The organism is Roseomonas chloroacetimidivorans (genome assembly GCF_049629625.1).
GTDB classification, from domain to species: Bacteria; Pseudomonadota; Alphaproteobacteria; order Acetobacterales; family Acetobacteraceae; genus Roseomonas; species Roseomonas chloroacetimidivorans.
The window spans coordinates 169,037-224,660 of the sequence record NZ_JBNBZS010000001.1 but is presented as its reverse complement, the minus strand read 5'-3'; the positions used below and the strand labels follow the sequence as shown (position 1 = coordinate 224,660).

The following is a 55,624-nucleotide window of genomic DNA, read 5'->3' as shown; positions in this document are numbered from 1 at the left end:
CGCGCAGAAATGCGTCCGCGCCGGCGGCAAGCACAACGACCTCGACAATGTCGGCTACACCGCCCGCCACCATACTTTCTTCGAAATGCTGGGGAATTTCTCCTTCGGCGATTACTTCAAGGAACAGGCCATCACCCATGCCTGGACCCTGCTGACGAAGGACTTCGCCCTCCCCAAGGAAAAGCTCCTCGTCACGGTCTTCCATGAGGATGAGGACGCCGCGACCCTCTGGAAGAAGATCGCCGGCCTGCCGGAAGAAAAGATCATCCGCATCGCGACCAGCGATAACTTCTGGCGCATGGGCGATACCGGCCCCTGCGGCCCCTGCTCGGAAATCTTCTACGACCACGGCGACAAGATCCCCGGTGGCCCCCCCGGCTCCCCGGACGAGGATGGCGACCGTTTCATTGAGATCTGGAACCTCGTCTTCATGCAGTATGAGGAGGGGCCGCCCGGCACGCGCCGCCCCCTCCCGCGCCCGTCCATCGACACCGGCATGGGCATGGAACGCTTCACCGCGATCATGCAGGGCGTCCACGACAACTACGACACGGACACCTTCCGCGCGATCATCCTCGCCAGTGCGGAGGCCACCGGCCAGGACCCCGACGGCCCCTTCAAGGCCAGCCACCGCGTCGTCGCCGACCACCTCCGCTCCGGCGCCTTCCTGATCGCCGAAGGCGTTCTCCCCTCCAATGAAGGCCGCGGCTACGTCCTCCGCCGCATCCTCCGCCGCGCCATGCGCCACGCCCATATGATGGGCGCGAAGGACCCGCTGCTCCCCCGCCTGGTCCCCGTCCTCATCCGCCAGATGGGCGCTGCTTACCCCGAGCTGGTCCGCGCGGAATCCCTGATCACCGAAACCCTGCGCCTCGAGGAAACCCGCTTCCGCAGCCTCCTCGAGCGCGGCCTCGGCCTCCTCGCGGAAGAGACCGCCAAGCTCGGCGAGAAGCAGCCCCTCCCCGGCGATGTCGCCTTCCGGCTCTACGACACCTTCGGCTTCCCGCTGGACCTGACCCAGGACGCCCTGCGCGCCGAGGGCCGCCCCGTGGACACGGCCGGCTTCGAGACCGCCATGGCCGAGCAGCGCCGCCGCGCCCGCGCCGCCTGGTCCGGCTCCGGCGAGGCCGCCACCGAGACCCTCTGGTTCGACCTGAAGGAAAAGCTCGGCACCGGCACCGAATTCCAGGGCTACACCACCGAGCGCGCCGAAGCCTCCATCCTCGCCATCGTCGCCAACGGCCAGGAGGTCCAGTCGGCGCCTGAGGGCACGGAAGTCGCCGTCGTCCTGAACCAGACCCCATTCTACGCGGAAAGCGGCGGGCAGGTCGGTGATGCCGGCCTCATCACCGGCCCCGATAACCTCCAGATCGCCATCCGCGACACCCAGAAGAAGCTCGGCCTCTTCGTCCATCTGGGCATCGTCCAGCACGGCACGGCCACCGTTGGCGCCCCCGTGGTGGCCGAGGTCGCGCATCACCGCCGCAGCGCCATCCGCGCCCATCACAGCGCCACCCACCTGCTGCACGAGGCCCTTCGCCGCCGCCTGGGCGAGCACGTGGCCCAGAAGGGCAGCCTCAACGCCCCCGACCGCCTGCGCTTCGACGTCTCCCAGCCCACCCCCATGTCCCCCGAGGACCTGCAATGGGTGGAGCAGGAGGTGAACTACCGCATCCGCCAGAACGGCGAGGTCATCACCCGCCTGATGACCCCCGACGAGGCCGTGAAGGCCGGCGCCATGGCCCTCTTCGGCGAGAAATATGGCGATGAGGTCCGCGTCGTCGGCATGGGCCACGACCCCGAGGCCACCGCCAAGCACGGCGTCTACAGCCTCGAACTCTGCGGTGGCACCCATGTCGCCCGCACCGGCGATATCGGCCTCTTCAAGATCGTCGGCGAAAGCGCCGTCTCCGCCGGCGTCCGCCGCGTCGAGGCCGTCACCGGCCCCGCCGCCCTCGCCGTGATCGAGGAGGAGGAGCGCCTCCTCCGCGAGACCGCCTCCGCCCTCAAGGTCCCCGCCCATGAGGTGCCCGCCCGCATCGCCACCCTGCTGGAAGACCGCCGCAAGCTGGAGCGCGAAGTCGCCGAGCTCCGCCGCAAGCTCGCCACCGGCGGCGCCGCGAGCGAGGTGGAGCAGGTCGGAGATCTCCGCGTCGCCCTCCGCGACCTCGGCGAGATCCCCCCGCGCGACCTGAAGGGTCTGGCCGAGGCCATCCTGAAGGGCGGCACCGCCGATATCGTCGCCCTCGTGTCTTCGGCGGAAGGCAAGGCCAGCATCGTCGTTGCAGTCGGCGAGGCTGCGAAGGGCAAGGCAGACGCCGTCGCCCTCGTTCGCGCCGCTTCCGCGGCCGTTGGCGGCAAGGGCGGCGGCGGCCGCCCCGACATGGCCCAGGCTGGTGGCCCGGATGGCGCCAAGTCGGCCGAGGCCCTCGCGGCGATCCGCGAAGCCCTGGCCGCCTGAAGGAAGGGCCGCTCTACTCCACCATCTCGGGGCGGAGCGGTCCCTTTGCCTGCTCGGCCAAGCCGCGCACGACCTCCGCCAGGGCATCCTCCATCTGGCGGATCAGCCTCGATGCCTCGGCGACATCGAATTCGGAAAGGATGAGTTGGTCCGGAAGGTCCTGGACCAGAACGACTCGGCCGGCGATGGCCTGGGCTCGATAGGTGCTCATAGGCAGGAGGTTAGCGCCGCTGCGCCGCACCTTCACAGTCCCGTGATGCTTTCGATTCGCTCTGTTGCACTGCGGTTACACTGCCGCTCCGCTCCCGAGACACCTGACCGGACCACGCGCTGACCCCCGACCGGGAGGCAGCCCATGTCAGTCCACCCCCTCCGCGACCACCCCGGCTTCGAGCAGAAGGAGCCCGGCGAGGAGGAGACAACCCGCGAGTTGGTTGGGACGATGCGCGGCATCGCCGAGACCACCCATAAGCATTACGGCTATCCCGTCCGTAGCGTTCACGCGAAGAGCCATGGCCTGTTGCGGGGCGAGTTCCGCGTGATGGGTGACTTCGCCCCCGTCTACCGCCAGGGCCTCTTCTCCCGCCCTGCGGCCTACCCGGTCGTGCTGCGCTTCTCCACCAATCCGGGCGACCTGCTGGATGACAGCATCTCCGTCCCGCGGGGACTTGCCATCAAGGTGGTGGGGGTGGAGGGCGAGCGCCTGCCGGGTTCGGAGGGCCAGGTCACCCAGGACTTCATCATGGCCGATAGTCCGGCCTTCGCGGCGCCCACGGCCAGGGCGTTTCTTGGCAGCGGCAAGCTCCTCGCCAGGACCACCGACATGCCCCAGGGGTTCAAGAAAGCCGTCTCCGCCGTATTGCGCGGTGCCGAGGCGGCGCTTGAGACGGTGGGCGCCAGAAGCGTGACGCTGACCCAGCTCGGCGGCCACCGGAATACGCATATCCTCGGCGAGACCTTCTACAGCCAGACGCCGTTCCTCTACGGCCCCTAATGGCGAAGTTCTCGGTCGCGCCGGCCTCGCCGGCGCTGAAGGCGTTGGCGGGCAAGAAGATCAATGTTTCGGGCCGGCCCGAGGCGCTGCGGGAGGAGGTGACGGCCTTCTTCGCGGCGCAGGAGGCGGAGTGGGTATTTCGCGTGCAGCTCTGCACCGATCTTGAGGCCATGCCGATCGAGGATGCCTCGGCTGAATGGCCGGAGAGGATGAGTCCTCACGTCACCGTCGCCCGGCTCAAGGTCGGGCCGCAGCCCGCCTGGGATGAGGCGAGGTCGCGGGCCGTCGATCTCGGTATGTTCTTCAGCCCGTGGCATCGGCTTGCGGCGCATCGGCCACTCGGCTCGGTCAACCGCGCACGCAAGCCGGCCTATGAAATGTCCTCGGGTTTCCGCGCGAGCCATGGCGGTTGCCCGATGCGTGAGCCTAGTGGGGCCGAGCATCTCCCGATCTGAGAAGCGCGGCGGGCATAGGATGGTGAGGCAATGATCTCAGTGGATGGGGATGAAGATTGCCTCTGCCGTGATGGTGCGCCTCGAAAATTCCGAGGGCCCTGACCTGGTTGCCGGATAGCGTCACTTCACCCGGCCCCTCGGCGCTGTCGAACTGCACGCGGATGCGCGTTTCGACGAGGCCGCTGCTGCCATCCCCTGGAACGTGGATCCCCGCGACCTCGACATAGACGATATGGGCAAGACGAACGGACGTTGCCATCATGCTTGCCACTCCCCTGTTCCAGAGTGGTGCTGATTAGGCGCGCGCGGGAGCCCCAACATTCACCCAGGATAGCCACCCGGGGGCGGCACCCGCCGGCGTGAGCGCGGCAGGTATTCCGCCACCGGCTGGAACCGGTGCGCCATCCGAACAGGCCTGGAAGTCGGGCCTCGTTCGCGGACTGGTGGGGCGCGGAGCGCTGCCCGGCTAGCCGATGAGAAAGCACTTCCCGATAGAGGCGCCGAGCTGCGTATTGCCCTCGGTGATCTCCGTCAGAAGGTTGGCGAGGCCGCCATCCATCAGCCTTGCAGGGCTGTGCGCCACGCAACGGCCTCGCAGGGCGGCGGCGAGGCGGCGGCAGGCGAGGCGATCCTCGCCATCATGCATGGCAAGGACACTGAGGATGTCGTTCACCTCCTCGTAACAGGCGGTGACGGAGCGGGGGTGTTCAGGGCGCATCACCAGCAGCTCCACCACGCGGGCCGGGCGCAGGCGCTCGCGAAAGAGGTGCTGGTAGGCGCGAAGCGCTGAGACGGAGCGCAGCATGCCCTGCCACTGCGCATAGTTGGCTGCGTCCTCCTCCGCCCCCGGAAGGAAGGCAGCACTGCGGGCGGCGAGGAGGCGGGCGGTGTTGTCCGCGCGTTCCAGCATCGTGCCGAGGCGGGCGAAGCGCCAGGCGTCGTCGCGCAGCATCGTGTCCATGGCGGCGCCGTTGAACAGCACGGCGCGGGACAGAACCCAGTCGTTGAAGCCCATCAGGCGATCGCCATCGGCTCCGTCAGGATCGAGCTTGCGAATGTCGATCCAGGTGTCGTTCACGGCCTGCCACATATCCACGGTCAGGGCGGTGCGGACAGCGCGGGCGTTGCGGCGCGCGGCCTCGAAGCAGGAGGCGATGGAGGAGGGGTTGAGCGGGTCGAGCGTCAGCCAGCGCGCAGCTTGGCCCGGCGTGGGATCGCCATAGAGCTTGCGGTAGTGCTCGGCGGTGCCGGTGGCGTTGAGAAGGCCGAGCCATTCCGCTGTTTCCATGCCGCGCGGGGCGGCGAGGGCGGCCATGTGGAGGGTGGCGTTGAGGCTGCGCGCCACATTGCCCGCGCGCTCCATGTAGCGCCCGAGCCAGAAAAGGCTGTCCGCGGTGCGTGCCAGCATCAGCCTTGCTTCCCGATTTCTGGATTGCCCGAGGTCTGCGTCATGCCGCCCATGGATTGGGTCATGCCGCCTGCCTCCATGGACTGCGCCATGGGCGGCGGGTCCTCCTCCAGTACCCAGGTGTCCTTGGTGCCGCCGCCCTGGGAGGAGTTCACGACGAGCGAGCCTTCCCGCAGCGCAACGCGCGTGAGGCCGCCGGGGACGATGCGGATCTGGTTGCGGCCGAGGAGGGTGAAGGGACGAAGATCGACATGCCGCGGGGCCATGCCGGCCTCGCAGAGCGTCGGCACGGTGGAGAGGGCGAGGGTGGGCTGGGCGATGTAGTCGGCCGGGTTGGCGCGGATACGGGCGGCGAATTCGGCGCGCTGTTCGGCCGTGCTGTGCGGGCCGACCAGCATGCCGTAGCCGCCGGAGCCGCGGGCGAGCTTAACGACGAGTTCGTGCATGTGCTCGAGGACATAGGCGCGGTCCTCATCGCGCTCGCACATATAGGTCGGCACGTTCCGCAGGATCGGCTCTTCCGAGAGATAGAAGCGGATCATGGCGGGGACGAAAGGATAGACGGCCTTGTCGTCCGCGATGCCAGCGCCGGGGGCATTGGCGAGCGTCACGCGGCCGGCAAGATAGGCCGCGATGAGACCGGGCACGCCGAGCATGGAATCCGGCCGGAAGGCGGAGGGGTCGAGGAACTCGTCGTCGATCCGGCGGTAGATCACGTCCACCCGGCGCGGGCCGGCCGTGGTGCGCATGTAGACGGTGTTGTCCTGCACGAAGAGGTCGGCGCCTTCGACCAACTCCACGCCCATCTCGTCGGCGAGGAAGGAGTGTTCGTAATAGGCGGAGTTGAAGGGACCCGGGGTGAGGACCACGACAGTTGGCTCGCCCTGGCAGGCAGGCGGCGCGAGGGACTTCAGCGTTTCCAGCAGCTCCTCCGGGTAGTGGCTGACCGGTGCGATACGATGAGCAGCGCAGAGCTTGGGCAGGAGGCGCATCATCGCTTCCCGGTTCTCCAGCATGTAGGAGACGCCGGAGGGGACGCGGCAGTTATCCTCAAGCACGAAGAACTCTTCCGGCCCGGTGCGGACGAGGTCGATGCCGGAAATGACGGTGTAGACGCCGCCGGGGGGCGTGAAGCCCTCCATTGCCGCGCGGTAGCCTTCGTTCTTGAGAACCAGATCAGCGGGTATGAGGCCTTCCTGGAGGATGCGGCGGGGGCCATAGACATCGGCGAGGAAGGCGTTGAGCGCGCGGACCCGCTGTTCCAGGCCGCGGCGCAGGGTATCCCATTCCTGGCGCGCGATGACGCGGGGGATCACGTCGAAGGGGATAAGCCGCTCCGGGTCTCCACCTTGATTATAGACGGCGAAGGTGACGCCGATGCGGCGAAAGAGAACTTCCGCCTCGCGCCGCTTCACCTCCAGCGCTTCGGCGCCGGCGGCCTCAAGGTAACGAGCAATTCCAGCATAGGCGGGGCGAATCCGGCCCCCCTCATTCATTTCGTCGAAGGCCGGCACCCTGTCCTCCGTATGGCGCGGCCGGGAGGGGCCGCCACATCATGGTCGCAGCAAGTCGCGTGCCGGGCGAGGGGGGGGCGTGCTGCCCGGCAGGTCCGTGCGCGCTGCTCTCAAGACGCCTGAGAACGGGGGGCGGTTTCGATGCGCGCAACGGAGAGTCTCCGGGTGGCCGTTCCGGGGGGCGGGACGGGGCGGCGAGAATCCGCTTGCGATTCATGTTCATGTTTTGTTCACTGATCGCCATGCAGTACATTCACTCCGCGACCCGCCCGCTCCTTCCGAACGACGCGATCCGCGAGGCCATGCTCGCCTTCGTTTTCGCCTTCCCGGCCTTTTGGGCCCTTGGCGAGATGCTGGTGGCGCTCGGCTCCTGACAGGTTGCCCGGCCTGTCCTGGGTGAAGCCCGGGTCAGAACTGCCGCTTTGGGTGGCACGCATTGGAAGAAACCTTCCGCCTCCAGCATCGCCCCGCCATGATGGACGCCCTTCGAGATGACGAAGGCGACGCCATCAAGCGACAGTCCGGTCAGAAGGCGAACTAGCCGGGCTTCCCCGGTTCCCATCGCAGAGCGCCCGGGCCGGATTGCTCGATGCCGGTAGGTCTGCGCCGGCGAACATCGTGAACTGGTCAAGATGCGCGGCCGCCTCTTTGGGGCATGGCGGCAGCGGGGAGCAGCCATGGCCAAGGTGCCAAATATTTGCGGTCCCGATTCTCACCACGATCGCACTTTAATACTCGGCCCTTGCCGTTGATGTCCGGCCCGACCTCGGCATGCCGGTCCACAATCCGGCGGCCTCCACGGATGCGGAATGGATCAGGTCGCTGATCGAACAAGATCGGGTTTCCCGTAGCCTCAGGTGAGGCTGCGGCGAGGGATAAGGCTGCCCGGACGCCGAGGAATTTCGGATGAGTGATCGATTCATTGTGCTCTCCGGCTGCTCGGGGGGCGGGAAGTCGACGCTGCTGGCTGAGCTCCGGCGGCGGGGCTACAGCGTGGTCGAGGAGCCTGGCCGGCGCATCGTTGAGCTGGAACTCGAGAGTGGTGGAGGCGCTCTTCCCTGGATGGACATGGCTGCGTTTGCGCGGCGTGCCATCGAGCTTTCACTGGCCGATCGTGACGCGGCCAGAGCTTTGCCCGGCCGGGTCTTTTTCGATCGCGGTCTTGTCGACGCGGCGACTGCGTTGGAGCACGCCACAGGCGAGGCTATCGCCGAAAGGCTTGGGCGCTCCCACCGCTACAACCGAACGGTTTTCCTCACGCCGCCATGGCCCGAGATCTATGCCGCTGACCCGCAGCGCCGGCATGGATTTGAGGAGGCAGTCGCTGAGTACGAGCGGCTCAGGCGTGTGTATTCCATGCTCGGCTATCGGGCGGTCGAGCTGCCCAAGGTGGGTGTTGAGACGCGGGCCGACATCGTGCTCGCTGAGCTGGACAGGTTCATTACCTGACCGGAGAGCCTGAAGCTCCGGAAAGCTGCTTTGGCGCTAACCGTCATCCTCGGGATCTGCGCCGGGGCGTCCGGTGACGTGGCGCCAGTGATGCCAGAGCAGCCGCGCGGCGAGAGAGCGGTAGGGGCGCCATTCCCCCGCGATAGCGGTGAGGGTCTGCGGGGACGGGCGGGCCAGCAGGCCGCGCAGCTGGGCGAGGGAGGCGGCGAGGGCGATATCACCCTCGGGGAAGATGTCCGGCCGGTCCTCGGCGAAGAGGAGATGGACCTGGGCGGTCCAGCGCCCGAGGCCGCGCACGGCAGAAAGATGGGTGATGGCGTCCTCGTCGCTCATGGAGGGAAGCTCCGCCAGACGGAGACGGCCCTCGAGGATAGCAGTGGCCAGGGCGCGGGCATGGGCAGCCTTGGGGCGTGAGAGGCCCGCATCGCCACAGAGCGCGGCGTCATCCAGGGCGAGCAGGCCGGCAGGATCCAGGACGCCGGGCAGAAGGCACAGGCGGCGCCAGATCGCCCCGGCGGCACGGTTGCTGATTTGCTGGCCACAGATGGTGCGGAGCAGGCCGGGGAAGCCGGCCGGGCGCCGGCGCCAGGGCAGGGGGCCTGCGCTGGCTATCACGCCGTGCAGAAGCGGGTCCGACAGGGCAAGGGCGGCGAGGCCGCGATCGGCCCATTCCGGCGGGGACATCATGAGGGAAGGGAGGTGAACGGCGACGGGGCCCGCGACAAGAGGGGGATGCGGATCACCCCGCCGCCGTTCCTGCGGCGCCGCCCCGGGGGATTTGGGGGGAAAGGGCAGCGCCGTTGCCCCCTATCTGGCGATCCAGACGGGCGATCCAACCCCCCTTTTCCGTGATCCCGGAAACGGCAGGAAACGGCGGGCTGTTTCGACATGGATTGTAACAACAGCCCCCGCGACACCGGGCGGGGGCGCGCTATGTAACAGGGCATGGAACCCGCCCCGCATATTCTCGTCGTCGATGACGACCGCGAGATCCGAGAGCTTCTGGCCCGCTTCCTGGAGAAGCAGGGCTTTCGCGTGACCACGGCTCGGGAGGCGCGGGAGGCCAGGCGTGCCTGGCCGCTGGGGCGGTACCACATCGTGATCCTGGACCTGATGATGCCAGGCGAGTCCGGGCTGGATTTCGCGCGCTGGCTACGCGGGCAATCGGACGTGCCCATCGTCATGCTGACCGCCATGGGCGAGGAAACGGACCGGATCGTCGGGCTGGAACTGGGCGCAGATGACTATGTGGCCAAGCCTTTCAACCCGCGGGAGCTGCTGGCGCGTATCCGCGCCGTGATGCGCCGTGTTCATGGCGAGGGCACGCGACGGGATCCGCTGCCGAGCGCCATCCGCTTCGGTGGCTGGACGCTGGAGCCGCAGCGGCGGCGCCTGTTGAACCCGGACGGGGTGGAAGTGCCGCTGACCGGTGGCGAATACGAGTTGCTGACGGTGCTGGTGGAGCGGCCCAACCGCGTGCTGACGCGTGACATGCTGATGGACCTGTTGCGCGGGCGGCAGGCCGGGCCCTTCGACCGGGCGATCGACGTCGCCGTTTCGCGCCTGCGGCGGAAGCTAGAGGATGACGGGCGCAATCCCAGCCTGATCAAGACGGTGCGCGGCGGCGGCTATGTTCTGGCGGCCGATGTCGAGCGCGCAGCCTGAACCTGATGAAGATTTCTTCGTGAAGGCGTTGCTGCGGCGTGTGTTGCCACGCACCTTGGCCGCGCGCACCGCGCTCTTCCTGCTTCTCGCGCTGATGGTGGTGCAGGCGGCGGGGCTCACCATTCACGCGCTGGACCGCGTGGACCTGCAGCGCGCGGCCACGGAGCGGGAGATGTCGGCCCGCATCTTCGCCATGTGGCGCGCAATGATCCTCACCATGCCGGACCGGCGTGCCTCGATCCTGTCGGAGCTGGACCTGCCGCAGGGGCTGGAGGCCTCGGTGGACGAGCAGCCGGTGGTGCGGGTGGGGATGCTGCCGGCACCACCACCGGTGCTACGGATGATCCGGCCGGAGATCCTGCTGGGCGGGCCACCACGGCTGCGGCCGCGCGAGATCCAGGCGGGGATGCGGTTCGGTACGCTCTATGTCTCGATGCGGCTGCCGGAGGGGACGCATTGGCTGAACCTCAACATCCACCTCCCGCCGCCACGGCCCTGGCATTCCGAGACCTTCCTGATCGCCTTCCTGCTGATGACGGTGATGGCGGCGCTGCTCATCGTCTGGGCGACGCGGCGGCTGACGCGGCCGGTGCGGGACCTGGCGCGGGCTGCCAATGCGCTGGGGCGCGACGTGAATGCGCCGCCCATGCCGGAGGACGGGCCGGCGGAGGTCGCCACGGCCGCCCATGCCTTCAACACCATGGCCGAGCGCATCCGCCGCTTCGTCGGCGACCGGACGCAGATGCTGGCGGCGATCGGCCATGACCTGCGGACGCCCATCACCCGGTTGAAGCTGCGCGCCGAGTTCATGGATGACGAGGAGCAGCGGGCGAAGATGCTGTCCGACCTGGAGGAGATGGAGGCGATGGTGAACGCCACCCTCGCCTTCGCGCGGGACGACGCGGCGGCCGAGCCTTCCGTGCCGCTGGATCTGGCGGCGCTGTGCCGGACCGTGCTGGACGAGGCGGCGGATGCGCGGCCCGATGCCTCGCCTGACGACTTCACCTATGAGGGACCGGAGCGGCTGACGGTGCGCGGGCGGCCGATCGCGCTGAAGCGGGCATTGGCAAACCTCGTGACCAATGCCGCGAATTATGGCGGTTCGGCACGGGTGAGGCTCTTTCCACCCCAGGCCGGGCAGATCCAGTTCCTGGTGAAGGATGACGGGCCGGGCATCCCGGAGGAGAGCCAGGAGGCCGTGTTCCAGCCTTTCCGCCGGCTGGAGGTGAGCCGGAACCGGGAGACCGGTGGGGTGGGGCTGGGCCTGCCGATCGCACGCAACATCCTCCGGGCACATGGTGGTGACGTGGTGCTGCGAAACAGGCCGGAAGGCGGGCTGGAGGCGGTGGTGACGCTGCCGGCCTGAGGGAGTGACGGGCGCCAAAGGCCCATTCTCAGACGACGGCTTTGCGGCAGACGGCTGCCGGATTATCTATAAATCCATGCCGATTCCTCCCATGCGCCCTCATGAGACCAAAGCGGCGTGGATTTGCCGCGTTCTTGCCGATCGCGTCGTTTCAGGGGAACTCGTGGCGGGTTCGCGGCTGCGCCAGAACGCGATCGCAGAGGAGTTCGGGGCGAGTCATGTGCCGGTTCGCGAGGCGTTCCGGCAGTTGGAGGCGCAGGGGCTCGCGCTCGCCGAGCCCCGGCGGGGTGTCCGGGTGGCCGGCTTTGCCCTGGGCGAGGTGCGCGAGGTGGCGGAGATGCGGGCCGCGCTGGAAAGCCTCGCCCTGCGCCATGCGGCGCCGCATCTGACAGCGGCCATTCTCGACGCGGCGGAAGAGGCGACGCGCCGAAGTGAGAATTCGCGCAGCGTACGGGCCTGGGAGGAGGCGAACCGGGCCTTCCATCGCCTGATTCTTACGCCCTGCGGCATGCCGCGGCTACTGGCGGCCATTGAGGACCTGCAGGCCGCGAGCGCGCGTTATCTCTTTGCGACCTGGCGCCGTGAATGGGAGGCGCACACGGATCACGATCATCGCGCGATCCTGGATCTGCTTCGGCGCGGGCAGGTCGATGAGGCGGCTGGGCGCCTGGCGCGGCATGTCCAGTGGATCGGGCGGCAGCCTGCCGAGATCGGCACTCGCCGGGCCTGAGCGCCCGAGAAAGTCTCGTCTGCCGGGGAGGAGTAGAAGCCCGTTGCCTGCGGGCCGAAGCTGTGGCTTCTGATCATAGATAGAGAATCGTCTTTATCTATAATTTTGAAGCGGGAGATCGGGCTGATGTCCGGTGCCGTCGCACGGCTGATTGCCACCCCTTCCTCATCGATCATCCGCCACGGACTGGCGCTGATCGCCGGGGTTCTTGTCATGACCCTCTGCGCCAAGGTGCAGATTCCCTTCTGGCCCGTGCCGATGACGCTCCACACCCTGGCGGTGATGGGTTTCGCCGTCCTGCTGGGGCCGCGGACTGCTGGTTCCATCATGCTGGCCTATCTAGCAGCAGGCGCTGCCGGGCTGCCCGTGTTCTCGGGAGCGCCCGAGCGCGGGATCGGCCTCGCCTATCTGGCTGGCCCGACGGGCGGCTATCTGCTGGGTTATCTGCTTGCCATCCCGCTGGTCGGGCGGCTCGCGGCCGGGCGGCGAATGGTCGGGCAACTCGGGGCCATGCTGGCCGGGCTGGTGCCAATCTACGGGCTGGGTCTTGCCTGGCTGGCCCTCTTCGTGCCGGCAGACCGGTTGGTGGCGATGGGTGTCCTGCCCTTTCTGGCGGGGGACCTCGTGAAGATCGGGATGGTGGCGGCCGGGGCTGCGCTGCTTCCGGCGCGCCTTCGCGAGACGCGGGAGCCACGCGCATGACGGAGATCGATGGCACGATCCGTCATGACTGGACGGACGAGGAAATCCTCGCGCTTCATGATCTGCCGCTTCTTGAACTTGTCGGCCGCGCCAATGCCGTGCACCGGTGTCACCACGACCCGAACAAGGTGCAGAAAGCGAGCCTGCTGAGCATCAAGACCGGTGGTTGCCCGGAGGATTGCGGCTACTGCGCCCAGTCCGCCCATCACCGGGGAGTGGACCTGCCGCGCGAGCGGCTGATGGAGCCGGAGCGCGTCATCGCGATCGCCGCGGCAGCGAAGGCCGCCGGCGCCGAGCGCTTCTGCATGGGCGCGGCCTGGCGGCAGGTCCGCGATGGCCGTGAGTTCGACGCCGTGCTGGAGATGGTACGGGGCGTGCGCGGCCTCGGCATGGAAGCCTGCGTTACCCTGGGCATGCTGCAGCCGCATCAGGCGGAGCGGCTGAAGGAAGCGGGGCTCACGGCCTATAACCACAACCTCGATACCGGGCCGGAGCATTACGGGCAGATCGTCACGACCCGGAGCTATCAGGAGCGGCTCGACACTCTCGCGGCGGTGCGGGAGGCCGGGATCGAGATGTGCTGTGGCGGCATTCTCGGCCTGGGGGAGAGCAGGCGGGACCGCGCGGCGATGCTGCGCGTGCTGGCCGGCTTCGCACCGCATCCGGAGAGCGTGCCGATCAATGCGCTGGTTCCCGTGCCGGGCACGCCTCTGGCGGATCAGCCGCCCGTCGATGCGCTGGAGGTGGTGCGGATGGTGGCGACCGCGCGGCTGGTGATGCCGCAGTCCGTGGTGCGGCTTTCGGCCGGGCGGTCGGACCTTTCGCGGGAGGCGCAGATCCTGTGCTTCGTGGCGGGCGCGAACTCGATCTTCTGCGGCGATACGCTGTTGACGACGCCGAATGCGGGCCCGGGAAGCGATGCGCTGCTGCTGGGGGCCATTGGGGATTGGGTGGCGGAGCCCCGTCCGGAAGCATCGCCGGTTATTTGACGGACGAAGTCGACGGCCTGATGCCGGGCCGTTACAGCGATGCCGATATGGCCGGAGCTGGCGGCGACACGCCGAAGGGCGTGGCGCCGCCATTCGGTTGCGTCCCTACTGATCCCAGACGGGGAGGCCGAGCAGGGCGGCGAGCGCGATCAGCGCGAAACAGGCGCGGCGGAAGACGATGTCGCTGGCCCGGCCGAAGAGGCGGGCGCCGCACCACAGCCCCACACCATAGGCCGGCGCGATCACCAGGGCCAGCACCAGGGTGGAGAGGGTCAGCAGTCCGCCAAGCAGATAGGTCACGGCGCTGATCACTCCGCTGGCCGCGAAGAACAGGACGATATTCGCCCGCACGCGCGTGACGGGGATGGCACCGCCCAGCCAGTAGGCGACGACCGGCGGCCCGCCCATCTGGGCCACCCCGGAGAAGAGGCCCGAACTGGCGCCCACGGCCAGGGAGAGCGGCAGGGCCGGCCGGCCGTGGTAGCGCCACCCGGAGGCGAGCAGGGCCAGCATGGCGATGGCCAGGCCGCACATGCCCCAGCGTAGCGCCGCCGGGTCCAGGTGGAGCAGGAGCCATGTCCCGATCGGGGCGCCGAACAGGGCGCCGGCAGCGAGGGAGGCCACCTGGATGCGGTCGGCCCCGCGCCAGGCGGCGGGGATCAGCGGGAAGGTGGTCAGGTTGTCCACCACCATCAGCAGCGGCGCCGCCAGCCTGGGGCCGAGCGTGGCGCTGGCGAGGGGGATGAAGATCAACGCGGCGCCGAAGCCCGAGAAGCCGCGGGCCAGCCCGGCCAGGAAGGCCGCGGCGAAGGCCGCGCCGAGGATGGGAGGATCCGGCAGGTCGAAGATGAAGGCGGGTGTTCCGGCGCTTCCCGCCGGGCCGTGTGGCGCCGCCATTTCAGCCCTCCTCGAAGGGCCTGGGACGCACGCGCGTGACGTGGTCCTCGGCGCTGGTGCCCTCGATCCGGCCGCGGTGGTAGCCACGCTGCCAGCCCCGGGCGCGGGCCTCGCTGCCCGGCTCCTTCAGCCCGGCATTGAAGGCGCTGCGGGACTTGCTCCAGGCGCGGTGGGCGGCTTCCAGGGCGGGGGCCTCGGCGATGGGGCGGATGGCCGGGCGCACGCGGTCGATCAGGTCGCGCGGGATGGGAAAGAGGAAGCAGACAGGCTCGCCCGGGGCGAAGCGCACGGGGTGGCGCGGGCGGGTGAAGCGCCAGTTCATGGTGAAGGTGGCCGGGGACCAGTCGGTCTCCACGATGCCGGTCAGTGGCGCGATCCCGTCCTTGGCCATGTTGGGCGGGCCGGAGACCCAGAGGCTGATACCGGGATCGGTGCGGAAGAGCAGGTCGATATGGAAGGTCAGCACCCCCGCGCCGAAATGGCTGACGGGGGTGGGGTTGCCCGGGCGCTCTGTGCGGATGGCGATGTCGGCCGGCGCGTCGCCCCCGTTCCACCACGCCTCGAAGCCTCCTTCGCCGACCACCTCCCAGCCATGGGCATTGGCGATGGTCAGCGGCAGGCAGCGGTTGGCGAAGCCCTGCGGGCTGGCGTCCATCCAGTCCCGCCGGCCGGAGGCGGGGCGGAGAATGGGCGCGGGCCCGCCGAGCCGGTGGGCGGTCAGCCGGATGGGGGGCGCGTCATCCGGCGGCACGGCCTCTCAGTGCCCCGTGGTGCAGCGCTTCAGCGGGCTGGGGAATTCGGCGCAGTCCGGGAAGACGATCTCGTTGGGGCCGCGCCGCTCCACCCGCAGGTTGTTAGGGTTGGGGCAACCGAAGGCGCTGTCGGGCGGCAGGCGGCCGCCCAGCGGCGTGATGGAGGAGCTGGCCGGGGCGAGGCGGAACTCCACGCTGTCCGGACCACCGGAGACGGTTTCGAGCAGGCGCTGGCGGTAGGGCACCTCCAGCAAGGAAACGCGCATGATGACGTCGCGCGTGAAGATGACGGTCGGCTGGGCGAAGCAGGCCGCCCCTTCGGTTTCCGTCGCCGGGAAGATGCCACCGGTCCAGGCGCCGTAGAGCCAGGCATGAGGCGCGCCCTGAGGCTGCTGCTGCGCATCCGCCGCCGCCAAGGGGGCGGCCAGTGCTGCCAACAGGATCCATTTCGCCCAGCGTCGCCGCATGCCACACCCCTTCGGGCCGTTCATCCGGAGGCCGCCCGCGGCGCCTGGATGCTTCGGCCGGTTGTTATCAAATGGGTTGGTGCCGCCGGACGCTGCCGCCCGCCAGCCCCGCCCCGGAAATGCCGGCAGGAAAGGGGAGGACGGGCCGCCTGTCCACCCCGGAGAGGGATCGTTTCACGCCGGTTTGGCGGCGGCGGGCTGTGCGGCGGTCGGCACCGGCTCCCGGACGGGCAGGTGGATCAGGGCGGCGAAGATCCCGGCGGCGATGGAGATGATCCACATCGCGTCGTAATTGCCGGTGCGGTCGAAAATGAGGCCGGGCAGCCAGGCGCCGAGAAAGCCGCCGACCTGATGGCCGAGGAAGACCAGACCGAAGATGGTGGCGAGCCAGCGCGTGCCGAAGTTCCGGGCACAGAGCGCCACGGTGGGCGGCACGGTGGAGAGCCAGAGGACGCCCATCAGCGCCGAGAAAACGAGGACGGAGGTGGTGGTCGGTTCGGCGGCGAGGAAGAACACGGCCATGACTAGGGCGCGCAGGGCATAGATGGCCACCAGCAGTTCCCGCCGTTTCCAGCGCTGCGTCAGCTCCCCCGCGCCAAGGGAGCCGATGACGTTGAACAGCCCGATCAGCGAGATGGACCAGGCGCCGACATGGACGGGCAGGTGGCAGAGGGCGACGAAGCCCGGCATGTGCACGGCCAGGAAGGAGACGTGCAGCCCGCAGACGAAGAAGCCGAAGAACAGGCACCAGAAGCGGCGGGAGCGGAAGGCGCGGGCGAGGGCGACGCCAGCGGGTTCGTCAGGCCCCCCGGCGGCGGCTTTCGGCGCGGGGCGGCCGGCGAGCGGCAGGGCGAGCGGCACCATGAGCAGCGCGGCGGCGGCCATGGCCAGCAGCGCAACCTGCCAGCCCAGGGCCGAGAGCGCGGCACCGGAAAGCGGCACGACGAGGAACTGGCCAAGCGAGGAGCCGGCGGTGCCGAGGGCCGCGGCGCGGCCCCGCATGGATTCCGGAAGCTGGCGGGTGAGGGAGGCGACGATCACGGGCATGCCGGCGGCGGAAACGGCCACGCCCATGAGGAAACCCGCGAAGATCGTAAAGATGCTGAGATCCGGCGCGAGCGCCATGCCGGCGATGCCTATGGCATAGAGCAGCGCGCCACCCATCACGACGACGCGGCCACCGAAGCGGTCGGCCAACTGCCCGACGATGGGCTGGCTGAAGCCGTTCATCAGCACCTGGATGGCGATGGCCAGGGCGAAGCCGCTGGTCGACCAGCCGAGGGCCGTGGTCATGGGCGCGAGATAGAGGCCAAAGGACTGGCGGAGCCCCATAGCCAGGGCGGCGCAGGCGACCGCGAGGGTCAAAAGGAGGGCGAGTGACCGGCCTTGCACGATGCTTCGCTCCACCTGTTTCCGCCTGGTCTAGCCGGGTAGAAGCCGGGAATCCATCACGGACAGCCCCGGCCTGCCGAGCGGCTCCGGCCAGTGGGGGTCAGACGGCGCCGAGCAGCAGCGCGGCATGCTCGGCCGGCTTCACCTTGCGCCAGATCGCCTGCACCGTGCCGTCGGCGCCGATAAGGAAGGTACTGCGCTCCATGCCCATGTATTTGCGGCCATACATCGATTTCTCGACCCAGGTGTCATAGGCCTGGGCAAGGGACTGGTCGGCGTCGGAGGCGAGGGGAAAGGTCAGGCCGTACTTCTTTGCGAAGGCGTCCAGTTTCTTCACCGGATCCGGCGAGACGCCGATGACGGTGATGCCGGCCTTCCGTAGCGCCTCCAGATTGTCCTGCACGCCCTGGGCCTGCACGGTGCAGCCGGAAGTGTCGGCCTTCGGGTAGAAGTAGAGGGCGTAGCGCTTCCCACGGAGCAGAGCGGCGCTGACGCGGCCGCCGCCCGCGGCCGGCAGGTCGAATTCCGGCGCCTTGTCCCCCACAGCGATCATGCGGCCCCCTTTGCCGGCAGCGGCCCGAGATGGCGCTCGAAGGATTCGCGCACCCCGGCCGCGATGTCGCGCATCTGCGCGCGCAGCGCGGGGAGGTCAACGGGCGGCTCCACGCAGATGGGGGCGATGCCGTGGAGCAGCGCCTCGGCGGAGGCAGGGGGAAGTTCCTCCGTACGGACCCTGCCGACGGTCAGGCGCAACAGGGATTGCATCGCGCGCCAGAAGCGTTCGGCGCGGATGAGGAAGGCGGCTTCCTCCCGCGGCAGCAGCCCGGCGCGGGCGAGATTGGCCAGGGCGTCGCGGGTGGTGGGGGCGATGATCTTCGGATGCGCCGCGGCATGGGCGCATTGCAGGGCCTGGGCGATGAATTCCACCTCCACCAGCCCGCCGGGGATGGCCTTCACGTCCCAGGGGCCGTCGGGGCGCAGGTCGCGCAGCATGCGAACACGCATCGCGATGGCGTCAGTGATGGCCTCGGGGCCGGCATGGAGGGCCAGGGCCTGGTGGCAGCAGGCGGTGATTCGCTTGCGGAGCGCGGCCGGGCCGGCAACGGGACGGGCGCGGGTGAGGGCCATGCGCTCCCAGGTCCAGGCCTGGCCGCCGTCGCCCGTCTTGGGCCCATGATAGCGTTCGAAGGCGGCGATGCTGGCGGCGACGGGGCCTTTGTTGCCGGAGGGGCGGAGCCGCATATCCACCTCATAGGGCTTGCCCTCCGCGCCCGGCGCGGTGATGGCGGCCACGAACTGCGTGGCGAGGCGGGCGAAATAGGTGGGAACGGGAAGAGGCTTGGGGCCGTCGCTCTCGACCGCGTCTTCCGCATGGTCGTAGATCAGGACGAGGTCGAGATCGGAGCCGGGCAGCATCTCCCGCCCGCCGAGCTTGCCCATGGCGACCACGGCCATGGAGCCGCCGGGCACCTTGCCGTGGCGGGTAGCGAAATCCTTCGTGACCTGGGGGAGAAGGGTACAGATGGCGGTATCGGCCAGCTCGCTGCGCGCAATGCCGGCTGCATCCACGTCCAGCTTTCCCTCCAGCGCCGCAACGTCCACCTCGAACTTGCCCTCGGTGATCAGGCGCCGGGCGGATTCCAGTGCCTCCTCGTAGTGGCGGGCGGCGTTGACCAGGGCGGGGAGGGAGGCGGCGGCCTGGCCGTGGCCGCCGGCCAAAAGGCCTTCCAGGGCGGAGGGGTCGCGGGCCAAGTGGTCGGCCAGGGCCGGGGCGGCGCCGAGCACGCCGGCCACGCGATCCAGCAGGGCGGGGTTGCGGTGGAAGAGGCTGAGCACCTGCACCCCCGCCGGAAGCCGCCCCAGCAGCGAATCGAAGCGCGCCAGGGCGGCGTCGGGTTCCCGCTGCCGGGCGAAGGCGGTGAGCAGCGCGGGCATCAGGGCCGTCAGCAGCTCCCGCGCGCGCTCGGTGCGGGTGGCGCGGCGGTGGCCATGGTGCCAGGCGCGGACCATGGCGGAGACCCCGGCGGGGTTGCCGTAACCCATGCCCTTCAGGGTATCGAGCGTGGCCGGGTCGTTCTCGGGGCCGGTGAAGACGAGGTTGCCGCCCTCGAAGCCCTCATGGCCGGCCAGGCTGAGGGACGGCGCCGTCTCGAACTGGCGGGAATACTGGCTGGCGACGCGGCGGAGATGCGCGGTGAGGGTGCTGGAGAAGGACTCCGTGTCCGGGAAGCCCATGAAGGAGGCGATGCGGGCCAGGCCGTCCGGGTCCTCCGGCAGGCGGTGGGTCTGGCGATCCGCGACCATCTGAAGCCGGTGCTCCACGTCGCGCAGGAAGACATAGGCATCGGCCAACTCCGCCGCCGCGCGCCGGTCCATGCGGCCGGCGGAGGCAAGGGCGGCCAGGGCGCCGAGCGTGGTGGGGTCACGCAGGCCGGGGTCGCGGCCGCCCCAGATGAGCTGGGCGACCTGGGCGGTGAACTCGATTTCCCGGATGCCGCCGCGGCCGAGCTTCACGTCATGCCCGGCCACCGCGATCTCGGCACCTGCGCCGCGCTTGGTTCCGTGAACGGCGTGGATCTGGCGCTTGATGGAGTGAATATCCGCCATCATCGCGAAATCCAGGTGCCGCCGCCAGACGAAGGGGCGTATTTCCGCCAGCAGATGCTCGCCCAGACTCCGATCGCCCGCCACCGGGCGCGCCTTCAGCATGGCTGCACGCTCCCAGTTCTGGCCGAAGCTCTCGTAATAGGAGATGGCCGCGGGGATGGAGACGGCGAGCGGGGTGGCCGCCGGATCGGGGCGGAGGCGGAGATCGGTTCTGAAGACGTAACCCTCCGCCGTGCGTTCTTCGAGCAGCCGCACGAGGTCTCGGGCCAGCCGGACAAAGGTGGATTGCGCCCTGTCCGGATGGGTCGCAGCCTCGGGATCGAAGAGGACCATCAGATCGACGTCCGAGGAATAATTGAGCTCGCGCCCGCCGAGCTTGCCCATGCCGAGCACAACCAGGCCGGAGCCCTTGCTCGCGGCCTTCGGGTCGCGCTTGGCGCTGTTTGGCAGGGCGATTTCCCCGCGTGCGGCGGCCTCGCGCAGGAGATGGGTGCAGGCGAGGTCGATGCAGATTTCCGCCAGGGTGGAAAGGGCGCCCGTTACCTGGTCCAGCGCCCATTCGCCGGTCAGGTCGGCGGCGGCGACGATCAGGGCGGCCTGACGCTTGGCCTGGCGCAGCGCGGCGCCGAGCTGGGCGGCGGTGGCGCCGGGATCGGCGCGGCCCAGCGGGTCCAGCGCCGCGGCCAGGGCCGCATCCGCCCCGCGCTCCGCGAGGCGCAGCAGGGTGGTCGGCTCGCGCAAGGCGAGGTCGGCCAGGAAAGGCGAATGGCCGCCCAGGGCGGCCAGCAGGGCAGCGCCCGCCGTAGAGGCCGCGTAGGCGGCTTCGGCGGTGCCCTTGGCGGCGAAATCCTCTGTCAGGCGGCCGGCCGCACCCTCGTCGAAGGCGGGCGGCGGGCGGCGGCGTGTGGGGTCTGCGTCGGACATGCGGAGGAAGGCAAGGCGTGAGGCGGGTTCCCGGTCAAGTGGGACGTCTCATTATTCAGGGGACGTCCTTTCTCCTGCGACTGGCGATGCTGCTTGTCCTGGCGGCGGGGCTGGGGCTTTCGGCGCTGGGCTGGCGGCTGGCGCAGGGGCCCATGCCCATCCCTTCGGTCCCGGCCGTAAACGAGGCCCTGGCCAAGGCGCTGGCAGGTCTGGCGCCCGGGCTGCGGATTGATTTTGGCCGCGCCTGGGTGGCCTGGGATGGTTGGAAGGAAGGGGTGCCGCAGCCGGTTTTCCTGCGGCTGGAAGGCTTGCGTGCAACGGATGGGGCAGGGACGACGCGGGCCTCCCTGACCGCGGTGGAGGCGTCCTTCTCCATGCCGCATCTGCTGCGCGGGGTGGTGGCGCCGATCCAGGTGGTGTTGCGCGATCCGATTGCGCTGCTGCGGCGGGACATGCAGGGGGAGTTGTCGCTCGATCTCGGCATTTCCTCCGGAGCCTGGACGCCGCCGGCGGGGCCAGAAGCCACGGAAAGCCTGCCGCCCGGAATAGGCGAGGCGGAGGCGGGAACGCGGGCACTGGAGGCGCTGCTCCGGGCACCGGCGGCGGATTCCCATCTGGCGGCGTTGCGGGAGGTGCGGGTCGAGGGCGGGATGGTGCAGGTGCGCGATGAGCCACTGCAACTGGCCTGGGCGCTGCATCGCGTGGCCATTTCCGTCACGCGCAGGGCGGATTGGGCCACGGATGTGAACGGGTCCGGGGCGCTGCGCCTGGCCGGGCAGGAGATCCCGGTGCGGATTACCGGCCAGGCGGCTGGGGAGCGGCCCGTGGCGGAGCTGTCGCTGGCGATGGACGATGTCAGCCCGCCGGCCCTGGCCACGGCTTTGCCATGGCTGCAACCGCTCGGGGTGCTGGACTCCCGGATCGGGGCGCAGTTCAGCGCGCGCTACGACTTCGGCGAGGATAACTTTACGGGGCGAGCGGAGCTGCGAGCGGCGCCCGGGCGGATCGCGGCAGGGGAGCAGCGTGTGCCTTTCGAGGGGGCGCAGATCGTCCTCGCGGGTGACGGGCGGCGCTTCGAGCTGCAACGGTTGGAACTCTCCCTGCCACCCGGCAGGCCGGGCGCTCCCGCGCCGCGCATCAGCGCCACGGCCCGGGCGGACCGCCAGGGCGACCGATGGCGCGGGCGGGGGGAAGTCGGGATCAACGCGATCGCGGTGCCGGACCTTTCCCTGTACTGGCCGCCGGGCGTGGCGGAGGGCGCGCGGCACTGGATCGCGGAGAACCTGACCACGGGGGTGGCGCGGGACGGGCGCTGGTTCGTCGAGGGCGAGGGACCCGCCGATTTCTCCGCCGCGCCGCGGGTGACGAATGCGGGGGGCACGCTGCGGGCCGAGGCGCTGACGGTGCACTGGCTGCGGCCGATTCCGCCGCTGGAGGGCGCGGAGGGGACCTTGACCTTCTCCATGAAGGACATCGTCATCCAGGCCCGTGCCGAGCGCGAGGCGGGAACGGCGCTGACGGTGCCGGAGGCCCGGATCCGGCTTTATGACCTGGGCGTGCCGAAGCCGGATGCGGAAAAGGCCGAGATCGACGCCCGGATCACCGGGCCGCTGGCGGATGTGGTGACGATCGTGAAGCACCCGCGGCTGCATCTGTTCGAGAAGCGGCCGCTGGAGATCGTACAGTTCGGGGGCAGTGTGGATGCGCGGCTTTCGATTGGCCTGCCGCTGATCAGTGACCTGCCCATCGAGCAGCTTCGCCTGGGGGTGGAAGGAAAGGTGTCCAATGGGCGGGCGGCCAATGTGGTGGCCGGGCTGCCGGTCGATCAGGCGCAGCTGAATGTCTCGCTGGACACGGCGGGAATGCGGATCGAGGGCAATGCGCGGATCGCCTCGGTACCGGCCCGGGCGCGGGTGGAGATGGATTTCCGTCCGGGCCCGCCGGACCAGGTGACGGAGCGTGCGCGGGTGGAAGGGCGCGCGGAGGCGGGGGCGCTGCGCGGGCTCAGGCTGGACCCGTCGCCCTATCTTGAAGTCGGCGGTGCCTTCGGCGTGGTGGTGCAAGCGGAGCGGCGGCGCTCGGGTGAGTCGAGGGTCGGAACGCAGGCGGATCTGCGCGAGGCGCGGCTCGTCCTTAAGTCCCTGGGCTATGTGAAGCCGGCCGGGGCGCCGGCCACCGCTGCGGCGACTATCCGCCTGCGGGGCGAGGATATCACCGCCTTGGAAGCGGTGCGGGTGGAGGGCCCCGAGCTTTCGGTGCGGGGCGGGGTGACCTTCCGGCGCGACAATGCCTTTTCCGGGGCGGAGGTTCTGGAGGCCCGGATCGGCGCTAGCCGCTTCACGGGGCGGGTGTCCTCGCCAGAAGGACCGGACGGTGCCTGGCAGGTGCAGGCGCGCGGCAGCCTGTTGGATGCGCGGGGGCTGCTTCGGGAGTTCGGGGTCGGATCGGCGCAGGGAAGCGGCCGCGAGGCCAGGTCCGGCGAATCCGAGCCGCTGCGCCTGGATGCCGGCTTCGACCGCGTCTTGCTGGGCGAGGGGCGGGAGCTGGCTCCGGTCCAGGCCCGCGCCTTCGTTGACGCGGCGGGGGTGTTGCGGGAGCTGGACGCCTCCGGCCGCGGGGTGCGGGGCGGAGGCTTCAGGGCGGTTGTGGTGCCGCGTGGCGCCGGGCGGGCCATGGAGGCGCGGGTGGACGGTTTCGGCACGCTTCTGCGAAGCCTTGGCCTGTTTGACGCGGTGGATGAAGGGGCCCTGCATGTCGCCGGCACCTGGTCCGGCAATGCACCGGGCTCGCCGCTGACCGGGGTGGCGGAGCTGCGGGACTTCGGGGTGCGGGAGGCACCCTCGATCGGGAAGGTGCTGCAGGCGCTGTCCGTCTACGGCATCCCAGAGGCGGTGCGTGGGCCCGGGCTGCGCTTCACCGTGTTGAACGCGCCCTTCACCCTGACGCCGGAGGCGCTGACGCTGACGGAGGCGCGGGCGGTTTCGGCCTCGCTGGGTATCACGGCGGCCGGACGTATCCTGCGTCAGGCCGAGCGTTTCGACCTGCGGGGGACCATCGTCCCTTCCTATGCCGTGAACAGCGCGCTGGGGAGGTTGCCGGGCATCGGGCGTCTCTTCACGGCGGAGCGCAATGGCGGGCTTTTCGCCGCCAATTTCCGGCTCACGGGAAAGCTGGACGATCCCGAATTCCAGCTCAATCCCCTCTCTATCCTCGCGCCCGGAGCGCTGCGTGGGCTGCTGACGGAGCGCGAGGCAGAGCAGCGCTGAGCGCGCTTGACCGGGCCGGTTGGGAGCCGCAAACCCCGGCTGACGAAATTCGGAGGGCGCCCGATGGCCTCGCGACGCAATTTTATTGCTCTGCCCCTGGCGGCTGCACTGCCGCTTCCCGCGATCCGGACGGCTGCGGCCCAGTCGGCCACGGTGATGCGGCTGTCGCACCAGTATCCGCCGTCCCATCACATCGCGCAGGTGCTGAACGGCTTCGCGCAGGATGTGAAGGCACGAACCAATGGTTCGGTCGATGTGCAGGTCTTTCCGGCGGAGCAATTGGCGCGCGTGGCGGAGAACTTCCCGGGCGTGGCGCGTGGAGCCTTTGAAGCGGCGGTCGCGACCAACTTCACCTGGGGCAACACCATCCCCGAAATGTCGGCGCAGACTATCCCCTTCTTCTTCGGGGATCTGGAGAAGAACCGGCGTTTCCCGCAATCCGAGGCGCGGAAGTTCCTGGATCAGGTTACAGGGCGGCGGGCGGTGCGGTCGGTGGCCTGGCTGTTCACGACGAACCGGGCGATTTTCACCTCTCAGCGCAAGCCGCTGGTCTCCGTCGAGGATTTCCGGGGCGTGAAGATTCGCGGCATCAACAGCCTGATCGACAATGCGCTGACCGCCGTGGGCGCCGCCCCGGCCGCGACGCCGGCGCCGGAGGTGGTGGGCGCGCTGCAGTCGGGCGTGCTGGATGCGGGGCTGACGGATGTTTCCGCCGCCGTGTCGCGCCGCTTCTACGAGGTGCAGAAATACGGGACGGTCTCGCCCTTCTTCAGCGTTTCCACCCAGGTCTATGTCAATCCGCGTTGGTGGGACCGGCTGCAGCCGGCGCAGCAGGAGGCGATCGAGGCGGCGCTGGCCAAGGCGGAGACCGAGGCTGTGGACGTGACCGTGCGGACCGCCGATGCCGCCGTGGGCGAGCTGCGGGAGAAGGGCATGACCGTCCATGAGCAGACGCCGGAGCAGGTCGTGCAGTGGCGCGATGCCATGCAGAAGCCGGTCATGGACGCCTTCCTGAAGCTGGCGCCCGAGAGCGGGCCGCGGCTGCTGGACCTGCTGCGGGCGGTCTGACGTGCAACGCGCCGTTTCCCTGATCTCCCGCTTCGCCTGCGGGCTCGCTTCGCTTTCCACGGTGATCTGCCTGGTGCTGATCGGGATGTCGGTTGCGGCGCGCTATCTGTTCCACACGCCGCAGCCCTGGGTGGACAAGGTGGCGGGCTGGCTGGTGGTGGCCCTGGTGCTGTTGGCCGCGCCAGAGGCGCAGCGTCGCTTCGAGCATATCGGCGTGGACATCGCCGTCTCACGCCTCGGGCCGAAGCTGACGCGCGTGGCGCATTTCGTCGGCGCAGCCTCCGTGGCGGTGGTGGCGGCGATCCTGCTTTGGGCGGGATGGGAGGCGGTCGAGTTCTCGCGGATGGTCGGGCTGATGACCGATATCGAGGGCGTGCCGGAATGGTGGATCCAGGCGCTGCTGCCGATCGGTTCGGCCGTGCTGCTGCTGGTTTCCCTGGCGCAGTGCCTGGTGCTGCTGACAGGCGGGATGCCCGACTACCTGCCCACGGGCGATGAGGAGCTGCCGCGCGATACTCTGGCGCGCGGCGAGTAGGTATCCATGTCATTTCTGATCCTGATGGCCGCGCTGATCGGCCTGCTCTATCTCGGCCTGCCGATGTTCGCGGCGCTGTTCCTGCTGCCGCTGGGCGTGCTGCTTTACGTCGAGGGCGGGATTCCGGCGCTCGGCGAGATCGTTATCGGGAACCTGAATGGCTACCTGCTGGTGGCCATCCCGCTTTTCATGATGATGGCGCATGTGATGGTGCGCGGGCGGGTGGTGGATGATCTCTACGGCGCCGCCTTCGCGATGCTGCGGAAGGTGCGCGGCGGGGTCGGAATCGCGACGGTGCTGGCCTGCACGGTCTTCGCGGCGATTTCCGGCTCCTCCGTGGCGACGGCGCTGACCGTCGGCAAGATCGCGATTCCGCAGATGCTGCGCTACGGCATGTCCCGGAAGGGAGCCTTCGGCGTGGTGGCGGGAGGGGGCACGCTGGGCATCCTGATCCCGCCCTCCGCACCCATGGTGCTCTATGCCTTTGTGACGGAGACCAGTGTCGGTGCGCTGTTCCTGGCTGGCATCGTGCCGGGGCTGCTGATGGCCTTGGCCTTCGCGCTCTATGTCTTCCTGACCGAAGGCAAGGCGGTGGCGCCGGCCGATGATCCGCCGCCGGAGCGGATCGGGACCTCGCTGCGGAAGGCGGGCTGGTCGATGACGCTGCCGATCTTCGTGCTGGGCGGGATCTATATGGGCGTCTTTACCGCAACGGAGGCGGCGGGGGCGGGCACACTCTATGCAATCCTGATCGCGGCGGTGATCTATCGCACGCTGACCTGGCGCGATCTGTGGGACGGGGTGCAGGACGCGACGCGGACCAGCGCCATGTTGCTGATGATCATCGCGGGCGCGGCCGTGTATGGATACATGCTGACCAAGCTGCGCATCCCGCAGGAGCTTGCTGCGCTGGTGACGGAGATGGGGCTGTCGCGCACCGGCTTCCTGGTGGCGATGATGGTGCTGCTCTTCATCCTGGGGTTGGTGCTGGAAAGCTTCAGCATCATCCTGCTGACCATGCCCGCCATCATGCCGAGCCTGGCTGCGCTGGGCATCGACAAGGTGTGGTACGGCGTGTTGCTGACGCTTTCGCTGGAGATGGCGCTGATCAGCCCGCCAGTGGCGATGAACCTGGTGGTGATCAAAGCCATCACGGGGGCGCCGCTGAGCGAGGTGAACCGCTCGATCATCCCCTACATGCTGATGCTGGCTGCTGGGACGGCGCTGATGATTGCCTTTCCGGAGATCGTTCTCTGGCTCCCGCGGCAGGCGGGGTACGGCGGGTAGGGTGACCGGGCCGGGGGCGTTTCCCCGGCCCTTTTGTCAGGCGGCCATGCGGTCCATGCGGTCGCGCAGCCTGTACCAGCCGCCGACCAGGGGCAGGAACCAGGGGCGTCCTCCATAGGCGGGGGCAGTGGGAAAGGGCAGGTCGGCCAGGGCGAAAGGCTCGTTTTCTGCGCCCGCGATGCGAAGGGCGGCGCGGTGGCCGAGCCAGCTCGCCATGGCGACGCCGGAGCCCTGGCAACCCGCGGCATAGTGGATGCCGTCCTGGGTGCCGAGATGCGGCAGGAAGTCGAAGGTGAAGGCGACATTGCCCGTCCATGCATGGGTGATGCCGAGCTTCGCCAGTTCCGGGAAGACGGCGGTCATGAAACCGTGCAGGACGGGGGCGGCCTTTTCCGGCGTGGTGGGGCCGAAGGAGGCGCGGCCGCCCCAGAGGATGCGCGTGCCGTCCGGTGATGGGCGGAAATAGTTCAGCACGCGCTTGGTGTCGCTGATCATTCGGCGGCCGGGGAAGAGGCGGTCGATGGTCTCTGTCGGAAGCGGCTCGGTGGCGATGATGTAAGAGCCGACAGGGATCAGGCGGCGGGCAAGCCAGGGCATGGCGCTGCGGCCCTGATCGTCGATGGAATAGCCGTTGGTGGTGACCAGCACGGCATCGGCGCGCAGCGTGCCGCGGGATGTCTTCAGGACAAAGCCGCTACCTTCATGCGCGATGGCCTCGACGCGCGTGGTATCCACCAGCGTTGCACCGGCGGAGGCGGCGGCGCCGGCCAGGCCGCGGGCATATTTGCCGGGATGCAGGCTGCCGGTGGCGGCGGCGAGCATGCCGCCGTGATAGTGGTCGCTGCCCAGGGCCTCACGCTGGCGCTCACGCGGGAGCATGGAGGCGGGGAGGCCCGTGGCCTTTTCGATGAGGGCGACCTTCTCGGCCTGGGCGCGGTAATGGGCAGGGGTCCAGGCAGCAGCGAAGCGGCCGCAGCGGGTGTAATCGCAGGCGATGCCCTCCCGCGCGATCAGATCCTCGATGAAGGGGAAGGACGCGGCGGCGTCGCGGGCGATGGCGGTGGCGCGTTCAGGGCCATGGGCCTTGGCGAGGTCCCCGGTCGCGAGCTTGAGGCCGCCCGAGACCATGCCGCCATTGCGGGATGAGGCGCCCCAGCCGATCCGCTCGGCGTCCAGCACTACAGGGCGGTGGCCGAGGCGGGAAAGGGTGAGGGCGGCGGAGAGGCCGGCATAGCCGCCGCCGACGATGGCGATGGCGGCCCGGTCCGGCAACTCGGCGGGGCGGGCGGCGGGCTCCGCGGCTTCCCACCACCAGGGGGTGTTCCTGAAGCCCGGGGCGAAGAGGGGATGGCTCATTGCGTCGGGAACCCGGCTGGTATCAATCTTGCTCGAAGCATCTCGTGATGGTCAGGGTCCTCCTACGCCGGCGCTTCGGCAAGGGTGCGGGCCAGACGACCGGGGCTGGGGGAAGAGCACTCATGTTGCAGAGCTTCCACGAGGATTGCGTCGAACTGGCACAGCGTGCGTTGCGGCGCGGCGGCACGGACCGGCGAGGCCTGCTCGCCGCCCTGGGGGCGCTCGGCCTTGCGCCTGCTTTCGCTGGCCAGCCGGCGGCGGCCGCGGACTCGAAGGAGTTGGTCATCTGCAACTGGGGCGGCCTGGCGAATGACGGCTTCAGCCGCTTCTATGGCGCGCCTTTCGAAGCGGCGAATGCGGGCTTCAAGGTCGGCATGAACAGCACCGGCCCTTCGGCCGGGCGGATCAAGAGCATGGTCGAGAGCGGAGCAGTCAGCTGGGACCTTTGTGACAGCTCCGCCTCTTCCGCCCGGCTTCTCGGCCGGGAAGGGCTGCTGGCAAAGATCGACTACGGGATCGTCAAGAAGAGCGACGCGATCAACGAGGCCTGCACGCTGGAACACGGGGCGGCGCCATATTCCTTCTCCTCCGTGCTCGTCTACGACAGCAGCAAGTTCCCGAATGGCGGGCCGCAGAGCTGGGCGGATTTCTGGAACTTTCAGAAATTTCCGGGCACGCGGCTGCTGCGGCGCGATGCGATGGCGGTGCTGGATGCGGCGCAGATGGCCCTGGGGAAGGATCCGGCAAATCTTTATCCGCTGGATACCCGTGCCTGCCTGGCGAAGATCCGGGAGATCCGGCGCAACGCCGTGTTCTGGACGGGCGGAGCAGAGAGCGAGCAGTTCTTGCGAACCGGCGAGGCGGTCATGGGCCAGATCTGGCACACCCGCGCCAAGGTGCTGCATGACGAGACCAAGGGCCGCATCACCTTCACCTGGAACCAGGGCCTGCTGCAGGCCGGTATTTTTGTCATCCCGCGCGGCAATCCGGGCGGGGCGAATGCGCAGCGGCTGCTGGCGAGCATGATGGCCCATCCGGAGCCGCAGGTGGAGTTGCTGAAGCTGCTGGGCAACGGGCCGACCAATCCGCGCGCCGCGGCCCTGGTGCCGGCCGAGTTCCGTCGCTTCAATCCCACCGATCCGGAGAATGCGAAACAGCAGGTGCTGCTGAATGGGGATTGGTGGGGTGACAACTACGCAAGGCTGACCCAAGAGGTGGTCGATATCGTCACAGGTTGATCCATGCTTTTGGTGAAGGCGGGCGGCGCCAAGATGCGCCGGCAGTGGTGCGACGTTCTGACGGAGATGCGGCCGGATCTGGTCGCGAAACCCGCCGACGATCCGGATGCGCGTCCTGAGGAGGCGAGATATGTCGTGGTCTGGGAGCCGGATCCGGGCTGGCTGGCCAGCCTGCCGAATCTCAGGGTGATCTTCTCGCTGGGCGCGGGGGTGGACCACATCACCCGCGACCCGGACTGGCCCCGCCATGTGCCGCTGGTGCGGATGGGCGGGGAGGAGGTAGGGCAGCGCATGGGCGAGTATATCGCCTGGGCCTGCCTGAGCCTGCTGCGGAACGCCCGGGAGTTCGCGCTGCAACAGGCCGCCAAGGTCTGGAAGTACAAGGTAGGCGAGAACACGGCGGCGGACCTGACCGTGGGCATCATGGGGCTGGGCTCGCTGGGCGCGGCCGCGGTGCCGATGCTGCGCGGGCTGGGTTACAGCGTGATCGGCTGGTCGCGGTCCCGCAAGGAGATGCAGGGGGTGGAGAGCTTCGCCGGCGAGGCGGAACTGGATGCCTTCCTGGCGCGCAGCAATGTGCTGGTCTGTCTGTTGCCCTCCACGCCGGAGACGGCGGGGATCATCGATGCTGCGCTGCTGGCGAAGCTGCCGGCCGGGGCGGGCGTGGTGAACGCCGCGCGCGGCGCGCATGTGGTGGTACCGGACCTGATCGCGGCCTTGGACTCCGGGCATCTCTCGGGCGCGGTGCTGGATGTGTTCGATCCCGAGCCGCTGGAGCCGGAGAGCCCGCTCTGGAAGCATCCGAAGGTGATCGTGACGCCGCATGTCGCGAGCGTGGCGCGCTTGCGGAAGCGGGCGCGCTATGTGCTGGATGCCATTGCCTCCTTCGAGGCAGGTGGGGCGCTGCCCAACCTCTATGATCCTGAGCGGGGATATTGACGTGCCGCTTCCTCCGCCGCCGGTGCGGCCCGATCCTAATCATGTTCCGACCGAGGCGGAGCTGCGCCGCGACCTGGCGGCGGCCTATCGCCTTATCGCGCTCTTCGGGATGACCGACCTGGTCTATACGCATCTTTCGGTGCGGCTGCCCGGCGAGGGACACCGCTTCCTGGTGAACCCCTACGGGTTGTTGTTCGAGGAGATCACGGCTTCCTCCCTGGTGGTGGTGGATGCGGCAGGGGAGCCGGCCCAGGAGACGAACTGGCCGGTCAACCCGGCGGGCTTCGTGATTCATTCGGCGCTGCATATGGGCGTGCCGCATGCGCATTGCGTGATGCACACGCATACGCTGGCGGGCATGGCCGTGGCCGCGCAGCAGGGCGGGCTGCTGCCGCTGAACCAGATCAGCACGGAGTTCTACGGCCGCGTGGCGGTGCATGAGTATGAGGGCATCGCGGCGGACGACAATCTTTCGGAGAGGGAGCGGCTTGTGCGGGACATGGGCGACAAGCCCTGCATGATCCTGCGCAATCATGGGCTGCTGACTGCCGGGCGCACAGTGGCTGAGGCGTTCTACTGGATGTATTATCTGGAGCAGTCCTGCCGCATCCAGATCGCGGCGCAGTCGAGCGGGGCGCCGCTGGCGCTTCCGCCGGAGGATGTGGTGCAGCGGGCGCGCGACCAGATGGGCAATAGCCCGGTGAAGGGTTGGCTGCCGTGGCAGGCGCTGCGCCGCAAGCTGGATCGCGAGCAGCCGGATTACATGACGTGAGCGGAGTAGCCGGGCATGCGCTGACGCTGCGGGGCGTCTCCAGGCGCTATGGCGATTTCGTCGCGGTGCAGGATGCTTCGCTGGATGTGGCAAGTGGCGAATTCCTGACGCTGCTGGGCCCTTCGGGCTCGGGCAAGACGACGATCCTGATGATGATCGCGGGCTTCGTGGAGCCGAGCGCGGGACGCGTTCTGCTGGACGGGCGCGACATTACCGCCCTTCCGCCGGAGCAGCGCAATTTCGGCATGGTCTTCCAGGGTTATGCGCTGTTTCCGCACATGACCGTGGCGGAGAACGTGGCCTTCCCGCTGCGCGTGCGGAAGCTGGGCCGGGCGGAGCGCGACGCGAAGGTGCGGGCGACGCTGGATCTCGTGCAGCTCGGGCGCTTCGCGGACCGGAAGCCGTCGCAGCTTTCCGGTGGGCAGCAGCAGCGCGTGGCGCTGGCGCGGGCGCTGGTTTTCGATCCCGCGCTGTTGCTGCTGGATGAGCCATTATCCGCGCTGGACAAGAAGCTGCGGGCGGAGTTGCAGGAGGAGCTGAAGGCGCTGCACCGGCGTGTGGGGCGCACCTTCATCAATGTGACGCATGACCAGGAGGAGGCGCTGAGCCTTTCCGACCGGATCGCCATCCTGAATCACGGGCACGTGATTCAGGTGGGGGCGCCGGAAGATCTGTATGAGCGGCCGGCCACGCGCTTCGTGGCGGATTTCCTGGGCAAGTCGAATTTCATTGAGGGGGAGGCAGAGGCGGATACCGTTGGCATCGCCCTGCGGCGCGGCGGCACGCGGGTGCTGGGTCGGGGCACGTCGGCGCATGGGCGCGCGGTGCTGTCGCTGCGGCCGGAGAAGATCACGCTCCTGCCGGAATGGGGCGCCGAGGACAACGTCGTGGAGGGGCGGATCTCCGCCTGGTCCTATCTTGGCACCGGCTATGCGGTAACGGTGGCGACGCCCGATCTTGGCGAGCTTCGCGTGCATCTTCCGGCTTGGCGGGCTCCGCTCGCGCCTTCCGAGGGGTTGCCTGTGCGCCTGGGATGGTCGCGGGATGCGGCGGTGGCCGTGATGGACGACCCGGCGTGACGCCGAAGGGCCGCAGCGCCGCGGGCTGGTGGGCCCTGATCCTGCCGGCCTTCCTGCTGATGACCGTTTTCTACCTGGCGCCGATCCTGCAGGTGCTGGCGATCAGCGTAACGGAGCCGCGACTGGGGCTCGAGAATTACGAGCGGCTGGCGAGCAGCGAGAGTGTGCAGCGGGTGATTGGCACCACGCTGCGAATCGGCATCACCACCACCGTGATCTCACTGCTGCTCGGTTATGCGCTGGCCTTCCGCATCGCCATGTCCGGGCCGAAGGCGCAGCGCTGGTGGCTGCTGGCGGTGCTGGTGCCGCTTTGGATCAGCGTGCTGGTGCGGGCTTTCGCCTGGGTCACGTTGCTGCGTCGCCAGGGGCTGGTGAATGAGGGGCTTCTGGCGGCGGGGATGATCGGGCAGCCGCTGCAACTCGTCTGGAACGAGTTCGGCATCATCGTGGGCATGGTGCATTACATGGTGCCCTATGCGGTGCTGCCGATGCTGTCGGCGATGAAGGAGATCGACCCGCGCGTGCTGGCCGCGGCGCGGGGGCTGGGCGCAGGGCGGGTGCGCGCCTTCCTGCGGGTGTTCCTGCCGCTTTCCATGCCCGGCGTGATCGCGGCGGGGGTGCTGGTCTTCATCTTCTCGCTCGGCTTCTACATCACGCCGGCCATCCTCGGCGGCGGCAAGACGCTGATGGCGGCGGAGTGGATCAAGCTGCAGATCCTCGACCTGCTCCGCTGGGGGCTGGGCGCGATGATGGCGACGGTGCTGGTCGTGGCGATCCTGGCGACGCTGGCGGTCTTCGCACGGCTGGTGAATCTGCGGCGTCTCTTTGGCGCGGGGGGCTAGGGGATGGGCGGGCACCGGCCGGGTTGGCTGAACGGGACCATCGTCTGGGCGACGGTGATCTACCTGATCTTGCCGATCACCATCGTGCTGCCGGTTTCCCTGACGGACCAGCGCTTCCTCTCATTGCCCTACCACGCATTGTCCGGGCAGCATTACGCGCGGCTCTTTGCGACGCCGGCCTGGACCGATGCCATCCTGCAATCGGCCGGCATCGCTGTCGCCTCCACCGTGGTGGCGGTGCTGCTGGGCACGCTTTGCGCGATCGGCTGCTGGCGGCTTTCGCGCCGCAGCACGGATCTGGTGCGGGCGCTGATGCTGTTGCCGATCATCATTCCCAGCATCGCCTATGCGATCGGACTGTACCGGTATTTCGCGCGGCTCGGGCTTCTGGACAGTTTCACGGGGGTGGTGATCGCCCATGCCGTGACGGGCATGCCCTATGTGGTCATCACCGTGTCCACCGCGCTCGCCGCCTTCGATTCGCGGCTGGAGAGCGCGGCGCGCGGCATGGGTGCGTCGCTTCCGCAGACGTTGCGCTGGGTGATCCTGCCGCGGATCGTGCCGGGGATTGTGTCCGGCGCCATCTTCGCCTTCATCCATTCCTGGGATGAGCTGGTGATCATCCTGTTCATCGCGTCGCGCCGCGTCTTCACCTTGCCGCGGAAGATCTGGGACGGCATCAACGAGAATCTCGATCCCGCCATGGCGGCCGTGGCCGTGCTACTGGTGGGGATGACCGTGCTGCTCTTGCTGCTGGATCTGGCGCTGAGGCGGCAAGGCAGGGAGTAGCGCGCGGCACGCGCGGAGCACGGGAGGAAAAGGGTGTTGAGCTGGCCAGCGGGTTCTCGAAACGGTGTCCCCGGGTGGCATGCGGCCTCCGGTATCCTGTTGCTGGCGGCATCCATGGCAGGCCGGTGTAAGGGCGCAGCATGACCGAGAAGTTTCCCGTTACGGGCCGCAAAGGCATGGTGGTGACGAATCATCCTCTGGCTTCCGGCGCGGGCGCGGAGATGCTGCTTGCGGGCGGCAACGCCGTGGATGCCGCCATTGCCGCCTTGTTCACCTTGTCGGTGGTCGAGCCGATGATGGTTGGTTTGCTGGGCGGGGGCGTGGCGCATCTGCGCCTGCCGGATGGGCGGCATGTGGTGGTCGACGGCCTTTCAACGGCGCCGGCGGCCGCGCGGCCGGACATGTACCGCACCATCTCGGACGTGCTGCCGGACTATCAGGAGACGGAGGGGCGGGCCAATCTTGTTGGTCCGCTCGCCATGGCGGTGCCGGGGGCGCTCAGGGCCTGGTGCCACACGCTGGCGGCCTATGGCACGTTGCCGCTGGCGGATGTGCTGGCGCCGGCCATCCGCTACTCCACCCTGGGTTGGCGGGCCACGCCCTATCTGGCGGATTGCGTGGCGGACAACGCGGCGGATCTGGCCGGTGATCCGGGGCTGGCAGCGGCCTTCCTGCCCGGGGGCACGCCGATCCGCGCGGGGCAGAAGGTCACACGCAGCTCCCATGGCGACGCGTTGCGGCTGATCGCGCAGGACGGGCCGGACGCGCTGTATGATGGGCAACTCGGCGATGCACTGGCCGATCATATGGCGAAGGCTGGCGGGCTGATCACGCGGGAGGACCTGCGGGCCGTGGCGCCGATCGAGCGCGAGCCGATCCGCGCCTTCTATCGCGGCCATGAGATCATCGGACCGCCGCCGCCTTCCTCCTCCGGCGTGCATATCGCGCAGATGCTGAACGTGCTGGAGGGCTATGACCTGCGGGGGCTGGGCTTTGGCACGGCGGACGGGGTGCATCTGCTGGCCGAGGTGCTGAAGATGGCCTTCGCGGATCGCGCCGTCGCGACCGCCGATCCGGCCTTCGTGGAGGTGCCGGTGGCGCGGCTGACCTCGAAGGACTACGCGGCCGCGCGGCGGGCGGAGATCGACATGGGGCGCGCGCGGGACTGGGCGCCGGGCGCGGGGCTGCTTGAATCCGCGAACACGACGCATGTGACGGTGGCGGATGACCGTGGGACCGTCATTTCCACCACGCAGACGATCAATGGGCTGTTCGGCGCCCGCTTCACCGTGCCGGGCACGGGGATGATCGCCAACAACTACATGTATAATTTCGATCCGCATCCCGGGAAGGCGCTCTCGGTCGCGCCGGGCAAGCGGGTCTTCACCTCCATGGCGCCAATGATGGTGCTGAAGGACGGGCGGCCGGTGGTGGCGCTGGGGCTGCCGGGCGGACTGCGGATCTTCGGCTCGGCCATGCAGGCCATCATCAACCTGCTGGATCATGGAATGCCGCTGCAGGAGGCCGTGGAGGCGCCGCGGGTCTGGACCCAGGGGCATCGGCTGGAGCTGGAACCGGGGATCGGGGCGGAGACGGAGGCGGCGCTCGTCGCGCGCGGGCATGACGTGCAGCGGGTGCCGACCATCGGCGGTGGGATGGGAGCGGTGGCTCTGGGCCAGGACGGGATGCTGACCGGTGCGGCCTGCTGGCGGGCGGATGGCACGCCGGTCGGGATTGGTGGCGGGCTGGCGCGTCCTGGCGTGCGGTTCAACCTAGGGGCGCCGCGAAGCTAGTCCGCGCTCCGCAGCCAGTGCCGCCCGCCATGCCCCAGAGTCGAGGCGGTCGAGATTTTTGCTCAGGGTTTCTGCCGCACGAAGCGCTGTTCCAGTACTTCTTCGCCCCATTGGCGGCCCGGCCGTTCCTCGGCAATCGTGAAGCCATGGGTCTCATAAAGGTGCCGGGCGGCATCAAGGCCCCGGAAGGTCCAGAGATGAGTTTCGGGGAAGCCGTGCCGGTCACAGAAGGCCAGGGCTTCGGAGAGCAGCCGGCGGCCGGTTCCGCCGCCGCGGGCGGTGCCATCGACGATGAACCAGCGGAGATGGGCGATACCGGGGCCCAAATCCTCGCCGTCGATGGCGATGGTACCGATGAGGCGCCCCTCCTGACTGGCCCGCCAGAACTGGTTGCAAGGCTTGTCCAGCCGCCCCGCAAAATCGGACATGCCCGCGGCAAGGGATGCCTCGAAGGCGCGGCCGAAGCCCGCGGTTTGTGCGTAGTAGAGGGCATGCATCTCAATGCAGCGGGCCATGGCGCCAGGCTGATACCCCGGCTCGATGAGAACGGGGCATGCGTCGCTGGAGCTCGTTGCTGCGCCGAGCGCCCCGGCATAGAGGCGAAGCCCATCCAGCACCGTCCGGTGCTGCGTGGGGTCCATCCGGCGTAGCGCCTGGGCCACCTGCGTGCGGGCGAAGTGATGAATGCCGGCGGTGGTGGCCCGGCCCTTGGGGGTCAGGCTCAGGGCCTTGGTTCGGCCGAGCGGCTCCTCCTTGACCTCGCCGGACGCGATGAGCTTGCGCAGCATCCGGCTCACGCTCGACTTTTCGAGCCTGAGCAGGCCGGCGAGGTCGCCTGCCGTAAGGGTTCCCCGCGCGCCGATCTCCAGCAGCGCGTGCACCGCGGAGGGCGGCATGGAGGTTCCGGCGAGGGATTGCTCCATGAAGCCGAGTTCGCGGACGAGATGGCGGGACGCCGCTCGGACCGGGTCCACGAAGGAGCAAGTTGCCGCATCCGACATGCTGCTAGTGCCCGTCAGTTGTATGGTGCAACTCATTATCAGGCCTGATGCGACCTGCAAAGCGAGTAGCTCAGGCCGCCGGGCGCGGCTCGGTCCGGCGGTCCTGAACCTGTGTCACACTCGGTTCTCGCTTGTGAGCAGCGGCGCTACGGCATCGCGCAGGGCCTGGGGGAGGGGGGTTGGCCGGGTCTGGGTCTCCCGGTCGACATAGACATGGATGAAATGACCCTCGGCGCTGGCCTGGTCCTCTTCATTGCGGAAGATGCCGATTTCGTAGCGGATCGAGGTGTTGCCGATCCGGGTGACCCGCAGCCCGGCCGTGACCAGGTCCGGGAAGGAGATGGGGGCAAGATACCGGCAGCCCGTCTCCACCACCACGCCGATCACGGCGGAGGTCTTGAGGTCGATGGCCCCGGAGGCCAGCAGAAAACGGGATACGACCGTGTCGAAAAAGGAATAGTACACAACATTGTTGATATGGGCGTAGGCGTCGTTGTCGCCCCAGCGGGTCGGGATCTCGAGAAAATGGCGGTAATCGGCCCGGACTGGGCGCTTTTTCTCGCTCACGGGGCAGCTCCTGTGGCCTAGTAGAGGCACCGGAAGGTTCCCGTGCTTGTTGCGCTGCGCAAGGCTTCGCCTGCCGGACGCTTCCCTGTAATGTGAGCGGACGACCCAAGCCCCCCAAGGACCACACCCGACCAGATGTCATCTCCCGCGTCCGAAGCCCGACTGGAGCCGTTCCGGCTGCGCGGGGCCAATTTCAACCTCCTGGTGCTGCGCCTGCTGGATCCCCGGGTGGAGGTGATTGTGCCCGCCCTGGCTGACCAGTTCCGCCGCGCGCCCGGTTTCCTGCGCAATGCGCCCATTGTGCTGGGGCTGGACGATCTGGACCCTGCGGCAGCGCCGGATTTCGGCCACCTGACCGCTCAGCTCCGCCAGGTGCAGATCTCGCCCATCGGGACCACTGGCGGGGGGCCGGAGCTGAAGGCGGCCGCCCAGGCCGCCGGCCTGCCGCCGCTACGCGCCGCGGGAGCGGAGCAGCCGCTGGCGGCGCCGGCCCAGGCACCTGCGCCGGAGCCCATGCCCGAGCTACCGCCGCCGCCCTCGGGCTGGCAGCCGACCATGGTGGTGGATCAGTCGGTCCGCGCCGGGCAGCGCATCTGGGCCCAGGGCTGCGACCTGATCGTGCGTGGAACGGTGAACCCGGGGGCCGAGGTGATCGCGGACGGGAATGTTCATGTTTACGGTACGCTTAAGGGGCGGGCGATCGCGGGCGGGGCGGACAACCTCTCGGCCCGGGTCTTCGCGCTGAACTTCGAGCCGGAACTGGTCTCGATCGCCGGCTATTATGCCGTGCGGGACGGGCTGGGGGATGCGCCGCTGGGCAAGACCGTGCAGGTCTGCCTGGTCGGCGAGAGCATGCGCTTCGACAAGCTGGGGTAGGCGGACCGCATCCGGCCGGCATCGGCTGGGTGCGCGAGGCCGCTCCGGCGCGTGCCGGGCCGCCGCAATCCCCTTTGCAGGGGCGGCACCGGCCGTGCGATGGAAGTAACGTTTTATCTCGCCGCTCGGGACAGGGGCGGGCGGCGGGCCTGGGGGGTTGGAGGTTCGCGCATGGCGCAGGTGATTGTGGTGACTTCGGGCAAGGGGGGCGTGGGCAAGACCACCTCTTCCGCGGCCTTCGCAACCGGGCTGGCACAGTCCGGCAAGAAGACGGTGGTGATCGACTTCGATGTCGGCCTGCGGAATCTTGACCTCATCATGGGTGTTGAGCGGCGGGTGGTGTTCGACATCGTGAACGTGATCAGCGGCGAGGCGCGGCTGAACCAGGCCCTGATCCGCGACAAGCGGGTCGACACGCTCTCGATCCTTCCGGCCAGCCAGACCCGGGACAAGGACGCGCTCACGAAGGAAGGCGTGCAGACCATCATCGAGGAGCTGTCGAAGGAGTTCGACTACATCCTCTGTGACAGCCCTGCCGGCATCGAGAAGGGCGCCCTGCTCGCGCTCTACTTCGCGGACCAGGCGGTCGTGGTGACCAATCCCGAGGTTTCCTCCGTCCGCGACAGCGACCGCATCCTGGGCGTGCTCCAGTCCAAGTCGAAGCGGGCCGAGGAGAAGAGGGACCCGGTCAAGGAGCATCTTCTGGTCACCCGCTACGATCCGTCCCGCGTGGAGCGGGGCGAGATGCTGAAGCTGGAGGATATCCAGGACATCCTGCGGATTCCCCTGCTGGGCGTGATCCCGGAGAGCGAGAGCGTTCTGAAGGCCTCCAACACCGGCAATCCCGTGATCCTGGACGCGGAATCCCAGGCTGGGCAGGCCTATAAGGATGCCGTGGCACGGTTCCTTGGCGAGCAGCGGCCCATGCGCTTCGTGGATGCGGAGAAGAAGGGCTTCCTGTCACGCCTGTTCGGCGGGAGGGCCGCATGAGCTGGCTGAGCTTCTTTCGAGGCAAGCAGGAGGAGGCGCCACCAACGGCGTCCGCAGCCAAGGAGCGGCTGCAGATCGTGCTCGCCCATGAGCGCATCTCCCGCAAGGGCGAGGATTTCCTGCCGAAGCTCCAGAAGGAGATCGTGGAGCTGGTGGCCAAGCACGTGGCCATAGACGCGAACCGCGTGAATGTCTCGCTGGAGCGGGGCGGCGACCTGTCGACCCTTGCCATCGCCGTGGAACTGCCAGGGCCGGAGCCGGCGCGTCGGGCGTCCTGAGAAGGACGCCTTAACCCTCCGTCAAACGGCGTCCCCCCAGTCTTGCCTCTGAACCAGAGGCAGGATTCGGGCGGATGGCACGGAGGTTGTTCCCGCGGCGCGCTTTGCGATCGCGGCTGATCCTGCTTTCGGCGGCACCATCCCTGACCGCGGCGCTGGCCGGCCTGGCGAGCGCCTGGGTGGGCAGTTCGCCGGAGGCAGCCGCGGCGGCGATTGCCGTCACGCTGACAACGGCCATGCTCGGCGTCGCCCTTGTGGCGCACCGGATCGGGGCCATGCTGGCCGCCCTGACCGAGGCGCTGCGCCGGCTAGGGCACGGAGAGTCGGCCGTGCCGATTCCGCCGGCGCCGCGCGGTGCGCCGCGGGAGGTGATCGAGCTGACCGATGCCTGCACGCTGTTCCGCGATGCCTCGGCTGAGCGTAGCCGGCTGTCGGAGCGGCTGCGCTGGCTGGCGAATTTCGACGGGCTGACCGGCCTGCCCAACCGCGCCCTGCTGGGGGACCGGCTGGAGCTGGCCTTCGCCGCCGCGCGCCGGGACGGCACCGGACTGGTCGTGCTTGCCATGGACCTGGATCACTTCAAGGAAGTGAACGACACGCTGGGCCATGCGGCGGGCGACCAGGTGCTGCGGGTCGTCGCGCAGCGGCTCCGGGGCTGCCTCCGCGCCACGGATACGCTAGCGCGGATCGGCGGGGACGAGTTCGTGCTCGTGGCGCCGGGGCTGGAGGAGCCGGAGCAGCTCGGCGCGCTTGCGGCCCGGCTTCTGGCCGTGATGGAAGAGCCCGTGGAGGTCGCATCGGATCTCCGCTCCATCGGCCTGTCGATCGGCGCGGCGATCCTGCGGCGTGGCGGGTTTGATGGGCGGCCCGAGGCGCTGATGCAGGACGCCGACCTCGCCCTTTATCAGGCGAAGGCGGATGGCGGCTCCTGCCTCCGTATCTTCGAGCCGGAGATGGATGAGCGGCTGCGGACGCGGCGCGCGCTGGCGGCGGATTTGCGCAACGCCATGGCGCGGCAGGAGCTGACCATCCTGTTCCAGCCGCAGGTTTCGACCGCCACGCGGCGCATTCTGGGTGCGGAGGCGCTGATCCGCTGGCACCATCCGCAGCGCGGCATGATCGGGCCCGATGTCTTCATTCCATTGGCCGAGGAAACCGGGCTGATCGTCCAGATCGGTGCCTGGGTGCTGGAGGAGGCCTGCCGCATCGCCAGCGGCTGGGGCGGGCTGAGCCTGGCGGTGAATGTCTCGGCGTTGCAGGTGCGGCAGGCGAGCTTCGTCGCGACCGTGGAAGTGGCGCTGGCCCGCTCGGGCCTGCCGCCCGAATGTCTGGAGCTGGAGATTACTGAGGCGGCCATGCTGGCCAATACGGCGGACACGCTCGGCATCCTGTCCCGGCTGCGCAGCCTTGGTGTGCGGCTGGCCATGGATGATTTCGGGACAGGTTATTCCTCCCTTGCGACCTTGCAGCGCTTCCGCTTCGACAAGATCAAGGTCGATCGATCCTTCGTGCGGCACTTGGCGGATGATGCGAAGGCGGTCGCACTGCTGCGGGCCGTCATCGCGCTTGGCAGTGCGCTGAATGTGACCACGAATGCGGAAGGGGTGGAGGACGAGGAGCAACTCACCCTGCTGCGGGCCGAGGGCTGCGAGGAAGCGCAGGGCTACCTGTTTGGGCGGCCGATGTCGGCCGCCGAATTCAGGGCCCAGATCGGGCGGCAGGACGCGCAGGCAGCCTGAGACCGGGGCGTGCTACCTGCCGCCGAAGCGCAGATCGAGGCCAGCGGCTTTCCAGGCCGCCTCGATGGCGTCCATGTCCGTAACGCCGCTCGGGTTCGCCTTGCGAGGCTGGCGGTCCAGGAAGGGCGCGCGGTCGCGGCGCCAGATGGCGAGCAGGCGCGACAGTTCCTGTAGCGGATCGGGGTGATCATCCACCCGGATGTCCAGGTCGGGGAAGTCCTCCGTGGTGATCAGGCGCATGGCGGCGGACTGCCGGCCGCGCCGGTCGCCGCCAGCCGCATCGCCGGCTTCCAGTGCCTTGGCCAGGCGCTCCGGCAGGGGGAGATCGGCATGTGCGGCAAGGGCGGCGACAGTGTCGTGCAGGACGGCCGCCCCTGCCAGCATGTTGCCCGCGACGGAGAAGCCGGAGGAGGGGTGGTCGCCCGCCCAGCCGACGCAGTGGCGGCCGGTGAAGGCGGCGCTGCGGCCGAAGCGGTCCACCGCGTGAATTTGTCGGAGCTCGCGGCCCTCGTCGCCAGCCAGAGCCCCCTCAATGGCGGCGGCGGGCGTCAGGCCGCGCGCGAGGCCGTCCAGCACGGCCGGGCCGAGATAGCGGTTGGTGAAGGACTGGGTGGACACTGCGCCCACTCCCGCCCGCAAATGGGGACAGGAGGCGCCGACGGCGAAGCTGCATGTCGTGACGGCCACCGCGAAGGCGCCGCTGTCGGGATCATGGACCACGATGGACCAGGTCATGGGCCCGGCATCTCCTTCACTCTTGCCGGGAGACTACACCGGAGCGCCGGGACGGAAAGCCTGGCTCTGCTCCGGTATGGCGGTCAGGGCTTGCGGGCGAGGAACAGGAGCCAGGCGGCGTGGCGCGGGCCCGCCGCTTCGCCAGCCTCGTCCAGCAGGGCGGCGGCCGGGTCGGTATCGGAAAGGCCGGGGGGCGGGGCGTCCGCCGTCGCGCGCCAGGCGTCCAGCGAATGGCCTTCGAGGCGCAACGGCATCAGCCCCGCCGCTTGAAGCGCGCCGCGGATGGCGGCCTCGGTGATGCCGCCGGGAGCGGGTGGGCGGCCCAGCGCGGCGGCGAGGCGGCGGCCGAGCGAGGCGGCATTTTCCGCCACGACCAGCGCCGTTCCACCGGAACGAAGGAGGCGCGCGGCCAGGGCGAGCTTGGTGGCAAGGTCGGTGGCCGCTTCGTGGCCCTGCGGCAGGAGGATCGCTCGGTCGAAGCTCGCTTCGGGCAGGGCTTCGGAGCCCTCGGAGATAAGGGCCGAGGCAGCCAGGGCAGCGGCGGCCAGCCCCGCACCCCCGAGGGTTACCACGCGCTCCCCACGGCCTTCGCCGAGCATGGACGCCACCCGGGCGGGCAGCCCGCCCCAAGCGGTGGGATGCTTGGCCAGGCGTGGCTCGGTGCCGGGGGGTGGGGCCGGGGTCGGCGAGCCAGCGGGCGGCTCGAAGGCTGCTGGCGGCGCGGGCTCCGCAGGCGGGGTCGTCGGGCGTGGCGGCAGGCTGGTAGGCAGGGCGGCGCGCGGTGGAAGCGACAGGCCCAGCGCCTCCGGCGGAAGCGTCGCACGTGGGATGCTTGGCGCCTGCGGCACGGATAGAGGAGCCATGGCTGCTTCGGGGGAAAGGGTCGCGCGTGGGATGCTTGGTGCCTGCGGCACGGTCAGGGGCGCCATGGCCGCTTCGGGGGGAAGCGTCGCACGTGGGATGCTGGGTGCCTGCGGCACGGTCAGGGGCGCCATGGCTGCCTCGGGCGGCTGAGCGCCGCCGGGCTGACCGGTCTCCGGCAGGCGTGGCGCCGGGGGCTGGACAGGGCTCGTGGCATATTCGCCCAGCATCCGCACCGAGGGGGAGGATCGCATATCGGCGAGGCCGAAGGTCGGCCGGCGAGCAAAGACGACATAGCGGTCATTGGCGTAGACCGGCGTCGTCTCAGCAAGGAGGAGGCGCAGCAGCGGACGAGGCAGGGTATCCGGATCCTGCAGGCTGACCACGGCCCAGTCGGGCGGGGTGCCGGGTTCCGGGGAGGAGAGCGGGCCGACCACCGGGACGAACTCCTCCGGCGCGACCACGCACATGCCCGCTAGCACGCGACCTTCGAGAAAGCGCGCAGTGGCGCTCCAGGCGGGGTCGGTGTTCACGTCGTCGGCCCCGCCAATGTCCGGTGTCGTCTGCGGCATGGGCTCAACTACGCATCCTCTCCCGGCAGAGGCAAGCCGGTTCCGGTGCTCTGCCGCTGGGTGGTGTGGAAACCGACTGACCTGCGGCAACTCGGCTGCGGAACGGGTTTGGCCGCCTGAGGCGAATGGAGTCGGGAACCGGCATGGCGGGGGTTTATTCACCTTGGCAGCGTGGCATCGCGGACGCTATGCCTCCGCCCCATGCTACGTCGCCACGCGCTGACCGGCCTCCTTGCGGGGCTGATTCCTGTCATCGGGCATGCCCAGGGCCCGGAGCCAGGAACTCAGGCGGCGCCCACGCCTGTTGTGCCGACCGGGCCGGGACCACAGAGCTGGGACGCGGTGTTCCGGCTCGCGGCGCGGCTGCGCAAGCTTGGGCAGGACGGGCTCGACACCGCAGCTTATGCCATTCCTCCGGACAGCATGGCTTCGAGCGAGCCAGCCGCTTATCACGCAGGTGTCTACCAGGCGGCGAATGCCGCGCTTGGTGATCTGGTGCTCGGGCGGCTGCGGCAGCCGACCGGGCGCGGCGATATCCTGCGCGACGCATCCACGGATTTCACGCGCTGGCAGGGCGAACTGGTCGGCGCACCGGAGCCGGCGACGCTGATTGACCGCGCGGCCAACCTGCCGGAGGGCGCGGCGCTGCTCCGGGCCGACCTGGCCAGGGCGCAGGGGCATGCCGCCGCCGGCTGGGCTTCCATTCCGCCCGGCGATGGAACGCTGGAGCCGGGGATGGTGGATGCCGCGCGCGTCCCGGCCCTGCGGGCGCGGCTGAAGGCCGAGGATCCCGTGCTGGCCACGGCGCGTGATGGCGGCGCGACTTATGACGCGCCGCTCGAAGCGGCTGTGCGGCGCTGGCAGGCGGCGAACGGGCTGGAGGTGGACGGGCGCGTCGGGCCCGTTAGCCTTGGCCTGTTGAACCGCCCGGCCTCGGCCCGCGTGGCGCAGATCCGCGCGGCGCTGGACATGCGGCGCAACGTCCTGAAGCCGGGTGACGAGCGGCGCATCGAGGTGAACATCCCCGAATACATCCTGCGCGTGCAGGAGGGGGACAAGGTGCTGCTGAAGATGAACGTGATCGTGGGCAAGCCAACCCGCGCCACGCCCACCATGCGGAACCGCGTGACCACCGTGCAATTCAACCCGACCTGGGGCGTGCCTGAGCGCAATGCGCGGGAGGACCTGCTGCCCCGCTTCCGCAGTGACCCTGCGGGAATGAGCGCCAAGGGCTTCCGCCTTTACAGCGTGGTGGCCGGCGAGCGCGTGCAGGTCGATCCGACCACCGTGGACTGGTCCGCCGTGCGGGCGGACCGTTTTCCCTATCTCATCCGACAGGACGCCGGCGACGACAACGCGCTCGGACGGATCAAGTTCATCATGCCCAATTCCGACGACATCTATCTCCACGACACGCCCGACCGCCGGCTGTTCAGCCGGTCAGGCCGTGCCTTGTCCTCCGGCTGTATTCGGCTGGAGCGGCCAGACGATCTCCTGAACATCGTCTTCGAGGGGATGGGCTGGGATGCCGCGCGCATCCAGCGCACCTATGACAGCAAGCAGACCCAGTGGGTTCCGCTGCGGCGGCCGCTGCCGGTGCGGCTGCACTACAGCACGGTAACGGTCGAGGGATCGCGCGTGACGGTGCGGCCGGATATCTACGGCCTGGACGCGGCTTATGCGCGGGAGATGGATCGCGGCGGGGTGCGCGTCGCCACGGCGGGGGTGGCCCGATGATCCGCGTGCTGCAGGGTGGCCGCCCGCATGAGCCGGAATGCCCGTGCTGCGCCGACCGGCGCCTGGGGCGGCGTTCGCTGATTGGGGCGGGGATCGGGTTGCTCGCCTGCACGGGTGGCGCGGAGGCGCAGATCGCAAGAGGCACGCGGCGGCTGAACGTCATGCGCTTTGCCACCAGCGATTCCTTCTCGGGCGTCTACTACACCGATGGGCGCTATGTGACGGAGGCGCTGCGGAAGCTCGACTGGGTGTTCCGCGACCTGTCGCGGGAGGAAGTGACGCCGATGGATCCGCGCCTCTTCGATGTGATGAACGCGGTGGCGGCGCGAATGGAGACGACGGAGCCCTTCGAGGTGATCAGCGGCTATCGCTCGCCCGAGACGAATGGGGCGATCGTGCGGCGTTCCAGCCGGGCCTCCACCGTATCGCTGCACATGTCAGGCATGGCGGGGGACATGCGGCTGCCGGACCGCAACTCCTATGAAATGGCGCGGCTGGCGGCTTCGCTGGGGCTGGGCGGCGTCGGGCTCTACCGGCGCGACGGCTTCGTGCACCTGGATTGCGGGCAGTCCCGCCGCTGGTGAACTGCCCTGTCGTGAAGTGATGGACGGGCGGCGGGGGGCGCCGCCCGTCCGGGGTCAGGAGGTCGCGCGCAGGGGGTTGGCCAGGAGCAATCCCGCGCGCCGCAATACCATCCCGATCGAGAGCGCCGGACCGACAGCCGCATAGGCGGCGGCCGGCGGGGCGAGTTGGAGAAAGCTGGCCAGAGCTTCTCGCCGCGTAGCGCGCTGGGCGAGGCCGAGGCCCATCAGGAGCCGGCCTTCCGCAGGGGTGATCCGGGGGCAAAGACGGCACCCCATGGAGCCCGGGCAGGCGAGGGCACGCAGCAGCGCCTCCAGCGGCGGGGCTGCCTCCCCGATTCCTTCCGTGACGAGTGGCAGGCGCAGGGCCGTGAGCGGCGCCAAGCCGCTGCGCGTGGCCTCCACCCAGGCGCGGGTCGCGTCCAGCAGCACGGCCTCGGCATCCGGGAGGTCCTCGGGCGCGGCGCCATTCCAGGGCCAGTTAGGTAGGCCGCGAGTGGCCATGGGCGGGTTCTCCGGGCGGTGACGCTCCGCAGGTTGCCAATAATGATAATCGTTCGCAAGTGATTTTCCGTCCGGCGGGCCGGGGTTATCGGGGCGGGTTGGAAGGCCATGGTCCGCTGCAGGGCAAGCATGATCGGAAAGAGCTTTCCAAAGCGCCGTGTGCGGCGCAGCAAGGGGGCGAACTGCGCCCCAAGGATTCCATGCCGTCCTGGCTTCCCCTGCTGCTCGGCTTTCTGACGGCCATCGGCCCTGTTTCGACCGACATGTATCTGCCGTCCTTCCCGGGCATCGAGGGGGAGTTCGGCACCGGTCCCGGCAGTGCGCAGCTGACCCTGGCCACCTGGTTCCTGGGCCTGGCCGTGGGCCAGGTGGCCCAAGGCACCCTTTCCGACCGGTTTGGCCGCAGGGGGCCGCTGATGGTCGGGACGCTGATCTATACTTTCGCCTCGATCGGCTGCGCCCTTGCACCCAGCATGGGCTGGCTGGCGGCGTTCCGTTGTCTCGCGGCCTTGGGCGGATCGGCCAGTTCGGTCATCCCGCGTGCGGTGGTGCGCGACATGGCCACCGGGCTCGAGGCGGCGCGGCTGATGTCGCGCCTGATCCTGGTGATGGGGGCGGCGCCGATCCTGGCGCCCTCACTAGGGAGCGCGCTTCTCGGGGCGGCGGGGTGGCGCTCGATCTTCTGGGTCATGGCAGCCTATGGGGCAATTTCCTGCCTGCTGGTGTGGAGGCTCCTGCCGGACACGCTGCCGCCTGAGAGGCGACTGCGGCTCGGCCTCGTGGCCATGCTGGAGGGCTATTGGCGGGTCGTGACCGAACCGGTGTTCCTGACCCATGCCCTGATGGGCGCGGCCGTGATGTTCTTGATGTTCGCCTATATCAGCGGTGCCCCGGCCATCTACATCGAGCATTTCGGGATTACGCCCGGCCAGTTCGCCATTGTCTTCGGCTGCTCGGCAGCCGGCTTTATTGGCGGGGCGCAACTCAACCCTCGCCTGGTGGCGCGCTTCGGGCCAGGGCGGGTGCTGACGGTGGCTTCTGCCGCCTTGCTGGGGGCGGCGCTGCTGCTGACCATACTCGGCTGGACGGGCTGGGGCGGGATGTGGGGAATCTTCCTGCCCGTGATCCTGATGCTTACGGCCAGCAGCCTGATCATGCCGAATTCGGCCGTGGGAGCGCTGGCGCGCCATGGGCAGCGGGCGGGAACGGCCTCCGCGCTGATGGGAACCATGCAGTTCGCGGTTGCGGCGCTCGGGAGCACGGCGGTCGGCCTGCTTGCGGACGGAACACCCCGGCCGGTTACCCTGGTCATCCTGTTCGGGGCCTTCATGACCATCCTGCTGAACCAGCTTCGGCGCCGCCACGGGTGAGGGCTGCGTCCCGCGGGGACGCAATCCGGTTGCGCCTCCGGCCCAACCTCGCCAGATAACGGTTATGGACCAGACCACCCCGATTGAGGCCCTGCCGGCGACCACGGCGGGGGCCTCCGCCGTCGCGCGCGAGGCCGCGAGGCGGCGCGCCTTCGCGATCATCGCCCACCCGGACGCCGGCAAGACCACGCTGACGGAGAAGCTGCTGCTGCGCGGTGGCGCCATCCAGCTGGCCGGGCAGGTGCGCGCCAAAGGCGACCGACGGCGGACCCGGTCGGACTGGATGAAGATCGAGCAGGACCGCGGGATCTCGGTCGCGACCTCCGTCATGACCTTCGAGCGGGACGGGGTGGTGTTCAACCTGCTGGACACGCCGGGCCATGAGGACTTCTCGGAGGACACCTACCGCACGCTGACGGCGGTGGACGCGGCGGTGATGGTGATCGACGCGGCCAAGGGTATCGAGGCGCAGACCCGGAAGCTGTTCGAGGTCTGCCGCCTGCGGGACATCCCGATCATCACCTTCATCAACAAGATGGACCGGGAGAGCCGGGACGTCTTCGAGCTGCTGGACGAGATCGAGAAAACCCTGGCGCTGGACGTGACGCCGGCGGCCTGGCCGGTGGGCTCGGGGCGGGGCTTCCTCGGCACATATGACATGCTGGAGCCGGCGCTGCATTTGCTGGCCGAGGGTTCCGGGCCGGTGAGGCTGACCGGGCTGGATGACCCGAAGATCGACGAGCTGGTACCGGCCGAGGAGGCCGCGGCGCTGCGCGAGGGCGCGGAGCTGGCCAGCGCCTTCCCGAGCTTCGACCTGGAGGCCTTCCGCCAGGGAACGATGACCCCGGTCTATTTCGGCTCGGCCCTGCGGGACTTCGGAATCGGGCATCTTCTGGAGGGGCTGGCGCGCTTCGCGCCGCATCCCGGCGCCCGGCCGGCGGATACGCGGCGGGTGCAGCCGGAGGAACCGGCGCTGACCGGCTTCGTCTTCAAGATCCAGGCGAATATGGACCCGAACCACCGGGACCGCGTGGCCTTCCTGCGGATCTGCTCCGGCCGGCTGGAGAAGGGGATGCGGCTGCGGCAGACCCGGACGGGCAAGCAGGTGCCGGTGAACGCGCCATTGTTCTTCTTCGCCCAGGACCGGCAGGTCGCCCAGGAGGCCTGGCCGGGCGATGTGGTGGGCATCGCGAATCACGGCATCCTTCGGATCGGCGACACGCTGACCGAGGGCGAGCAGATCAACTTCCGGGGCGTGCCGAGCTTCGCGCCGGAGATCCTGCGCCGCGTGATGATCGAGGACGCGATGGTCGGCAAGAAGCTGCGGACCGCGCTGGAGCAGCTGGCCGAGGAGGGCGTGGTGCAGCTTTTCCGCCCGCTGGACGGCACGCCGCCGGTGGTGGGCGTGGTAGGCGCGCTGCAGCTTGATGTGTTGGCGGAGCGGCTGAAGGCCGAATACGGTGTTCCCAGCCGTTACGAGAGCACGCCCTGGTCGATGATGCGCTGGGTCGTATCGGATGATAAGGCGGCGATGGAGAAGTTCCGGCAATCCGCGCCGCATGACACGGCTGAGGACCATGACGGGGCGCTGGTGGCCTTCTTCACCAGTGATTGGCGCCGGAACCGCGCGGAGGAGGAGTGGCCGATGCTGCGCTTCCTGAAGCTGCGCGAGCAGCACGAGGCGGCGTGAAAGCGCCCGGGGCCGGCGGCAGGGCGCTCCCTACGGGGAGCCTTGCCCTCTTCCTCGACTTGGATGGCGTCCTGGCTGACTTCGACCGGGGCGTGAAGACGGTGACCGGCAAGCGGCCGGAGGAACTGCCGTTGAAGACGATGTGGGCGGCGCTGGCCAAGGCGCCGGCCTTTTTCGACACGTTGGAATTCATGCATGACTCGGAGGCGCTGTGGCGCTTCTGCGAGCCGTATCGCCCGACCATCCTGACCGGCCTGCCGCTGGGAAGCTGGGCGCCGGCGCAGAAGAAGAAGTGGGTTGCGCGGATGCTGGGCGCCCATGTGCCGGTGATCACCTGCATGAGCAAGGAGAAGCCGCGCTGGTCCGGGCCGGGCCATGTGCTGGTGGATGACCGCGCCTCGGCCCGGGAGGGCTGGGAGGCCAAGGGTGGGATCTTCATCCACCATGTCTCGGCTGAGCGCTCCATCGCGGCATTGCGGAAGCTGGGCTTCACGGGCGAGGAGCCGGCCGGGGGCTGAGCCTCCTCAGTTCGTGGAATCGAAGACGGCGGGGCGGAGCTTGATGGGGCGGCGCTCCAGCGGCTTCCAGCCGTGTTCACGAATGACGTCGTTGCTTTCCACGGGCTTCCGGCTTTTCCCGAGCGACCAGGTGATGTGGTAGGTCGAGCCGCCCGGGCGGTTGGTCGTGCCGCCGATCTCGACCACCAGGGCCTGTACGCCCTTGCCGTCATCCGCCAAGCCGACCACGGCGCCCTCCGTTTCGCGCGGAAGGGGGTGGTCCTTCTGCACGCCGGGCTTCAGCGTGACATGGTGTGCGACGACACGCTCGTAGCGGGGCGGGACGAGGGCGAGGAGCGGTGCGCGCTCCTCCTGCGGCAAAAGCCATCCGAGCACGAGTTTGGTCACGGCCTCCTCCCCGTTCTGTGGGTGGGCGCTTCCCTCAGTCCGCCGTGGCCAGGGCCGCCTGGACAGCGGAGCGGAACTCCCGCCTGTGTAACTCCGAGACCACCCAGAGGGAGGCGAGAATGAAGGCGAGGGGGTGGACCACCCAGCCGAGCACGGCCAGGCCGAAATAGTAGGCCCGTAGTCCCGTGTTGAAGTGGCGGGCTGCGCGGTTGACCACCTGGGCCGCGATCTCGGCGGCGGGGATCGCGGCCTGGGTTCGGCCGAGGCCGCCGATGAGAATGGAGCCGTAGTTGAACTGGCGCAGCGCCCAGGTCAGCTCGAAGAAGGCCCGGACGAAGATCAGCAGGATCAGGAGGATGCGTGCCTCCCATCCACCATCGGTCAGCGGGGCGTCGGCGAAGGGCATGGCCCCCAGCACGCGGCGGCCGACCTCGGGCGAGGCAAGCAGGGCCATGGCGCCGCCGACAATGAAGATGCAGGTGTTGGCGAGGAAAGAGGTGGATGACATGAGGTTGCCGACGATGGCGACATCGGCCACCCGGTTCTCCTTGGGTAGCAGGGCGACCAGCCAGCGGCGGCGGTGCTCGTCCATGGCGTGGATCACGCTGCGCTGCCGGATGGAGGGCACGCGGTCCACGATCAGCGCGTAGCCGGCCCAGCAGAGAAAGAAGATGGCCAGGGCGAGGAGGTCGAGCGGGGTCAGGAAGCTGGGCATGGTCCGTCTTACCGGAAAGAAAAAGGGGCGGGGCCTTCCGGCGCCCGCCCCTCCCGTTGCTTGCAATCCGCCCGTCTTGGTGCGGGCGGTGCGGCTCAGCCGCGGGCCTTCTTCAGGTTCTCATCGAGCTTGTTGAGGAAGGCCTGGGTGTTGAGCCAGGGCTGGTCCTTGCCGATGAGGATCGCGAGGTCCTTGGTCATATAGCCGCTCTCGACGGTCTCGACGCAGACCTTCTCCAGCGCATTGGCGAAGTCGACCACATCCGGCGTGTTGTCGAACTTGCCGCGATAGGCGAGGCCGCGCGTCCAGGCGAAGATCGAGGCGATCGGGTTGGTCGAGGTCTCACGGCCCTTCTGGTGCTCGCGATAGTGGCGCGTGACGGTGCCGTGCGCGGCCTCGGACTCAACGGTCTGGCCGTCCGGGGAGAGCAGCACGGAGGTCATCAGGCCGAGCGAGCCGAAGCCCTGCGCCACGATGTCGGACTGCACGTCGCCATCGTAGTTCTTGCAGGCCCAGATATAGCCGCCTTCCCACTTCAGCGCCGCGGCGACCATGTCGTCGATCAGGCGGTCCTCATAGGTCAGGCCGCGCTTCTCGAACTCCGCCTTGAACTCCTCGTCGTAGATCTTGCGGAAGATGTCCTTGAAGTTGCCGTCATAGGCCTTGAGGATCGTGTTCTTGTGGCTGAAGTAGACCGAGAAGTTGCGGGCCAGGCCGTAGTTGAAGCTGGCGCGCGCGAAGCCCTCGATCGACTTGTTGAGGTTGTGCATCATCATCGCGACGCCGCCGGTGGCCGGCATCGGGAATTCCCCGATTTCCTGCGGCTGGCCGCCCTCGGGGATGTAGGTCATCTTCACCGTGCCGGCGCCCGGGATCTTCATCTCGACGGCGCGGTAGATGTCGCCATAGGCATGGCGGCCGACGACGATCGGCTTGGACCAGTGCGGCACCAGGCGGGGCACGTTCTGGCAGATGATCGGCTCACGGAAGATGGTGCCATCGAGGATGTTGCGGATCGTCCCGTTCGGGGAACGCCACATCTTCTTCAGGCCGAACTCCTTCACCCGCGCCTCGTCCGGGGTGATGGTGGCGCACTTGATGCCCACGCCGTACTGCTTGGTGGCGTTGGCGGCGTCGATCGTGACCTGGTCGTCGGTCTGGTCGCGGTACTCGATGCCGAGGTCATAATACTTCAGGTCGATGTCGAGATAGGGAAGGATCAGCTTGTCCTTGATGAAGCCCCAGATGATCCGGGTCATCTCATCCCCATCCATCTCGACGACTGGGGTCTTCACCTTAATCTTGGCCATGCCGATCCTCGTGCGCTGACTAGTGGCGGGGAGGCCCCGCCGGACGGAACGCTGGGCCGGGGGCGTCCCCCGGCAACGCGGCGGACATTCGCACCGGGGGGCGGACCGGGCAAGGCGGGGGCGGGGCGTTTCGGGCGTTCTCCGCCCTGATCCTGCGAAGGATGGCAGAGACGGGGCGCGGGTGGAGCACCGAGCTGGGTCAATCCCCTGCGAGCAGGCGGGCGCGGCCGGCAAACTGCCCCAGATGCAGGGTGCAGCCGAGTGAGAGGGCCGATGGAAAGCGTGCGCGAATGCCCGCATTGCGGGGAGCCGACCATGCCGAACCGGCTGGCGGACGGGCAGTTGGTCTGTTCCTGTGCAGCGGAGCGGGAATTGCCCGCCCCCAGGCCCGTCCCGGATCAGTCCGGGACGATGGCAGTCGCCTCGATCTCCAGCCGCGCCTCGGGCTCGGCCAGGGCCGAGACACCGATCAAGGCCATGGCCGGGAAGTTGCGGCCCATCACCGAACGATAGGCGCGGCCCAGTTCCGGCAGGCAGGCGCGATACTCGGCCATGTCCACCACATACCAGGTGAGGCGGCCAATATGCTCGGGGCCCGCGCCGGCCTCGGCCAGCACGGCAAGGATGTTGCGCAGCGCCTGCTCGGCCTGGGCGACGAAGCCCTGGGCGAAGCGGCCCTGCTCGTCCCAGCCGACCTGGCCGCCGGCCAGCACGATTCGGCCGCGCCCGGCCATGCCGTTGGCATAGCCCTTGGGGGCGGGCCAGCCGGGGGGGTGGAGGATCTGGAGGGGACCGCTCATGCGGGGGCTCTCATGGCCTGCGGTGCGGCCGGGTTCAAGGGAAGGCGCGGGGGCAGGGTGGCTCATCCGCCGGCCATCTTGCGAAGGGCGAAGCGCTGGAGCTTGCCGGACTCGGTGCGCGGCAGTGCCTCCAGGAACTCGATCATGCGGGGGTATTTGTAGGGGGCGATCTCGGCCTTCACATGCTCCTGCAGTGCCTTAACCAGCGCGTCGCAGGGGGCGTAGTCGGGCTTGAGGGCGACATAGGCCTTCACCAGCATGCCACCCTTGCCATCCGGCGCGCCGACGACGCCGCATTCGCGCACGGCGGGATGGGTGAGCAGGGCGCCTTCCACCTCCGGCCCGGCGATGTTGTAGCCGGCGGCGATGATCATGTCGTCGCCGCGGCCCTGGTAGCGGAAGAAGCCATCCTCCTCCTGGATGTAGATGTCGCCGGGAACGTTCCAGCCATGGAGGACGTATTGCGTCTGGCGAGGATCGGCGAGGTAGCGGCAGCCGATGGGGCCGCGGATGGCAAGCCAGCCCGGCGTGCCGCGCGGGACCTCGTTGCCGTCCTTGTCGATCACCTTGGCCTGGTAGCCGGGAACTGGAAGGCCCGTATAGCCGGGGCGCAGTGTTTCCTCGGGCGCGGCGACGAAGATGTGCAGCATCTCCGTGCCGCCGATACCGTCCATGAGGCGCAGGCCGGTCGCTCTCTCCCAGGCCTCGAAGATCGCCTTGGGCAGGGTTTCTCCGGCGGAGACGCATTTGCGGAGGGAGGAGATGTCGAACTGATCCACCTTCTGCGCCATGGCGCGATAGGCGGTGGGCGCGGTGAAGCAGATGGTCGCGCGGTATCTCTCGACCGCCGGGAGAAGCTCGTCGGGCCCGGCCTTTTCCAGCAGGATGCCGGTCGCGCCGATGCGGAAGGGAAAGAGAACGAGGCCGCCCAGGCCGAAGGTGAAGGCGAGGGGTGCGGAGCCGATGAAGCGGTCATCCGGCACGGGGCGGAGGACGTGGCGGGAATAGCCGTCGCAGATGGCCAGCATGTCCCGGTGGAAATGCATGGTGCCCTTGGGCAGGCCCGTGGTGCCCGAGGTGAAGCCGATCAGGCAAACATCGTCGGCGGCGGTGTCGCAGGCCGTGAAGTCGGGCGACCGGGCGGCGCAGCGGGACTCGAGATCGCCCGCGCCCCAGTAGACGAGATGCTGAAGGTGGTTTGCCTCGGCCGAGGCCTTCTCCATTTCGTCGCGCAGCTTGATGTCGCAGAGGGCGTGGGTGATCCGCGCCTTCTCCAGCATCTGGCCCAGTTCTTTCGCGCGGAGCAGGGGCATGGTGGCGACGACCACGCCGCCGGCCTTGAGCACGGCAAGATAGGCCGCCGTCATCCAGGCGTTGTTGGCGCTGCGCAGCATGACGCGGTTGCCCGGCACCATGCCCAGATCCTGCGTGAGTACATTGCAGAGGCGGTTCACACGGTCGAGGAGTTGCGCGTAGGTGAGCGTTTCCTCGGGGGTGACGAGGGCGGGGTGGTTCCCGCGGCCCTTTTCGACATTACGGTCCAGGAATTCGACCGCGCAGTTCAGGCGGAGCGGATAGCGGTAGTCCTCCAGGTCAAAGAGGAGTTCCGGCCACTGCTCGCGCGGCGGAAGGTTGTCGCGGGGGAAGGTGTCGATATGCGCGCTGGGCGTGAAATCCGGCGTGGAGCCGGACCAGACGTTCTGCTTCATGATGCCGCCTCTTCAGCCCGCGCACGTTCCGCGCGGGCGATGATGATCCGCTGCACCTCGCTGGCGCCCTCATAGACGCGCAGCGCGCGAACCTCCCGGTAGAGTTTTTCCGCGGGGTGGTCGCGGACGACGCCGTGCCCCCCGTGGATTTGCACGCAACGATCGGCCACGCGCTGCGCGGCCTCCGTCGCGTGGAGTTTGGCCATGGATGCTTCCCGCGAAACGCGGGGGGCACCGGAATCCTTGAGCCAGGCAGCGCGGTAGACGAGGAGGGCGGAGGTCTCGACCTCCACGGCGCTTTCGGCGATGGCGGCCTGGGTCATCTGCTGGTCGAAGAGCGGTCCTCCGAAGAGGTGGCGGTTGCTGGCGCGTTCGACCGTGAGATCGAGCGCGTGGCGGGCGAAACCCAGCGCCGCGGCGCCCACGGTGGAGCGGAACACATCCAGCGTGGCCATGGCGACCTTGAAGCCCTCGCCGGGCTTGCCGAGGCGGTAGGCGTCCGGGATGCGCATTGCCTCGAAGCGGAGCGTGGCAAGGGGATGCGGCGCCGAGACCTCGATGCGCTCGGCAATGGTGAGGCCGGGCGTGTCCGCTGGGACGAGAAAAGCGGTCAGGCCCTTGGCGCCAGGCGCCTCGCCTGTTCGGGCGAAGACGACATAGGTGCGGGCGATGCCGCCATTGCTGATCCAGGTCTTGCTGCCGTCGATGACCCAGTGGTCGCCATCCAGCCGGGCAGTGGTAACGAGGGCGGCGACGTCGGAACCTGCCTCGGGCTCACTGAGAGCGAAGGCGGCGAGAGCGGTGCCGGCGCGGGCCGCGGGAAGGAAGCGGGACTTCAGCTCCTCGCTTCCGAAAAGGGTGATGGAGCCTGTGCCCAGGCCCTGCATTGCAAAGGCGAAATCCGCCAGGCCGGAATGGCGCGCCAGCACATCCCGCGCGATGCAGAGC

At 69.0% G+C, this 55,624-nt stretch carries 52 protein-coding genes (2 of these 52 cut by a window edge); 30 read left to right on the top strand and 22 right to left on the bottom strand.

The features are described from left to right. Window positions 1-2,461 carry the 3' portion of an alanine--tRNA ligase gene (gene alaS / locus ACO1BU_RS01045; RefSeq protein ID WP_424134034.1) on the top strand. 188 nt of this gene lie to the left of the window's left edge, so 2,461 of the gene's 2,649 nt are visible here — the last part of the coding sequence; the start codon falls outside the window, past its left edge; the stop codon is at window positions 2,459-2,461. Window positions 2,462-2,474: 13 nt separating this feature from the next. Here alaS and ACO1BU_RS01040 read toward each other — a convergent pair whose 3' ends face one another. Continuing rightward, a complete protein-coding gene (locus ACO1BU_RS01040; RefSeq protein ID WP_424134033.1) occupies window positions 2,475-2,672 on the bottom strand; it encodes a hypothetical protein in 198 nt (65 codons plus the stop codon). Between the two features lie 144 nt (window positions 2,673-2,816). On the opposite strand from ACO1BU_RS01040, the gene ACO1BU_RS01035 reads away from it, so the two are divergent. Then, window positions 2,817-3,455, top strand: coding sequence for a catalase family protein (locus tag ACO1BU_RS01035; protein ID WP_424134032.1), 639 nt, complete (start codon window positions 2,817-2,819; stop codon window positions 3,453-3,455). Then, window positions 3,455-3,910 carry a catalase family protein gene (locus tag ACO1BU_RS01030; protein ID WP_424134031.1) on the top strand — a complete coding sequence of 152 codons (456 nt, stop codon included), beginning with the start codon at window positions 3,455-3,457 and terminating at the stop codon, window positions 3,908-3,910. The genes ACO1BU_RS01035 and ACO1BU_RS01030 overlap by 1 nt, the downstream gene beginning before the upstream one ends. Before the next feature lie 466 nt (window positions 3,911-4,376). Here the strand turns inward: ACO1BU_RS01030 and ACO1BU_RS01025 are convergent, their stop codons facing one another. Together ACO1BU_RS01025 and ACO1BU_RS01020 are read right to left on the bottom strand one after the other, a co-directional pair. Next, window positions 4,377-5,318: an alpha-E domain-containing protein gene (locus ACO1BU_RS01025; protein ID WP_424134030.1), complete on the bottom strand. Its 942-nt coding sequence runs from the start codon at window positions 5,316-5,318 to the stop codon at window positions 4,377-4,379. After that, a complete protein-coding gene (locus tag ACO1BU_RS01020; protein ID WP_481133204.1) occupies window positions 5,318-6,832 on the bottom strand; it encodes a circularly permuted type 2 ATP-grasp protein in 1,515 nt (504 codons plus the stop codon). Before ACO1BU_RS01020 ends, ACO1BU_RS01025 begins: the two co-directional genes overlap by 1 nt. A gap of 221 nt (window positions 6,833-7,053) precedes the next feature. On the opposite strand from ACO1BU_RS01020, the gene ACO1BU_RS01015 reads away from it, so the two are divergent. Next, complete coding sequence (locus tag ACO1BU_RS01015; protein WP_424134029.1) at window positions 7,054-7,206, top strand: hypothetical protein; 153 nt, start codon at window positions 7,054-7,056, stop codon at window positions 7,204-7,206. A 532-nt stretch (window positions 7,207-7,738) separates the two neighbouring features. Further along, window positions 7,739-8,281 (top strand): AAA family ATPase, encoded by a 543-nt coding sequence (locus ACO1BU_RS01010; protein ID WP_424134028.1) that lies wholly within the window; start codon window positions 7,739-7,741, stop codon window positions 8,279-8,281. 36 nt (window positions 8,282-8,317) lie between these two features. Here the strand turns inward: ACO1BU_RS01010 and ACO1BU_RS01005 are convergent, their stop codons facing one another. Continuing rightward, on the bottom strand, window positions 8,318-8,968 hold the full coding sequence (locus ACO1BU_RS01005) for a DNA-3-methyladenine glycosylase family protein (protein WP_424134027.1): 651 nt from the start codon (window positions 8,966-8,968) through the stop codon (window positions 8,318-8,320). Window positions 8,969-9,226: 258 nt separating this feature from the next. On the opposite strand from ACO1BU_RS01005, the gene ACO1BU_RS01000 reads away from it, so the two are divergent. The 5 genes from ACO1BU_RS01000 to bioB all read left to right on the top strand — a co-directional run bounded on the left by ACO1BU_RS01000 (window position 9,227) and on the right by bioB (window position 13,733). Further along, window positions 9,227-9,946: a response regulator gene (locus ACO1BU_RS01000; protein WP_424134026.1), complete on the top strand. Its 720-nt coding sequence runs from the start codon at window positions 9,227-9,229 to the stop codon at window positions 9,944-9,946. Window positions 9,947-10,040: 94 nt separating this feature from the next. Beyond that, the gene (locus ACO1BU_RS00995) at window positions 10,041-11,312 is read left to right on the top strand and encodes an ATP-binding protein (RefSeq protein ID WP_481133206.1); all 1,272 of its coding nucleotides are present in this window, start codon (window positions 10,041-10,043) and stop codon (window positions 11,310-11,312) included. A 76-nt stretch (window positions 11,313-11,388) separates the two neighbouring features. Next, window positions 11,389-12,042 carry a GntR family transcriptional regulator gene (locus tag ACO1BU_RS00990; protein WP_424134025.1) on the top strand — a complete coding sequence of 218 codons (654 nt, stop codon included), beginning with the start codon at window positions 11,389-11,391 and terminating at the stop codon, window positions 12,040-12,042. 126 nt (window positions 12,043-12,168) lie between these two features. Then, window positions 12,169-12,744 carry a biotin transporter BioY gene (locus ACO1BU_RS00985; protein ID WP_424134024.1) on the top strand — a complete coding sequence of 192 codons (576 nt, stop codon included), beginning with the start codon at window positions 12,169-12,171 and terminating at the stop codon, window positions 12,742-12,744. Then, window positions 12,741-13,733, top strand: coding sequence for a biotin synthase BioB (gene bioB, locus ACO1BU_RS00980; RefSeq protein WP_424134023.1), 993 nt, complete (start codon window positions 12,741-12,743; stop codon window positions 13,731-13,733). Before ACO1BU_RS00985 ends, bioB begins: the two co-directional genes overlap by 4 nt. 105 nt (window positions 13,734-13,838) lie before the next feature. Here the strand turns inward: bioB and ACO1BU_RS00975 are convergent, their stop codons facing one another. From ACO1BU_RS00975 to ACO1BU_RS00950, 6 genes are all read right to left on the bottom strand, one after another. Next, on the bottom strand, window positions 13,839-14,630 hold the full coding sequence (locus ACO1BU_RS00975) for a sulfite exporter TauE/SafE family protein (protein ID WP_424134022.1): 792 nt from the start codon (window positions 14,628-14,630) through the stop codon (window positions 13,839-13,841). Between the two features lies 1 nt (window position 14,631). Next, complete coding sequence (locus ACO1BU_RS00970; protein WP_424134021.1) at window positions 14,632-15,381, bottom strand: DUF6065 family protein; 750 nt, start codon at window positions 15,379-15,381, stop codon at window positions 14,632-14,634. A gap of 6 nt (window positions 15,382-15,387) precedes the next feature. Continuing rightward, entirely contained in the window at window positions 15,388-15,849 is a 462-nt protein-coding gene (locus ACO1BU_RS00965; protein WP_424134020.1) for a hypothetical protein, read from the bottom strand. 174 nt (window positions 15,850-16,023) lie between these two features. Continuing rightward, window positions 16,024-17,256, bottom strand: coding sequence for an MFS transporter (locus tag ACO1BU_RS00960; protein WP_424134019.1), 1,233 nt, complete (start codon window positions 17,254-17,256; stop codon window positions 16,024-16,026). Between the two features lie 85 nt (window positions 17,257-17,341). Next, window positions 17,342-17,794 carry a thioredoxin-dependent thiol peroxidase gene (gene bcp / locus ACO1BU_RS00955; RefSeq protein ID WP_424134018.1) on the bottom strand — a complete coding sequence of 151 codons (453 nt, stop codon included), beginning with the start codon at window positions 17,792-17,794 and terminating at the stop codon, window positions 17,342-17,344. Further along, window positions 17,791-20,772, bottom strand: a complete 2,982-nt coding sequence (locus tag ACO1BU_RS00950; RefSeq protein WP_424134017.1) for a bifunctional [glutamine synthetase] adenylyltransferase/[glutamine synthetase]-adenylyl-L-tyrosine phosphorylase — start codon at window positions 20,770-20,772, stop codon at window positions 17,791-17,793. The genes bcp and ACO1BU_RS00950 overlap by 4 nt, the downstream gene beginning before the upstream one ends. 86 nt (window positions 20,773-20,858) lie before the next feature. Between ACO1BU_RS00950 and ACO1BU_RS00945 the strand changes: the two genes are divergently transcribed. The 4 genes from ACO1BU_RS00945 (at window position 20,859) to ACO1BU_RS00930 (ending at window position 26,928) form a co-directional block, all read left to right on the top strand. Continuing rightward, window positions 20,859-24,038, top strand: a complete 3,180-nt coding sequence (locus ACO1BU_RS00945) for a YhdP family protein (RefSeq protein WP_424134016.1) — start codon at window positions 20,859-20,861, stop codon at window positions 24,036-24,038. A 63-nt stretch (window positions 24,039-24,101) separates the two neighbouring features. Beyond that, complete coding sequence (gene dctP, locus ACO1BU_RS00940) at window positions 24,102-25,106, top strand: TRAP transporter substrate-binding protein DctP (protein ID WP_424134015.1); 1,005 nt, start codon at window positions 24,102-24,104, stop codon at window positions 25,104-25,106. Window position 25,107: 1 nt separating this feature from the next. Further along, window positions 25,108-25,641 (top strand): TRAP transporter small permease, encoded by a 534-nt coding sequence (locus ACO1BU_RS00935; RefSeq protein ID WP_424134014.1) that lies wholly within the window; start codon window positions 25,108-25,110, stop codon window positions 25,639-25,641. 6 nt (window positions 25,642-25,647) lie between these two features. Next, on the top strand, window positions 25,648-26,928 hold the full coding sequence (locus tag ACO1BU_RS00930; RefSeq protein WP_424134013.1) for a TRAP transporter large permease: 1,281 nt from the start codon (window positions 25,648-25,650) through the stop codon (window positions 26,926-26,928). A 36-nt stretch (window positions 26,929-26,964) separates the two neighbouring features. On the opposite strand, the gene ACO1BU_RS00925 is transcribed toward ACO1BU_RS00930, so the two are convergent. After that, on the bottom strand, window positions 26,965-28,284 hold the full coding sequence (locus tag ACO1BU_RS00925; RefSeq protein ID WP_424134012.1) for an NAD(P)/FAD-dependent oxidoreductase: 1,320 nt from the start codon (window positions 28,282-28,284) through the stop codon (window positions 26,965-26,967). 122 nt (window positions 28,285-28,406) lie between these two features. Here ACO1BU_RS00925 and ACO1BU_RS00920 point away from each other — a divergent pair, with 122 nt between their 5' ends. The 7 genes from ACO1BU_RS00920 to ggt all read left to right on the top strand — a co-directional run bounded on the left by ACO1BU_RS00920 (window position 28,407) and on the right by ggt (window position 35,736). Further along, the gene (locus ACO1BU_RS00920; RefSeq protein WP_424134011.1) at window positions 28,407-29,522 is read left to right on the top strand and encodes an extracellular solute-binding protein; all 1,116 of its coding nucleotides are present in this window, start codon (window positions 28,407-28,409) and stop codon (window positions 29,520-29,522) included. Between the two features lie 3 nt (window positions 29,523-29,525). Next, window positions 29,526-30,461, top strand: a complete 936-nt coding sequence (locus ACO1BU_RS00915; protein WP_424134010.1) for a 2-hydroxyacid dehydrogenase — start codon at window positions 29,526-29,528, stop codon at window positions 30,459-30,461. A gap of 1 nt (window position 30,462) precedes the next feature. After that, a complete protein-coding gene (locus tag ACO1BU_RS00910) occupies window positions 30,463-31,233 on the top strand; it encodes a class II aldolase/adducin family protein (RefSeq protein ID WP_424134009.1) in 771 nt (256 codons plus the stop codon). Further along, the gene (locus ACO1BU_RS00905) at window positions 31,230-32,312 is read left to right on the top strand and encodes an ABC transporter ATP-binding protein (RefSeq protein WP_424134008.1); all 1,083 of its coding nucleotides are present in this window, start codon (window positions 31,230-31,232) and stop codon (window positions 32,310-32,312) included. The genes ACO1BU_RS00910 and ACO1BU_RS00905 overlap by 4 nt, the downstream gene beginning before the upstream one ends. Then, window positions 32,309-33,154 carry an ABC transporter permease gene (locus ACO1BU_RS00900; RefSeq protein ID WP_424134007.1) on the top strand — a complete coding sequence of 282 codons (846 nt, stop codon included), beginning with the start codon at window positions 32,309-32,311 and terminating at the stop codon, window positions 33,152-33,154. The genes ACO1BU_RS00905 and ACO1BU_RS00900 overlap by 4 nt, the downstream gene beginning before the upstream one ends. Before the next feature lie 3 nt (window positions 33,155-33,157). Further along, window positions 33,158-33,943 (top strand): ABC transporter permease, encoded by a 786-nt coding sequence (locus ACO1BU_RS00895; RefSeq protein ID WP_424134006.1) that lies wholly within the window; start codon window positions 33,158-33,160, stop codon window positions 33,941-33,943. A gap of 140 nt (window positions 33,944-34,083) precedes the next feature. Continuing rightward, on the top strand, window positions 34,084-35,736 hold the full coding sequence (gene ggt / locus ACO1BU_RS00890; protein WP_424134005.1) for a gamma-glutamyltransferase: 1,653 nt from the start codon (window positions 34,084-34,086) through the stop codon (window positions 35,734-35,736). A gap of 62 nt (window positions 35,737-35,798) precedes the next feature. On the opposite strand, the gene ACO1BU_RS00885 is transcribed toward ggt, so the two are convergent. Together ACO1BU_RS00885 and ACO1BU_RS00880 are read right to left on the bottom strand one after the other, a co-directional pair. Next, window positions 35,799-36,710 carry a bifunctional helix-turn-helix transcriptional regulator/GNAT family N-acetyltransferase gene (locus ACO1BU_RS00885; RefSeq protein WP_424134004.1) on the bottom strand — a complete coding sequence of 304 codons (912 nt, stop codon included), beginning with the start codon at window positions 36,708-36,710 and terminating at the stop codon, window positions 35,799-35,801. A 141-nt stretch (window positions 36,711-36,851) separates the two neighbouring features. After that, entirely contained in the window at window positions 36,852-37,304 is a 453-nt protein-coding gene (locus tag ACO1BU_RS00880) for an acyl-CoA thioesterase (protein WP_424134003.1), read from the bottom strand. A gap of 135 nt (window positions 37,305-37,439) precedes the next feature. Between ACO1BU_RS00880 and minC the strand changes: the two genes are divergently transcribed. The 4 genes from minC to ACO1BU_RS00860 all read left to right on the top strand — a co-directional run bounded on the left by minC (window position 37,440) and on the right by ACO1BU_RS00860 (window position 41,187). Continuing rightward, window positions 37,440-38,180, top strand: a complete 741-nt coding sequence (gene minC, locus ACO1BU_RS00875) for a septum site-determining protein MinC (RefSeq protein ID WP_424134002.1) — start codon at window positions 37,440-37,442, stop codon at window positions 38,178-38,180. Window positions 38,181-38,351: 171 nt separating this feature from the next. Beyond that, complete coding sequence (gene minD / locus ACO1BU_RS00870) at window positions 38,352-39,170, top strand: septum site-determining protein MinD (protein ID WP_424134001.1); 819 nt, start codon at window positions 38,352-38,354, stop codon at window positions 39,168-39,170. Further along, window positions 39,167-39,448, top strand: coding sequence for a cell division topological specificity factor MinE (minE, locus tag ACO1BU_RS00865; protein WP_424134000.1), 282 nt, complete (start codon window positions 39,167-39,169; stop codon window positions 39,446-39,448). Before minD ends, minE begins: the two co-directional genes overlap by 4 nt. Window positions 39,449-39,522: 74 nt before the next feature. Then, on the top strand, window positions 39,523-41,187 hold the full coding sequence (locus ACO1BU_RS00860; protein ID WP_424133999.1) for a putative bifunctional diguanylate cyclase/phosphodiesterase: 1,665 nt from the start codon (window positions 39,523-39,525) through the stop codon (window positions 41,185-41,187). A gap of 12 nt (window positions 41,188-41,199) precedes the next feature. Here ACO1BU_RS00860 and ACO1BU_RS00855 read toward each other — a convergent pair whose 3' ends face one another. Further along, window positions 41,200-41,922, bottom strand: coding sequence for a DUF1028 domain-containing protein (locus tag ACO1BU_RS00855; RefSeq protein WP_424133998.1), 723 nt, complete (start codon window positions 41,920-41,922; stop codon window positions 41,200-41,202). Window positions 41,923-42,005: 83 nt separating this feature from the next. Then, window positions 42,006-43,355 (bottom strand): hypothetical protein, encoded by a 1,350-nt coding sequence (locus tag ACO1BU_RS00850; RefSeq protein WP_424133997.1) that lies wholly within the window; start codon window positions 43,353-43,355, stop codon window positions 42,006-42,008. Window positions 43,356-43,556: 201 nt separating this feature from the next. Here ACO1BU_RS00850 and ACO1BU_RS00845 point away from each other — a divergent pair, with 201 nt between their 5' ends. Then, entirely contained in the window at window positions 43,557-45,092 is a 1,536-nt protein-coding gene (locus ACO1BU_RS00845; RefSeq protein ID WP_424133996.1) for a L,D-transpeptidase family protein, read from the top strand. Then, window positions 45,089-45,676, top strand: coding sequence for a YcbK family protein (locus ACO1BU_RS00840; RefSeq protein ID WP_424133995.1), 588 nt, complete (start codon window positions 45,089-45,091; stop codon window positions 45,674-45,676). The genes ACO1BU_RS00845 and ACO1BU_RS00840 overlap by 4 nt, the downstream gene beginning before the upstream one ends. 54 nt (window positions 45,677-45,730) lie before the next feature. On the opposite strand, the gene ACO1BU_RS00835 is transcribed toward ACO1BU_RS00840, so the two are convergent. Beyond that, entirely contained in the window at window positions 45,731-46,177 is a 447-nt protein-coding gene (locus tag ACO1BU_RS00835) for a hypothetical protein (RefSeq protein WP_424133994.1), read from the bottom strand. Window positions 46,178-46,377: 200 nt separating this feature from the next. Here ACO1BU_RS00835 and ACO1BU_RS00830 point away from each other — a divergent pair, with 200 nt between their 5' ends. The 3 genes from ACO1BU_RS00830 (at window position 46,378) to ACO1BU_RS00820 (ending at window position 49,755) form a co-directional block, all read left to right on the top strand. Further along, the gene (locus ACO1BU_RS00830; RefSeq protein ID WP_424133993.1) at window positions 46,378-47,547 is read left to right on the top strand and encodes a multidrug effflux MFS transporter; all 1,170 of its coding nucleotides are present in this window, start codon (window positions 46,378-46,380) and stop codon (window positions 47,545-47,547) included. 64 nt (window positions 47,548-47,611) lie between these two features. Next, on the top strand, window positions 47,612-49,237 hold the full coding sequence (locus ACO1BU_RS00825) for a peptide chain release factor 3 (RefSeq protein ID WP_424133992.1): 1,626 nt from the start codon (window positions 47,612-47,614) through the stop codon (window positions 49,235-49,237). Beyond that, window positions 49,234-49,755, top strand: a complete 522-nt coding sequence (locus ACO1BU_RS00820; protein ID WP_424133991.1) for a hypothetical protein — start codon at window positions 49,234-49,236, stop codon at window positions 49,753-49,755. The genes ACO1BU_RS00825 and ACO1BU_RS00820 overlap by 4 nt, the downstream gene beginning before the upstream one ends. Window positions 49,756-49,761: 6 nt before the next feature. Here ACO1BU_RS00820 and ACO1BU_RS00815 read toward each other — a convergent pair whose 3' ends face one another. The 6 genes from ACO1BU_RS00815 to ACO1BU_RS00790 all read right to left on the bottom strand — a co-directional run. Further along, complete coding sequence (locus ACO1BU_RS00815; protein WP_424133990.1) at window positions 49,762-50,142, bottom strand: hypothetical protein; 381 nt, start codon at window positions 50,140-50,142, stop codon at window positions 49,762-49,764. Window positions 50,143-50,176: 34 nt separating this feature from the next. After that, the gene (locus ACO1BU_RS00810) at window positions 50,177-50,857 is read right to left on the bottom strand and encodes a DUF599 domain-containing protein (RefSeq protein ID WP_424133989.1); all 681 of its coding nucleotides are present in this window, start codon (window positions 50,855-50,857) and stop codon (window positions 50,177-50,179) included. Window positions 50,858-50,952: 95 nt separating this feature from the next. Then, window positions 50,953-52,167, bottom strand: coding sequence for an NADP-dependent isocitrate dehydrogenase (locus ACO1BU_RS00805; RefSeq protein ID WP_424133988.1), 1,215 nt, complete (start codon window positions 52,165-52,167; stop codon window positions 50,953-50,955). A 398-nt stretch (window positions 52,168-52,565) separates the two neighbouring features. Next, window positions 52,566-52,967, bottom strand: coding sequence for a RidA family protein (locus ACO1BU_RS00800; RefSeq protein WP_424133987.1), 402 nt, complete (start codon window positions 52,965-52,967; stop codon window positions 52,566-52,568). A 62-nt stretch (window positions 52,968-53,029) separates the two neighbouring features. Beyond that, window positions 53,030-54,676, bottom strand: coding sequence for an AMP-binding protein (locus tag ACO1BU_RS00795; protein ID WP_424133986.1), 1,647 nt, complete (start codon window positions 54,674-54,676; stop codon window positions 53,030-53,032). Next, window positions 54,673-55,624, bottom strand: the 3' portion of a protein-coding gene (locus tag ACO1BU_RS00790; RefSeq protein WP_424133985.1) for an acyl-CoA dehydrogenase family protein. Its footprint extends 209 nt past the window's final position; the window shows 952 of its 1,161 coding nt (coding positions 210-1,161); the start codon falls outside the window, past its right edge — the gene reads right to left on this strand; its stop codon occupies window positions 54,673-54,675. The genes ACO1BU_RS00795 and ACO1BU_RS00790 overlap by 4 nt, the downstream gene beginning before the upstream one ends.

Excerpts from the sequence above, each read along its gene's own strand:
- ACO1BU_RS01000 (WP_424134026.1), top strand. The coding sequence starts at position 9,227 with ATGGAACCCGCCCCGCATATTCTCGTCGTCGATGACGACCGCGAGATC.
- ACO1BU_RS01005 (WP_424134027.1), bottom strand. The coding sequence starts at position 8,968 with ATGATGTCCCCGCCGGAATGGGCCGATCGCGGCCTCGCCGCCCTTGCC.
- ACO1BU_RS00835 (WP_424133994.1), bottom strand. The coding sequence starts at position 46,177 with ATGGCCACTCGCGGCCTACCTAACTGGCCCTGGAATGGCGCCGCGCCC.
- ACO1BU_RS00965 (WP_424134020.1), bottom strand. The coding sequence starts at position 15,849 with ATGCGGCGACGCTGGGCGAAATGGATCCTGTTGGCAGCACTGGCCGCC.
- ACO1BU_RS00830 (WP_424133993.1), top strand. The coding sequence starts at position 46,378 with ATGCCGTCCTGGCTTCCCCTGCTGCTCGGCTTTCTGACGGCCATCGGC.
- ACO1BU_RS00800 (WP_424133987.1), bottom strand. The coding sequence starts at position 52,967 with ATGAGCGGTCCCCTCCAGATCCTCCACCCCCCCGGCTGGCCCGCCCCC.
- ACO1BU_RS00945 (WP_424134016.1), top strand. The coding sequence starts at position 20,859 with ATGCTGCTTGTCCTGGCGGCGGGGCTGGGGCTTTCGGCGCTGGGCTGG.
- ACO1BU_RS01030 (WP_424134031.1), top strand. The coding sequence starts at position 3,455 with ATGGCGAAGTTCTCGGTCGCGCCGGCCTCGCCGGCGCTGAAGGCGTTG.
- ACO1BU_RS00850 (WP_424133997.1), bottom strand. The coding sequence starts at position 43,355 with ATGCCGCAGACGACACCGGACATTGGCGGGGCCGACGACGTGAACACC.
- ACO1BU_RS01010 (WP_424134028.1), top strand. The coding sequence starts at position 7,739 with ATGAGTGATCGATTCATTGTGCTCTCCGGCTGCTCGGGGGGCGGGAAG.
- ACO1BU_RS01025 (WP_424134030.1), bottom strand. The coding sequence starts at position 5,318 with ATGCTGGCACGCACCGCGGACAGCCTTTTCTGGCTCGGGCGCTACATG.
- ACO1BU_RS00840 (WP_424133995.1), top strand. The coding sequence starts at position 45,089 with ATGATCCGCGTGCTGCAGGGTGGCCGCCCGCATGAGCCGGAATGCCCG.
- bioB (WP_424134023.1), top strand. The coding sequence starts at position 12,741 with ATGACGGAGATCGATGGCACGATCCGTCATGACTGGACGGACGAGGAA.
- ACO1BU_RS01015 (WP_424134029.1), top strand. The coding sequence starts at position 7,054 with ATGTTTTGTTCACTGATCGCCATGCAGTACATTCACTCCGCGACCCGC.
- ACO1BU_RS00995 (WP_481133206.1), top strand. The coding sequence starts at position 10,041 with ATGGTGGTGCAGGCGGCGGGGCTCACCATTCACGCGCTGGACCGCGTG.
- minC (WP_424134002.1), top strand. The coding sequence starts at position 37,440 with ATGTCATCTCCCGCGTCCGAAGCCCGACTGGAGCCGTTCCGGCTGCGC.
- ACO1BU_RS00810 (WP_424133989.1), bottom strand. The coding sequence starts at position 50,857 with ATGCCCAGCTTCCTGACCCCGCTCGACCTCCTCGCCCTGGCCATCTTC.
- ACO1BU_RS00855 (WP_424133998.1), bottom strand. The coding sequence starts at position 41,922 with ATGACCTGGTCCATCGTGGTCCATGATCCCGACAGCGGCGCCTTCGCG.
- ACO1BU_RS00915 (WP_424134010.1), top strand. The coding sequence starts at position 29,526 with ATGCTTTTGGTGAAGGCGGGCGGCGCCAAGATGCGCCGGCAGTGGTGC.
- ACO1BU_RS00925 (WP_424134012.1), bottom strand. The coding sequence starts at position 28,284 with ATGAGCCATCCCCTCTTCGCCCCGGGCTTCAGGAACACCCCCTGGTGG.
- ACO1BU_RS00895 (WP_424134006.1), top strand. The coding sequence starts at position 33,158 with ATGGGCGGGCACCGGCCGGGTTGGCTGAACGGGACCATCGTCTGGGCG.
- bcp (WP_424134018.1), bottom strand. The coding sequence starts at position 17,794 with ATGATCGCTGTGGGGGACAAGGCGCCGGAATTCGACCTGCCGGCCGCG.
- ACO1BU_RS00795 (WP_424133986.1), bottom strand. The coding sequence starts at position 54,676 with ATGAAGCAGAACGTCTGGTCCGGCTCCACGCCGGATTTCACGCCCAGC.
- ACO1BU_RS01035 (WP_424134032.1), top strand. The coding sequence starts at position 2,817 with ATGTCAGTCCACCCCCTCCGCGACCACCCCGGCTTCGAGCAGAAGGAG.
- ACO1BU_RS00985 (WP_424134024.1), top strand. The coding sequence starts at position 12,169 with ATGTCCGGTGCCGTCGCACGGCTGATTGCCACCCCTTCCTCATCGATC.
- ACO1BU_RS00990 (WP_424134025.1), top strand. The coding sequence starts at position 11,389 with ATGCCGATTCCTCCCATGCGCCCTCATGAGACCAAAGCGGCGTGGATT.
- ACO1BU_RS00920 (WP_424134011.1), top strand. The coding sequence starts at position 28,407 with ATGTTGCAGAGCTTCCACGAGGATTGCGTCGAACTGGCACAGCGTGCG.
- minD (WP_424134001.1), top strand. The coding sequence starts at position 38,352 with ATGGCGCAGGTGATTGTGGTGACTTCGGGCAAGGGGGGCGTGGGCAAG.
- ACO1BU_RS00825 (WP_424133992.1), top strand. The coding sequence starts at position 47,612 with ATGGACCAGACCACCCCGATTGAGGCCCTGCCGGCGACCACGGCGGGG.
- ACO1BU_RS00930 (WP_424134013.1), top strand. The coding sequence starts at position 25,648 with ATGTCATTTCTGATCCTGATGGCCGCGCTGATCGGCCTGCTCTATCTC.
- ggt (WP_424134005.1), top strand. The coding sequence starts at position 34,084 with ATGACCGAGAAGTTTCCCGTTACGGGCCGCAAAGGCATGGTGGTGACG.
- minE (WP_424134000.1), top strand. The coding sequence starts at position 39,167 with ATGAGCTGGCTGAGCTTCTTTCGAGGCAAGCAGGAGGAGGCGCCACCA.
- ACO1BU_RS00860 (WP_424133999.1), top strand. The coding sequence starts at position 39,523 with ATGGCACGGAGGTTGTTCCCGCGGCGCGCTTTGCGATCGCGGCTGATC.
- ACO1BU_RS00950 (WP_424134017.1), bottom strand. The coding sequence starts at position 20,772 with ATGTCCGACGCAGACCCCACACGCCGCCGCCCGCCGCCCGCCTTCGAC.
- ACO1BU_RS00805 (WP_424133988.1), bottom strand. The coding sequence starts at position 52,167 with ATGGCCAAGATTAAGGTGAAGACCCCAGTCGTCGAGATGGATGGGGAT.
- ACO1BU_RS01040 (WP_424134033.1), bottom strand. The coding sequence starts at position 2,672 with ATGAGCACCTATCGAGCCCAGGCCATCGCCGGCCGAGTCGTTCTGGTC.
- ACO1BU_RS00975 (WP_424134022.1), bottom strand. The coding sequence starts at position 14,630 with ATGGCGGCGCCACACGGCCCGGCGGGAAGCGCCGGAACACCCGCCTTC.
- dctP (WP_424134015.1), top strand. The coding sequence starts at position 24,102 with ATGGCCTCGCGACGCAATTTTATTGCTCTGCCCCTGGCGGCTGCACTG.
- ACO1BU_RS00845 (WP_424133996.1), top strand. The coding sequence starts at position 43,557 with ATGCTACGTCGCCACGCGCTGACCGGCCTCCTTGCGGGGCTGATTCCT.